The sequence below is a fragment of the Actinotalea solisilvae genome, from assembly GCF_016464425.1.
GTDB lineage: Bacteria > Actinomycetota > Actinomycetes > Actinomycetales > Cellulomonadaceae > Actinotalea > Actinotalea solisilvae.
Window position 1 is genome coordinate 228,968 of sequence record NZ_JADDKQ010000001.1, and the last position, 54,999, is coordinate 283,966.

The window sequence follows — 54,999 nt, forward strand, 5'->3', positions numbered from 1 at the left end:
CGGCTGCGCCACGGCGAGGCCGACGAGGCCAAGGAGCGGCTGGTCCTGCGCGCGGTCGCAGTGACCTTCTTCATCCTCGCCGCGTACGTCACCGTCGAGGGCATCCGCAGTCTGGTTGACGGCGAGACACCGGAGAGCTCCACGCTGGCCCTGTCCCTGTTGGCCGCCTCGATCGTGGTGATGCCCGTCCTGGCTGCGGCGAAGCGCCGCGTCGGCCTCGCCTTGCGGGACAATCTCATCCTCGCCGACGCCGCCGAGACGCGGATCTGCGTTCTGCTGAGCATCTCCACGTTGGCCGGAGTGGGCTTGTTCCAGCTGACCGGGGCCGCGTGGCTGGATCCGGTGGCCGGCTTCGTCATCGCTGCTTTCGCGATCCACGAGGGCAAGGAGGCCTGGGAGGGTGAGCTCGTCGAGGACGACGACGATCACGAGGCGAGCGATGACGATGACCGGTGAGCTCAGCGCCGTCGTGGCGCTCGTCCTGGACGTGCTCGGCCTGGTCGTCATCTTCGGTGTCCGGAGCTGGGCGCATCGCCGGACCACCGGAAGCGCAGGCTTCCGCGGCCTGTCCGGCCGCCCTTGGTCGGCGCCGTGGTGGGGCGGCGTCCTGTTCGCCGCGGCGTTGGTGCTGACCACGATCGGTGTGGTGCTCGCGGTCACGAGGACCGTTCCGGCGGCCGCGCCGGTCGGCGCGGGCTGGGTCGGCCTCGCCCTTGCGGTCGCCGGCTTCGTGGGGGTCGCGGTTGCGCAGAGCGGGATGGGCACCTCCTGGCGCATCGGGGTGGACGCGAAGGAGCGCACCACCCTGGTGACTGGTGGCCTGTTCTCGGCGGTCCGCAATCCCATCTTCACCGCGATGTGTGCGGCCCTTGCTGGCCTCGTGGTCATGGTCCCGAACGCGCTGACGGTCATCGGGCTGGTAGCCCTGGTGGTGGCGATCGAGCTGCAGGTACGCGTCGTCGAGGAGCCCTACCTGCTGGCCGCCCACGGCGAGGACTACGCCGCCTATGCAACCCGCGTGGGGCGGTTCGTGCCTGGCGTCGGCCTACTGCAGGCGACGAGCGTTCCCAAGCGCTGACCGAGAACACGTCGCCCATCAGACGGCAGCAGCGCGCTTGCCGTCGTCCCGCATGCCCGCGCCCAGCACTCCACCCTCACAGGCGGCACCAGGTGAACCGAGCCACCGAACCGCGTGTCAGGGCAACCTGTTCCACACCCTCCGGCGAACCTCACAGTTGAGCTCTCCGGTGCACCGACGGAGACCGCGCGATCGGGCATCAAGACAGCCGCCGACGACGAGGACGGACGTCGTCGAGATTGCATCGACGGTCCCGCTAGGTTCACCCTCCATCGGGAACCTGCAGAAGGGGGACGTCGTGCATGGGGTCCCCTCGGCCGCCGCATCGCAGGGCGGGCCCGTAGAACCGGCGCAACGGCGGTGGCGTAGCACCTGGGCCCTACTAGGGCCGGCGTTCGTGGCGGCCGTCGCGTACGTCGACCCCGGCAACTTCGCGACGAACTTCGCCGGCGGCGCCAGCTACGGATATCGGCTGCTGTGGGTGATCGTCGCGGCGAACCTCATGGCGATGTTGATCCAGTCCCTGACCGCCAAGCTCGGTCTGGCGACCGGCAGGGACTTGGCCTCCCTCTGCCGGGAGCATCTGCCGCGTCCGGTCACTTGGGGGCTATGGGTGCAGGCCGAGGCGGTCGCGATCGCGACCGATCTCGCTGAGGTGGTCGGCGGAGCGGTCGCCCTCAACCTGCTGTTCGGCATCCCCCTGCCCATCGGTGGGCTGATGACCGCGGCAGTCGCGTTCGGGCTGCTGAGCGCGCAGACCCGCGGCTACCGCCCGTTCGAGGCCGTCGTCACGGGGCTACTCGCCGTCATCGCGCTCGGCTTCGCCTACACCCTGCTCGTGTCCGGTCTCGACCCAGGCGGCCTCGCGCGCGGCTTGGTGCCAGGCTTCACCGATACCGACAGCGTTCTTCTTGCCTCCGGCATCCTCGGCGCCACCGTCATGCCGCACGTGATCTACGTGCACTCAGCACTGACCCCGGGCAGGTACCGGTCCGTCATCGGCTCGGCGGAGGTCGACGGTCCCCCCTCGACCAGCGCGGTGCGGCGAGTGCTGCGGGCGCAACGCCTCGACGTCCTGCTCGCGATGGGGGGCGCAGGGTTGATCAACGCGACGATGCTCATCGTCGCCGCCCAGCTGTTCGCCGGCAGCTCTGCCGCAGGCACCCTCGAGGGTGCGCACGCAAGCCTGGCCTCCACGGCGGGTTCTGGCGCCGCACTGGCGTTCGCGCTCGCCCTGCTGGCGTCGGGGTTCGCGGCCTCATCGGTCGGCACGTTCGCCGGCCAGGTCGTCATGGCCGGATTTCTGCAACGACAGATCCCGCTCTGGGTACGCCGTGGCCTCACGCTCGCACCCGCGCTCGTCGTCCTCGGCCTCGGCGCCGACCCGACCACCGCCCTGGTGTGGTCACAAGTGGTTCTGAGCTTCGGTATCCCGTTCGCACTCATCCCGTTGGTGATCTTCACCGCGCGGCAGTCACTGATGGGCGACCTGGTCAACCGCGCCGCGACGACGCTGGCCGCCTCTGCAGTCGCGGCTCTGATCGTCGGTCTCAATGCGTTCCTGCTCTGGGACCTCGCGACCTGAGCGAGGCCCGACACGTCAGCCAGTCCGGGGACGCGACGTCGGCGGAGATGGTGGGTCAGCACCCTTCTTGAGCCGCTCGGCACTACCGCGGCCGGAGCGATGCAGCAGAACTGACATCAACACTCGTTAGGATGACGCGGTGACAGCGGACGGGTGTGACCTTCTTTGCCTTGACCTTCCACGTGCACAGACGGTCCGCGCTGCCCTGCCGGAGGCGCGGGTCTCTCGAGCGAGGGCGACAACCGCACAGGCCTTCGCGGACCCGATGCGGGTACGAACAGCATCCGCCTTGGCGATCGGAGGCGAGCTGTGCGTGTGCGATCTTGCGTGGATCGTCGGTGCCGCGCCTAATCTCGTCTCGCACCACCTGCGCATCTTGCGCCGAGCCGGGTTGGTCGCCTCGCGTCGGCAAGGGAAGCTGGTCATGTGCCGCCTGACGACGCACGGCGCCACGCTGCTCGAGACGCTGAGCACCTGGTCAGAAGGCGACATGTCGTCACCGAGGACTGAGGCAAGTCCGATGCTCGTCGGCGGCCAGGAGCACAGCGACGGTGCGGCCCTCTCTCCTACCGACCCAGCGGTCCGGGCACTGACCGTCATCCACGGTGGCTGAGCCGAGTGGCCGAGGGACTCCGGCGAAGGAGCCCACGGGGTCGACGTCGTTCCCTCCGTCGCGCCGGCGTGCGCAGATCGCCACCCTCGTGCTCATCCTCATGGGCGGAGCCGTGGCTGCGGTCCAGCTCGCCGGCATCCAGTTCGGTGAGCCGCCCGCCGCAGCCGAGCTGAGCCCTTCGACGGTGACGAGCAGGGCAGTGACGGAGTTCGCGATCAAAGACCGTGCCGCCCCGGTGGACCTGTCGGGTACCGGGTTGAACGGTGAGGCGATCGACATCGCGGCATGGCGCGGCGACGTCGTGGTCATCAACGTGTGGGGCTCGTGGTGCGCGCCATGCCGCGAGGAGGCACCCACCCTCGCGGACACCTCATCGGCGTACGCCAGCGAAGGCGTGCGATTTCTCGGCGTCAACGTGCGTGACAACCCCGCGGCGGCGATCGCTTTCGAGGAGAGCTACGCCATCGGCTACCCGAGCATCGACGATCGTGATGGCGGAGCGCTGCTGAGCCTGGCCGAGCACCTTCCGGGCGCGGGCGTACCGGTGACCCTCCTTCTGGATCGCGAGGGCCGCCCCGCAGCGCGCGTCCTGGGATCGGTCGAGAGATCCACTCTCACCGCTCTGCTGGACGCAGTCCTCGCTGAGCGCACCGAGGGTCCGTCGTGACCTCGCCGGTGCAGGAGGTCGTCGCCACGGGTCCGATCCTCGTGGCCATGGCTGTCGCGGCGTTTGCGGGGCTGATCTCGTTCCTCTCCCCGTGCGTCCTGCCGGTCGTCCCCGGTTACGTGTCCTACGTCGCCGGTGGACCCCTCCTCGACGAGACCACGAGCGCCCGCTCCCGTCTCGTGGTGAAGGGCACCGCACTGTTCGTCCTCGGGTTCGCTGCGGTGTTCATGGCCTACGGCGCGCTCTTCGGCGGTCTCGGCGGCGCCCTGCAGTCGTCCCAGTCGGTGCTCACTCGCGGCCTGGGCGTCGTGGTCGTGCTCATGGGTCTCGTCTTCGCGGGCTGGCTGCCCCGCTTCCAGCGCCAGCTCCTGCCACAGCTGCGTCCGAAGGCAGGGCTGGTCGGTGCGCCCCTGATGGGTGTCACCTTCGGGCTCGGCTGGACGCCCTGCCTCGGCCCCACGCTCGCCACCGTCCAGACACTGGCGTTCACCGAGGCCAGCGCCGCCCGCGGCGCGGCCCTCGCCGGCGTCTACGCGGCCGGGCTGGGGCTGCCCTTCATCGTCGTGGGACTGGGCATGCGGCGTGCCCTGACTGCGACCGCGTGGGCACGCCGGCACACCGTCGGGATCAAGCGGGCGGGTGCCGTCATGCTGATCTCCACCGGTGTCCTGCTGGCGACAGGGGTGTGGGACCAGCTCATGCAAGACCTCCAGTCCACGATCTCCGGCTACTCCACTGTCCTGTGACCTCGAGAACGGAAGGTGCCCGACTCATGGGGAACCGCAAGCAAGAAGCAGCTGAGCGCGCTGCCCGGCTGGCCCAGGTGCGCGAGGAGCAGCGGCGTGCGGAACGCCGCCGTACGGCCGTCATCACCGGAACCAGTGTGGTCGTCGCCGGGATCCTCATCGGGGCGACCGCCGTGGTGATTCTCGGTGAGCAGCAGAGCACCGCGGAGGTCGCGGAGGCTGCCTCCGGCGAGATCGACGGCGTTCAGACCTTCAGTGACCTGTCGGCCAGTCACGTTCAGCAGCCCGTGCGGTACGAGCAGACGCCGCCGGTCGGCGGCGACCACGCGGGAGCGTGGGCGAACTGCGGCACGTACTCCGAGCCGATCACCAATGAGCTGGGTGTGCACTCCCTGGAGCACGGGGCCGTCTGGATCACCTATGGGTCCGACCTTCCCGAGGAGCAGGTGCGGCAACTGACCGAGCTCGCCGCGGAGAACGCCTACGTCCTCCTCAGTCCGTTCGACGGTCTGCCCGATCAGCCGGTGGTGGCGAGCGCCTGGGGGACGCAGCTCGCTCTGGAGACCGCGGACGACCCCCGCCTGGAGCAGTTCGTCGTCAAGTACCAGCAGGGCGAGCAGACCCCGGAGCCTGGCGCGCCGTGCACCGGTGGCGTGGACGCATGATGAACGAGGACGCCCCTGCCCCCCGCAGGGGCCCGACCGCTGCCCTGGCGATCTTGGCAGCCGCGGTGGTCGGGATCGCGGGAATGGTCGCAGGCTCGGCCCTCTCTGGCGGCGGTGACGCAGTTGCGCGGCCGGCGGAGGGGTCCGCAGAGGCAGGATTCGCGCGCGACATGCAGGAGCATCACGCGCAGGCGGTCGACATGTCCACCATGGTGCGGGACGCCACCGGCAACGCGGAGGTCCGTTCCCTGGCACTGGACATCGCGCTCACGCAGCAGCAGCAGGCCGGGCAGATGTACGGCTGGTTGGAGCAGTGGGACCTGCCACAGGCGAGCCTGGCGGCGCCGATGGACTGGATGAGCAGCGCACGCCCCGGCATGGGATCCATGGAGCACGGCGACCAAGCGACGCCCGACGCCCCGGCGGGGATGCCCGGGATGGCGAGTGACGAGGACCTGCGGCGGTTGGATGACGCGGCGGGTAACGACGCGGAGGTCCTGTACCTGCGGCTCATGGTCGCGCACCACCAGGGCGGCGTTGCCATGGCTGAGGCCGCTCTCGAGCTGGTTGAGGACGACGACGTGCGCCGGCTGGCCCAGGCGATCGTCACCTCCCAGACGGCCGAGCTCACGGTGCTCAGCGACATGCTCGACGCGCGGGACGCCGGGAACGCGGACGAGTGACGGAGCACACTGATGCTCTCCCCCGCGGCGCCGTCGCGCCGACGGCCCCATCCCCGTCGCCGGAGTCACGCGCGGAGGACGATGCGCTCCGCGACCACGCAGGCGAAGCCGCGGTCCCCGGCCTGATGGCGACCCCGCCGCGTCCGACCGGGCAGGGAGCCGTGGCGTGGTGGCGCTGGGCGTGGCGGACGTTGACCTCCATGCGGACCGCCGTGCTGCTCCTGCTCGCACTGGCCCTCGCGGCGGTGCCGGGGTCGCTGCTGCCGCAGCGCGGTGTGGCGTTCGACCCCGGTGCCGTCTCGCGGTTCCTCGCGGACAACCCGGTCCTGGGCACCTGGCTCGACCGCCTCGGGTTCCTCGAGGTCTACTCCTCGCCGTGGTTCGCCGCGATCTACCTCCTCCTGATGGTCTCGATGACCGGCTGCGTGCTGCCTCGAGCGGCGCGCCTGTGGAGGTCCGCGCGGGCTGAGCCGCCGCGTGCTCCGACCAATCTGGCGCGGCTGGACGACCACCGACAGGCGACCGTGCGCGGTGATCCCTCGCGAGCCGTGGAAGTGGCAGCCTCGTACCTGAGGGCGAGGAGGTTCCGCGTCGTGGTCGACGGCGCCTCCGTCCGGGCGGAAAAGGGCTACCTGCGCGAGGTCGGCAACCTCGTGTTCCACCTGTCGCTGCTCGTCCTGCTCCTCGGGGTGGCGGTCGGATCGCTGTTCGGCTTCGAGGGGCGGGTGATCGTCGTGGAGGGCGGCAGCTTCACGAACACGCGCCTCCAGTACGACGAGTTCACGCCCGGCCCTCTGACAAGTGACACAGCGCTGACCCCGTTCTCCTTCACGCTGGACGACTTCGCCGCGGAGTTCGAGCCGTCCGGCCCGCAACGGGGCAGCGCGCGCGACTTCCGGGCCGAGGCGACCGTCCTGCGTGCGCCCGGCGGTGGTCCCGAGGAGGTCACGATCGAGGTGAACCACCCGTTGCGGGTCGAGGGGACCAAGGTGTTCCTCACCGGCCACGGCTACGCACCGGTGGTCAGCGTCCGCGACGGGCGCGGGCAAGTGGTGTTCACCGGACCCGTCGTGTTCGTGCCCTTCGACGGCAACCTCAGTTCCGAAGGCGTGATCAAGGTTCCCGACGCTCGGCCGACCCAGCTGGGCTTCGAGGGCTTCTTCCTCCCGACCGGCTCAGTGGACCCGACCGCGGGTCCCCGCTCGCTGTACCCCGACCTCCTCGACCCCCAGCTTCTGCTCACCGCGTACACCGGGGACCTCGGCCTGGCGGATGGCGCCCCCCAGTCGGTGTACCGCCTGGAGAAGGCGGCGCTGGACCAGGTGATGAGCGACGGCGCGCCGTTCGCGCGCGCCCTGCGGCCGGGTGAGGTGATGACCTTGCCCGACGGGCAGGGAACTCTGACGTTCGAGTCCGTCTCCCGGTTCGCGAACTTCCAGGTCGCCCACGACCCGGGGAAGGAGATCTCCCTCGCGGCGGCCGTCGCCCTGCTGCTCGGCCTCACCGTGTCCCTGTCGGTACGCCGGCGCCGAGTCTGGATCCGTGTTACCCGCCCCGCCGGAGACGCGGCGTGCACCCTTGAGGCCGCCACCTTCGCCATGACCCGTCGCGGACCGGTCCCGGACGAGCTCACAGCGGTGCTCGCCGCCCTGCCGTGCATCGAACCGCCCACCGCGACCCGACCCCCGCACGCGCGAGAGGACTGACTGTGCCCAGCCCCACCCTCCTGGCGGAGCTCAGCGACCGGCTGATCTACAGCGCCATCGCGGTCTACGCCCTGGCGATGCTCGCCTACGCCTACCACGCCGCACGACGTCCACGTGTCCCCGTCCATGGTCAGGTCGTCCAGGAGTTGGTGTCCGTCGGCGTTCCCGTGTCCGGCGACGTCTCTTCTCGACCGGCTCCGGGCCTGCCCATGAGGGACCGGGTGGTGTCGGGCCGCTCCGCGCGGATCGCTCGGGCACTCACAACCCTGGCATTCGCGCTGCACCTGGCCGGTGTCGCCGCTCGGGGCGTGGCCGCGGGCCGAGCCCCGTGGGGCAACATGTACGAGTTCACCGCGGCCGCCACCCTCGCCGCCACGGCGGCGTACCTCGTCTTCCTGCGACGGCAGCCGGTACGCGATCTCGGCGTGTGGATCCTCGCGCTCGTCACCCTGTGCCTCGGACTGGCTGTGACCGTTCTCTACACGCCCGCCGGAGACCTGGTCCCCGCGCTGAACTCCTACTGGCTGGTCGTCCACGTCGCCGCGGCGATCATCGCAGGTGGCGTCTTCACCGTCGGCGCGGCCGCCACCAGCCTGTACCTGCTCCGTCGACGTGCCGACGTCCGTGACCCCGGCGGGCGGGCCACGCGCGGCTACGCGAGCCGTCTGCCCAGCGCCGCCACGCTGGAACGTGTCGCCCACACTGCTCACGTGTTCGCCTTCCCCGTGTGGACCTTCGCGGTACTGGCCGGCGCGATCTGGGCCGAGGACTCCTGGGGTCGCTACTGGGGCTGGGATCCCAAGGAGACGTGGGCGTTCATCACCTGGGTCCTCTACGCCGCGTACCTGCACGCACAGTCGACGGCCGGGTGGCGCGGCCCGAAGGCCGGGGGGCTCGCCCTCGCCGGATACGCCGCGTTCCTGTTCAACTTCGTGGGCGTCAACCTGTTCATCACGGGACTGCACTCGTATGCCGGCGTGTGAGAGGCGGGCAAGGGAACCGATCTCCAGGCCGACCTTGAGGGCGTCGACGGACGGCGGGGGCACCGATGCGACTCGCTCCTGGTGTCCGGCTCCTCTCCCGCCAGGTCGCCATGCAGACGTCCACGCCTTCTAGTCGCCCCGGACCTGTGCTTGCTGCCGAGGCGGATGGCGGGCGAGCATCGACACGTCGTGGCGCCCCGTCACTCGACCACCGATCCCGGGGTGCCGCGCTGGTCGGGTTCGTCACCGCGGCCGGTGGTGGTTGGCTGACCCACCTCGCCTTCCCAGATCGCAGCTGGTGGCCCCTCGCATACCTCGGTTTCGCGTGCCTGATGCTCGCGATGCGCAGTGTGACACCCGCCCGGGCAGCAGGTGTCGGCCTCGTGTGGGGCATGGCATTCTTCCTCCCTCTCGTGCACTGGGCTCTGACGGCAACGGGATCGGTGCTGCCCTGGGTCGCACTGAGCCTGTTCCAAGCGCTCTACGTCGCTGGCTTCGCCGCGCTCTGGACGTGGGCACGGCGGGCCCATTGGCTTGCCGACCGACCGGTCGCACAGGCCGCCACCGCGGCAGTGCTGTGGGTGGCGACCGAGCAGGTGCGCGGATCGTGGCCTTTCGGAGGCTTCCCCTGGGGGTTCCTGGCGTTCTCGCAGACGGACGCGCCGCTCCTGAGGCTCGCACCCTACGGGGGCGAGGTCGGCGTCTCAGCGTTCGTCGCCGCGACAGGGGCGCTGCTGGCGCTCACAGTCCAGATGCTGCGCCGACGCGCAATGGCGCCCGCGGTTCGGGCGCTGCTCTTCGCAGCGGCCCTGGCGACCGCGCCGGGACTTCTCCCCCGGGCCACAGCCCAGGAGACCGGCTCGCTGCTGGTCGGAGCAGTTCAGGGCAACGTGCCGCAGCGAGGTGCCGACTGGGCTGAGCAGGCGCGGGACGTCACTGCGAACCACGCGCGCGGCACCGAGCAACTCACGGAGGCCCTCGGAGGCCGGCAGCTCGACCTGGTGGTGTGGCCGGAGAGCGCCGCAGACATCGACCCCCGGACCGACCGCGCCCAGGCAGCCACGGTCGACCGCGCCGCCACGGCAGTCGGTGCGCCCGTGGTGCTCGGTGCCCAGCGATTCCCCGACGGGCGGCCGATCCGGTACAACGAGATCGTCGTGTGGGGCGCGGGCACCGGGGTCACGGACACGTACGCCAAGCAGCATCCCGTGCCCTTCGGGGAGTACGTGCCCTACCGCTCGTTCTTCCGCACGATCACTGCGCTGGTCGATCGAGTCGCCACCGACATGGTCGCGGGACAGGGCCCGGCCGTGATCGACGTCCAGATCGACGCCTTGGGTCGCGAGGTCCCCCTCGCCACCGGCATCTGCTTCGAGGTCGCCTACGGCGACATCATCCGCGAGGGTGTCGTCGACGGAGGAGAGTTGATCCTCATCCCGACCAACAACGCCTCGTTCGGCCGCACCCCCGAGTCCACCCAGCAGCTGGCAATGTCCCGCTTCCGCGCTGCCGAGCACGCCAGGTCGACCATCCAGGTCTCGACAGTGGGCGTCAGCGCCATGATCGGGCCAGACGGAACGGTCACCGCCCGAACCGGTCTGTTCACCAGCCAGGCGCTCGTCATGTCCATGCCCCTACGTACCACCCTCACGCCCGCGGCAGTGCTGGGGTCGCTGCCAGAGACGGGGACGTACCTCTTGGCGGCCGCCGCCGTCATCGGGGGGGCGCTGACCGCCCGCAGACGAAGCCGCCCCCGCCGCGACTCCCGACGATCACGGTCACCGTTTGGACCGGTCCGTCGTACGAGCTCTCACCGGCAACGAGGTGGACGCGCGCCCGACTCGGCCGCGCACAGCCGGCGCGCCGAGGTCCGCGGCCGGGACCGCTCGTACCCCGCGTGGCTCGAGTGGCGCCTTGTCGTCGGGCTCGCGCTCCTGATCGCTGTGGCCGTCTACGCCGGTGTCCGGGTGGGACAGGACATCCTCGGCCCGACGACGGGCACGACGGGCACGATGTCACGCGGAGTCGCACCGACCTGACCGTCACGCTTCCGGGACCCGTGGAAGTCCGCCAGGGGGCGCGGAGCCGTTCAAGCGTGCGAGGTACTCGTTGTACTCCTCTAGCTCGGCGTCAGCGCCGCCGTCCCGGTCGATTTGCCTATCCCTCGCGATGGAACGTGCGGCGTCGCTGCGTTGCCACCTGCTGGCGATCAGCAGGAGCATCAGCAGACCAGGCGCCTCGCCGTAGGACCATGCCAGCGCGCCGGCCACCTGCTGGTCGCGGAGGGGATCGATCGCCCACATGGCCGGCGGAGCGGCGAAGAGCGGCACCATCGGCACGGTGGCCATCATCACGATCACACCGAAGAACGCGTGCAGAGGCATCTCCAGCACCAGGTCCAGCAGACGACCCGGATGGGTCTGTCGAATCGGCAGCGGGTCGGCGGAGAGAACCGGCACCGTGAAGAGCAGCCCTGCGACGAGGAAGCCCACCTCGAGAAACAGGTGCCCCGACCATGTGCGCAACAGCGGAACGGCGAGCTCGCCCAGGTACAGCCCGTAGAAGGCCAGCAGGAAGAGAGGGACCATCACCGCCGGGTGCAGTGCGACGCGACTGACCGGACTGCGCAGCGACCGACGGGCCGCGACGAGGATCCAGCGTCCGAGTCCGTGATGCGGTGTCGCCCGAAGTAGGAGCGTCCCCGGGCGGCCGAGCACCAGCAGCGGAGGAACGAGCATCATCAAGGTCAGCTGCTGGAACATGAATGCCGAGAACAGACGCAAGCCGTACCCCTCGATGCCCGCGCCCGTCACGATCGCGAGCACGACGCAGCCCAGGACGAACCAGATCGTCGCGCCGATCGACCACCGCCGGCCGGACGACCAGAGGCGAACCGCACCGGCCAGGTACAGCACCAGCAGCGTGAGGGCCAAAGCCGGGAGTACCGGCACCGGTTGCAGCGTCGGCGCGAGCATTGTCTCCAATGACGGAGGCGACGTCGGCAGCCAGACCGGCCCGGTGACGCCCGGATCGTCGCTCATCCACCCTCCTTCGAGCGGCCAGTCGGACGGTTCTCATGCCGCCACGAGCTCACGGAGGTCTCGAGGACTCGGCGGCGCGCTATGGTGACGATATCTGAACATCCACGCAGATAAGGAGATCACGTGAGCAAGGTCCTCCCGTTGGACCGCTGCGTCGGCAGCGATCCTGCGTCGCAGCGGGCCGAGCTCGTCCGGTCCAGCGTCCCCGATGACAGCGAGGCGAGTGCATTGGCGGCTCTGTTTCGGCTTCTCGGAGACCCGCGCCGCACAAAGATCCTCTACGCCCTGCTCGAGGCCGGCGAGCTGTGCGTGTGCGAGATCTCTGCAGCGGTCCAGGTGCCGGAGGCGTCGGTGTCCCAGACGATGCGACTGCTGCGAGGCTCGGGAGTGGTGGACAACCGACGCGAGGGCCGCCGGGTGTACTACCGGCTGGCCGACGCCCACGTGCGGATGCTCCTGGACGTCTGCCGGCAGCACACGGGCCACGAGGTTGGCCGCTGATGGGCGGCGGACACAGTCACGGCCCGGTCGGTGAGCACGCCGGCGGGCGCTACCGTCGCAGACTCGCTGGCGCATTCGCCCTGACCGCGACGTTCTTCGCGGTCGAGCTGGCAGCCGGCCTGGTCTCGGGCTCGCTTGCGCTGATCTCCGACGCGGGACACATGGCGGCCGACGTCGTGGCGCTGGGGGCCAGCCTGTTGGCCACCCGGATCGCGACCCGTCCCGATCGCTCAGGCCGGCGGACCTACGGGTCTTACCGCGCGGAGGTCTTCGCCTCTGGTCTGACGGTACTGATCATGTTGGGCGTCGGCGTGTACGTGGTGGTCGAGGCGATCGGCCGCATCGGCGAGGACGCTTCCCTGCCGTCCGGTGTGATGCTCGTGGTGGGCTTCCTCGGGCTGGCGATCAACGTCGCCTCGATGCTCCTTCTGCGCAGTGGGTCCAAGGACAGCCTGAACGTCAAGGGCGCCTACTTCGAGGTGGTTGCCGACGCCGCGGGTTCGGTCGGGGTGATGGTCGCCGGCGTGCTGATCATCCTCACCGGGCAGTCGATCTGGGACCTGGTAGTCGCTCTCGCGATCGCCGTGTTCGTCATCGTTCGGGCCATCACGCTGGGCCGGCAGGTGGTCGCAGTGCTCGGCCAGCACGCGCCTGCCGGTATCGACCCGGAGGCGGTGAGCACGCAGCTCAGCACGGTGCCCGGTGTCAGCGCCATCCACGACGTGCACCTCTGGGTGCTCACGTCGGGGATGAACGTCGCAACGGCACATCTCGTAGCGAAGGCAGGGGCCGATCACGGCGCGGTCCTGGCCGGCGCGCGGGACGTCCTCCGCGGCGGTTTCGGCATCGCTCACGCGACCCTGCAGGTCGAGACCGCCGAGCAGCAGCACGAGTGCTCGGATCTCACCTGGTAGACGAGCTCGGCCCGGCCGGTGTGATGGGTAGCGCCGTCGAGCCGCCACACCGTGTGCTCGTCGGAGCTCGTCCGTACGAACGCGATGACGAACAGCGACTTCCACGCAGAAGCGGCGCCGGCCGACGCGGCTGAAGCCGGCCGACGCCCGCGCCCCCAGCCACTGAATCGCCACCGTTGACGAAGCGTATGCCACATATCGGGCGCCCACATGCGCCGTTTCTCGCCGCGCCGAAGGACCTACCAACGCGACCGCGGATGACCAGTGAAGGTACTCACATGAAGGTGACCCGGCTTCGCGCCGCACTGAGCGCACTCGCCATCGGTTCGGTCCTCATGGCTGGCACCCCCTCGGCGCCAGCACAGGCCGGTGAGTACGACGACCGTCGCGACGAGAACGAGTCACGCCAACAAGCCGTGGACGAGGCGATGTCCACGCTCGAGGAGGAGCTTGCTCACACCGACGCTACGTTGGTTCAGGCGTACGCCGAGCTGCAGGCGCTGGATGCCGCGATTCCCGTCGCCGAAGCAGAGCTCCTCGCCGCCGAGGCAGAGCTAGCCCGACTTCAGCGCGAGGCGGACCTGATCGCCCAGCGTCTGGTCGCTGCGGAGGACGAGGAGGAGAGCATCACGGCACAGGTCGACGCTGACACGGAGCGGGCCGGTGACATCCGCGTGGCCGTCGGTCAGATGGCTCGCGACGCATACAAGGGAGACATCGCTGAGTCGGCCCTATCGGCCGCCCTCGACGCTGAGAGCACCGACGACTTCGTCCGCGAGTCCGCACTTGCAGCGACGGCGTTGCGGACTCAGACCCAGGCACTGCGGGACCTCGAGCAGCTCAACGGCGTCAACCGGAACCGGGAGGTCAGGCTCGGCGCAGTGCGACAGGAGGTCGCAAGGCTGAAGAGCGAGGCAGACGCCAATGTGGTGGCTGCTGAGGCCGCTCGAGCGGAAGCCGAGACGAAGAAGGTCTCGCTGGAGCAGCTGCGCGACGAGCAGGCGCAGAAGGCGGCGTCGATCGAGAGCCAGAAGGCGACACAGGAAGCTCGGCAGGCGGAGCTCGAGGCGCAGCAAGCTGCACTCGAGGCCGAGCTGACGGCGATCATCCAAGCTCAGGAGGAGGCGCGCCGGCAGCAGGAAGCGGCAGCAGCGGCAGCAGCGGCCGCCGGCCAGGCCGGCGGTGGAGCGGCCGCTCCCGCACCACCGTCGGTGGCCGGCAGTCGACCGTTCGCCAATCCCACGTCCTTCACGCCGTGGGTCCGCACTTCCAAGTACGGCATGCGCTTCCACCCCGTGCTCAAGTATTGGCGCCTGCATGCCGGGCTCGACTTGCGCGCCTACTGCAGCACGCCCCTGTACGCCGCCGCTTCGGGCACCGTCGAATGGGCCAAGTCGCGCAACGGGTTCGGCAACCAGGTGATGATCAACCATGGATATTGGAACGGCTCGTCTCTGATGACCAGCTACAACCACATGACCAGCTTCACCGTCAGCGGCGGGCAGTCGGTCCAACAGGGTCAGCTGATCGGCTACGCGGGCAACACGGGATTGTCTGGCGCCTGCCATCTGCACTTCGAGACCTACCTCAACGGCGCCACGACGGACCCGGAACCGTTGCTCAACTAGGGCGTGTCTCCCAAGTCGATCGACCGCCGGCGGTGATGCTGGCCCGGTGAGTCGAGGCGCTGAGCTAAGCGATGCCCAGTGGGAGCGGATCGCTCCGCTGATGCCGCAGGTGAAGGGACGTTCACGGCCGTTCCGCGAGCATCGGCAGGTGGTCGAGGGGATCATCTACCGCTATCGGAGCGGGGTGGCGTGGCGAGACCTGCCTGAGCGGTTCGGACCTTGGCAGACGGTTTGGAAGCGGCACCGCCGGTTCAGCTACGACGGAACCTGGGACGAGATCTTCACCGCTGTCCTGACCGAAGCCGACGCCGCCGGGGACATCGACTGGGGCGTCAGCGTCGACTCCACGATCAACCGAGCGCACCAGCACGCCACGACCCTCCCGCGCACCACAGGGGGCCGACGCGAGTTACATGAATCCGGGACTCGAGCCAAGTGACCATGCCATCGGCCGTTCTCGCGGCGGCCTCTCGACGAAGATCCATCACGCCGTCGACGGGAAAGGCAAACCTCTGGCCGTGCTCATCGGCCCAGGGCAAGGCGGTGACGCCCCGATGTGCCTGCCGTTGCTGAACGCCATCCGCGTCGCCCGCCTTGGTCCTGGGCGACCACGCACGCGCCGCGACGCGGTCCTGGCGGACAAGGCGTACTCCTCGCGAGCGTTGCCGTCATCCCCGAACCCCGCGACCAGCAGGGGCACCGGAAGCGGCGAGGCTCACGCGGAGGCCGACCCGTGACCTACATCGCGGGTCTCTACAAGCAGCGCAACGTCGTCGAGCGGGCCTTCAACGCCCTCAAGCAGTGGCGCGGACTGGCGACCCGGTACGACAAGCACGCGCTCACCTACCGTGGCGGCGTGGTGCTCGCAGCGGTCCTCACGTGGCTCCGAACATGAGGTGCCGCACCCGACGTCGGGGTCACGCGCTCGGCTGACGACGCAGCGCCCGAAAGCCACGGCGCAGCGCGTAGAGAACGAACAGTCCACCGCCTACCGTCAGAACCCACGCCCCGGCGACGCCAACCACGGGCGCCGACGCGCAGTCAGCGCCAGCATCGATCCCGCTGGCGCAACTGCCGCCCTGTATTCCCCACACCAAGACGACCACCAGCGTGACGGCGACACCAGCGAGCAGCCAACGTCCGCCGCCGCCCGTCCGCTGAGCCATGAAGCGATGCTAGTCACTTGGAAGACGCGCCCTAGTGCGCCGACCTAGCTCTGCGGCCTACTGCGTCACGAACGTGGTGAAGAAGACGTCGATGACCTCGCCGTGGTAGGCCCCTTCGAGCACGGCGACGAGCTCAGCCTTCAGCGCGGCGCGGCCCTCAGCGCTGCTGACCTCCTCGATCGGGCGCCCCGAAAAGAGGGCGATCGTACGGTCCAGGGCGATGGAAGGGTCAATCTCGTCCTCGACCTCGGCCGTGAGCTGCAGCCCCAGACCGATCATGAGGTACCGGCCTCCCGCCAGGTTGAGACTGATCGGCTCGAGTTCCTGGACGACGCCGGGCTCCGGCGCGGGTGACTCCTCGGCCGCGGCCGGCCGACTCCCGGCTCCGGGGCCCGCAAGAAACCAGTAGCCGCCGCCTGCGCCGAGGAGTGCGACGATCGCCACGAGGACGACCAGCTTCTTGCTGCGCCACCCTGGAGGGCCAGCGACGCTCGATGGCTCAGCCGACGCCGAGCCCGCGCCGTCTCGGGCGCCGATCTTCGGCTTGTTGGCGATAACGCGCTGTTCAGTCACATCGTGGCCGCATCTCTTGTCGGACGGCTCCGGGCATCACCCGAGCCACTGGCCACATCGGCAGCGCACTTGGCAAGCTGAGGAGCTCGAGCGCGTCTTCCCGGCGAGGCGTCCGGCGGTCGACGCGGGCGCCTCAGCGCGGCAGAGCGGCGCGACCGGCAAGAGAGGTGCAGCGATACAGCATCCTCGGTCAGCGCAGCTCGAACACCAAAGAGATGACGTAGGCCGCGACGATCAGACCGAATCCGATCAGCGGAAGTACCAGACCGAGTCTGGACGGCCGCTTCCTCGGTTCAGTCATCAGTCACATCCTCGACCGAGCCACCGGACGGCGGCGAATTGGACAGCGTTGACCGCGCAACCTGTCGGGCGGCGGACCCCCGAGCTGGCTCGGACGCGTGCTCAGCCAGCTGTTGGCGATCGAGAGCGGCCTGGGCCACGCGCTCATTCCGATCCGCGTGGATCACCTTGCGCATAGCGAACCAGAAGATCAGCCCGACGCCCACGCTCGGGGTCAGGGCGCCGACAACTTCGAGGAACGCCTCCATGCCGACGCCCCCTCCGAACTGTTCCCTGGCACGCCCCGGATCGTGGCGCATCCTCCGCGACGCCACGATACCGGCGCGGAGGGGCGTGCACGGAACCGAACGTCGGAAGCGGTTCGAGGGCTCTGCCGGGTCCGAATCGTCAGGAGAGCGGCAGTGTCTCTTGGCATGCGCCGCCCGGCACTCATCCACAGTCTCCCGCTCCGCGAACGCGGCGCTACGGGGCAACTACATCTCGCACCCGCGCCGCCTTGACCTTAGACTCGACTCGAAGGTCTACGGTCGCGGACATGAGCTTCCGAATCGCCGAAGCGGCGAAGCTGGTGGGGTGCCGACCACCACCCTGCGGTACTACGAGGACATCGGTCTGGTCGAAGCGCCGGCGCGCGGCAGGAACGGGTACCGGACCTACGACGACGCCGACATCGCCCGGCTGAGGTTCATCAACGCCACCAAGAACCTCGGCATCCCGTTGTCCGACGTCGCCGAGCTGGCACGGGCCTACGACGTCGAGGACTGCTCGAGCGTCGCGCACCAGGTCGTCGAGATGGTCGCCGAGCGCCTGACCGAGACACAGGCCCGCATCGGCGAGCTGGTCGCCCTCGCCGCGCAGCTGCAGACGGTCTCCGCCCGGCTGGCCGGAGCGCCGACCGCAGGAGTGTGTGGCGCTGACTGCCCGTGCGCCACTGCGGCTCCGGCCCCCCTGGCCGCCCGCCGAACGTTCGTGCCCCTCACCCGGTCCCCGGCGCTGCAGGACCAGTCGGCCACACCGATAGCGTGCTCGCTCGACGCCGGCGCCGTCACCGACCGGGTCTCGGAATGGCAGTCGCTCGTCCGGCGGGCATCCTCTCGCGAGCCCATCTCAGGCGGCATGGCCCTGACCTTCGCCGTCTCCGCAGGCCTGGCCGCGGAGATCACCCTTCTCGCCGCCGCAGAGCAGGACTGCTGCTCCTTCTTCACCTTCACCGTTCGCCTGACCACCGGCGAGATCCGCCTGGAGGTCCAGGCACCTGCCGACGCGGCCGACGTGGTCGCCGCGATGTTCGGCACTGCCGCCTGAACCCACGCAGCTCGCTCCCCAGGCACCCTGCCTGGGGGCACCATCACGCCTGCCTACTTCGGGGAGAACCGATGACCAGCCCCACGACGGAGCACCACCAGGACGACACGACCACCGGGAGCACGGTGACCAAGAAGGGGGCGATCGCCGGGATCGGCGTCGTGCTCGCGTGCGCCATCGCGTGCTCCGTGCCGCTGATCGCGGCGGGCGGTCTGGCCGCCGGCGTCGGAGCGTTCCTGGTCGGCGGTGAGGTCGTCGGCCTCGCCGCGGTGGCCGTCCTCGGCGCGCTCGTGACCACCGCGATCTGGGTGCGCCGACGGCGGGCCGCCGCTGCCGCCGCGGCAGCAGGGACCTCCGCGTGCAGCTGCGGCGGCGGCTGCTGAGCGGCCTGGCCATGCCTGATTCCCACGGATACCCGACAGCCAGGAGAAGCGATGCCTACGCCCATCACCCGTGACGAACTCGTCGTCCAACTCGAGCACGACGAGGTCATCCTCGTCGAGGCGTTGCCAGTGGCGCACTACGCCGCCGAGCACCTGCCCGGCGCCGTCAACATCCCCGGAGCCCTGACCGCTGCGCACGCGGCGCGCATCGCACCCGACCGCGGCCGCACCGTGGTCGTCTACTGCTCGGGCCCCGCCTGCGGCCGCTCCACGACCACCGCCACCACGTTCTCAGCCCTGGGCTATACCGACGTCCGCGTGTACGCCGGCGGCAAGGCCGACTGGTTCGCCGCCGGCCTGCCCATGGAGCGTTCCCAAGCAGCGGGCTGACGACGGGCAGACTGGCGGCCATGACGACGCTGCGCTCCCTGCTCCTGTTCGCCGTCGCCGCGCTGGCCGAGATCGGCGGCGCCTGGCTGGTCTGGCAGGGCGTGCGCGAGCACCGCGGCGTGCTGTGGATCGGCGGAGGCGTCATCGCTCTCGGCCTCTACGGATTCGTCGCGACGCTGCAGCCCGACGCCAACTTCGGCCGCATCCTCGCTGCCTACGGCGGCATCTTCGTGGCCGGCTCGCTCGCCTGGGGCGTCGTGGTGGACAAGTTTCGACCCGACCGGTGGGACATCACGGGCGCGATCATCTGCCTCTTCGGCGTTGCCGTGATCATGTATGCACCACGCGGCTGAGGACGCGGGCGCGCGGCTCAAGAGTGCGCGGAGCCCAAGTCCTTCTTCTGCGCCGGGGTGGGGCGCGGGAGGTGGTGCCACGGGAAGACCCAGCGGAGGCGGTTCAGGCCCGGGCGGCGGCACCAGCACTCGTCAGCGCAGCCGCACGCCAGCGCCCCGAAGCGTTCCGCCAGCCCGCTACCGGCTGCTGCGAGCAGATAGAGGGCTGCGAGCAGCGCGAGGGCGCGCTTCACGAGAGCGCCGTGAGGAGCTGGTCGATGGTCGGCGAGCCGCGGAGACCGACCGGTGTCATGTACAGGCGGCAGGACAAGCCCACCTGCTCCTTGCCTGAGGCGAAGGGGTCCACGCCGTCAACACGGATGGACGGGGAGCCGATGAAGGCAATCGCTTCGGCTTCCGCGGCGCTCTGGACCAGGCGCCGCTCGACGGTGACGTCCTCACGACCCAGAGCCCGCAACGCCTCGGCGAGTCGTTGATCGGCGATCGTCCAGTTGGGGCATCCGTCGAAGTACAGCAACTCGACCCGCACCGCTCACCCTCCTGCCATCACGTTCTCCCGCCCCACTCTGCCACCCTGGGCTGCGGTCGGTGGTGATGTGCCACCTGAGCTGTCGCGGACGAGCATGGCCCACCAACTCCCAGTGGATGTCGGGCACCACGCTCCAGGCATCCGAGAGCCGCACCGATGACGGGACCGAGATCTCAGGCGTCGCCATCGATGACGCCCCGTCCACAGTTCGCGCGTCATCCATGACGTCCACAGCGCGGCCCCCTCCGTCATCGCCACGTGCATAGGTCCTGAGCAACGTCGTCTCCGACCGCCACACGGAGGAGGCCACGATGGACGACCGAGACACGCATGCCACCGCGCCGGGATGGGGCACAGCGCCGGCCGAGCTCCGGCGCGACCGCGACGGCCTGCTCGACCACCTCGCCGCCATCGACGTCGAGGGCTGGGACGGCCCGTGCGCGACGGCTCTCCTGACCTACCTGCGCAGCCACGTCGTCCGTCCGCTCGCCGTCGACGTCGGACTTCGAGGAGCCTGCGCCGCTCACGCCGAAGCGACAGCTTGGGAGGCGGTCTGGCTACAGCTCCTCGAACCGTCCCTGCGCACATCTCGTTCCCCGTGGGGAGTCCTCTGGCAGACGGCGCGTCGAGCGATGCTCGGCGAGATCCTCGCCGACCGATGGGGAGTGTCGGCGCGCCGGGCGTGGGAGCTCGATGCCGCCGAACGGGCCGGCGGCATCCGACGCCCGCTGTCCCTCGAGCCACTCCTCACGAGCGGCTGGGAACCACACGCCGAGGGCACGCCCGGAGTGCCCGGCGGCCTGCTCGCCGCGGCCGTCCATGTTGCCGCTCAGGCGCTCCGCGAGGCGGGATGGTCTACCGACGTCGCCGTGCGGATCGCACAGGAGACGGCCGAGATGGACGGCCCCATCGGCGCCGGCGCGACGGTCGTCGGATGGCGCCCGTTGGCCAGCCGGCTCAACCTCCCGCCGTGGCAGGCGCGGCGGCTCGTGCTGGTCCTCCGCGGTTCGGACGGCGCTGCGGGCCTCCTCGCCCGGCTGCTCACCGACGGCCCCTCTGTCGCCGAAGACCCCGAGATTCGACGGGCTCTTCAGGCGACGCGGAGGAGGCGACTGCGCTCCCCCATGCCGGACAGCGCATCGTCGGCCCGCCTGACAGCGGAGGCACGCGCCGCCTCATGACGGTGATCCACACATCGGAGCGCGGACGTGCGTCGTCTTCCCCTCTGCCTACGCACACCTGTAGTCATGACGACGCTCAAGCTCGCCCACCGCCGATTCGCAAGGGTTCACAAGTCCCGACAACGGGTGTCGAATGGTGGTCCGCGCCGTGATCGACGCGGACCTGGGCATTCTCGGCACCGTTTCTGGGGGGACGGTGGTGGCCCGATGACGAGCCGACCACTTCTGCACCGCCTCGCGGCGATGACCTTCGTCGCGATCGTCCTGTCGTCGTGCACCGCCGAAGCGCCCGATCCCACGCCCGTCCCGACCACACCGACTCCGTCATCGCCTCCCGTGACGACCTCGCCGACCCCGACCGCGGACCCGGCCGTCGAACAGGCAGAGGCTGCGGTGCTCGCCGCCTATGACAGCTATTGGGACGTCTCCGCCCAGGCGTTGGCCGACCCGTCGGCGCCGCTGCCGGACGACTTCGACCGCTACATCGTGGACAAGGCGCGATCCGGGCTGGCCGAGTCCCTCCTCTGGGCCGAGCAGAACGACGTCGTCATGGTGGGAGCGCCGGTGATTTCCCCAACGGTCGATTCCATCGTCATCGAGGGCGAGCGAACTGCCCATGTCGTCGACTGCGTGGACTCCACCGACTGGGTTCTCACCCACCGCGCGACCGGGGAGCCAGCATCGTCCGCGTCCCAGCAGAACCTGCGGGTGACGGCCGATGCCTGGGCGGTCTTCTACGAGGATCGCTGGGTCATCCGCGAGGTGACGCTCAACCGGGACCAGCCGTGCTGAGGACCATCGCGGCCGGTTTCGCCCTGGTCGCCGCGCTCATGGTCGTCGTCGCGGCGCCCGCATCGGGGGCGGCTCCGGTCGAGTGCCCTCCCACGATCATCAACTGCGAGATCGAGGTCGAGAACCCCGGCAAGCCGGGCACGGGGCCCGGAGACGCACCGGGAGTAAGCGCCGGCGCCGGCCAATGTGTCACCTTCCGAGGCAGCATCGTTCCGTGCTGGCACGATCAGTGGGGCTGGTTCAACGCGAGCGACTCCTGCTATTACAGGGTTCGCGATCCCCAGCCCGCCGGCACTGACGCGGTCTGGGAGGGCCACTATCCCGACGGCGCCATCTACGACGTCTCGTGCGCGGAGCCGCTTCTGGCCCCGGGGACGAACGGGGGCTGGACGTGGTTGCCGGCTCCGCCAGCCGGCTACGGCGGCGATCCCAGGCAGCTCGCCGATAAGGCAGTCGAGCAGATGGCTTTGGAGGGCCCGGCGATCCGCACCCCTCTCGACGCGGACGAGATCGGCACTGTGGGCGTTCCGTTGTGGCTATGGACCGAGCAGGGCGCGACGACGTGGGGCCCCAACAGTGCGACGGCGTCGGTTCCTGGCCTGTCTGTCACGGCGACCGCAGTGGCCAAGTGGATCGACTGGGACCTCGGTGACGGTTCGCGCATGCGCTGCGACGGCCCGGGCACGCCCTACATCCCCGGCCACGTCGAGTCGCCGACGTGCGACCACGTCTACACCGCTTCCTCCGCCGGGCGCCCTGACGACGCCTACACCGTCACCGGCACGACCACGTGGGATGTCACGTGGTCGGGCGGCGGCCTCGCCGGGAGCCTCGAGGTCACCCGGTCCGCCAGCACGTCCGTCCGCATCGGAGAGCTGCAGGTGCTCGGAACGAGCTAGCACCTGCTGATCGGGAGCCACCATGGCCACCAGCACCGAGACGTACCGCCGGGAGACACCGGCGACACCCAGCGCGCGTCCGCAGCGCCTGGCGCCGGTCGTCCCGCCACGCGGGCGCCGCCGTCCCGGGCTCATCACGGCGGGAATCGCCCTCTCTGCACTTGGGGCACTCCTTGCCGTCTGGCTCGTCGCCTCGGCCGGCGACCGGACCGACGTCGTGATGCTCGCGCGCGATGTCCCCTACGGAGCGGCGATCGCCGCCGACGACCTGACGACGACGGCCGTGGCGGTCGATCCCGCCGTCGCCACGGTCGCGGCCGACGCCGGTGCGGCCCTCGTTGGGCAGCTCGCCACGGCAAACCTCGCCGCCGGGAGCCTCCTGGCTCCCTCCGACGTCGCACCCACCGGTCCGCCCAGACCGGGCGAGGCGCTCGTGCCACTGCCGGCCACCGCGGACCGCCTCCCTGCTTCGGGACTCAGGGCAGGCGACCGACTCCTCGTCGTCGACACCCCGACCGAGGCCGCCGACCCTCCGACCGAGGACCCGGAGACCTTCGAGGTGGTCGTGGCACGTGTCGGCACGCCGGACCTCAACGGCGTCAGCGTCGTCGACGTCGTGGCGTCCGCGGCCGACGGTCCGGCGATCGCGGCACGCGCAGCCACCGGCCGGTTCGCACTCGTCCTCCTCGCTCACGAGGAGCCCTGATGGCCCTCTTCACGCTCTGCTCCGCGTCAGGCGCCCCGGGCGTGACGACGACAGCCCTCGCGCTCACCCGCACGTGGTCGGGTGCCATAGCGCACCGTGTTGCTCTGCTCGTGGACGCGGATCCGGTGGGTTCGGCGTTGATCCCCGCCTTCGTCGAGGGAGGAATCCCCACCGGGGGCGGCATCCTCGGCGTGGCCGCGGAGCGAGCCGCTACGGCTGACGACGTCCTTCGCCACGCGGTCGCCCTCGACGAGTCCGCCTCCTGCCTGATCCTGACGGGCGTGTCCGAGTCGGGGCAGGCCCGGCCACTCGGCGGGGTCTGGAGCACCTTGGTCGAGGTCGCCCACGAGCTGGAGCGCTCAGGGCTGGACGTGATCGTCGACGCGGGGCGACTCGGCCACCGCTGGGAACCTCAGCCCCTGATCGACGCTGCGGACGTCGCCGTCCTCGTGTCGCGCCCGACCCTGCCCGCGGTGGCTGCGGCGCGAACCGCCCTTGCCGAGCTTCGCTCAAGACGGCTTGCGGGGGCGGCCACCGGCGTGCTGGTCGTCGGCCGGCCCGCGCCCTACTCAGCGGGCGAGGTGGCTCGTGCGCTGGACGCGGAGGCCCTGCCCGAACTGCCGGAGGACGTGTGGGCTTCACGCGCCCTCTCGCTTCTCGGCCCGGTGACGCCGCGACTGCGGCGCTCGGCACTGGTTCGCGCCGTCACTCAGACGGCCGCCGCCCTGGCGCGCACCGCCGCACCGGCGAGGCAGGTGACCGCGCCATGACCGACGACCTGCGCCTCGCTTCCCGGAACGGACAGCACGTGCCGGGCGCACTCCCCCGCTGGATTGACGGTGAGCGTGTCATTCCCGTCGCAGCATCGGTCGACCTGGCAACCGTCCGGGACATCCGCACGACCGTCGCCGAGGCGTTGGCGACGCGTCTCCAGGCAGACGCCGTGCCGGACCCCGCAGCGCGTCGGGAGCTCGCCCGCTCGCTCCTCGCATCCGAGCTCAGCGCACGCGCTCGGGCACGCGTGCAGTCCGGTCTGGATCCCTGGCCCGTGGAGACGGAGATGGCCGTGGCCGCCGCCGTGATAGCGGCGTTGTTCGGCCTTGGTCGCCTGCAACCGCTCGTCGACGACCCGCTCGTGGAGAACATCGAGGTGGACGGGTGCGACTCGGTGTGGATCTCCTACGCCGACGGCCGCGACCGCAGGGCCGAGCCCGTCGCCGACTCCGACGCCGAGCTCATCGAGCTGCTGCAGCTGCTGGCGGCGCGGACCGGAGCCGACGAGAGGACGTTCACGTCCGCACACCCGTCGCTCCACCTCCGCCTGGAGGACGGCTCGCGACTCGCGGCGATGGCGTGGACGACGCCGAGGCCGCACGTCGTCATCCGTAGGCACCGCGTCAAGGACGTCGATCTTGACGACCTGGTCCGGCTGGGCACGCTCGATGCCGTCCTGGCCGGCTTTCTCAGGTCCGCTGTCCGCGCCGGCAAGAACGTCGTCGTCACCGGCCTGCAGAACGCGGGCAAGACCACTCTCGTCCGTGCGCTCGCCAACGAGTTCGGGCCGATGGAGCGCTTCGCGACCATCGAGAAGGAGTACGAACTCCATCTGCATGACCTTCCCGAGCGGCATCCGCGCGTCGTCGCCATGGAGGCGCGGGAAGGCTCGACGGAGCGCGACGCCCAGGGCAGACGCTCCGGCGAGGTGACCCTCACGGACCTGGTCACCGACGCCCTTCGAATGAACCTGCGGCGGATCATCGTCGGCGAGGTCCGCGGCGCCGAGGTGCTGCCGATGCTCGAGGCCATGTCGACCGGGGACGGCTCGATGTGCACGCTGCACGCGCGCTCGGCCCAGCACGGCATCGACCGCATCGTCACGTTGTGCCTCTCGGCCGGGATCTCCATGACGGAGTCCTTCGCGTACCGCCTCCTCGCCGGCTCCGTGGACCTGGTCGTGCACCTGAACCTGGTCGACGAGTCCGCGGAGGGAGGCCCCAAGCGGCGCTTCGTCACTGACGTCATCGCCATCGAAGGGCTCGGCGAGTCCTCGCGTCCGGCGACGACGACGGTCTTCGGCCCCGGACCGGACGGACGCGCGGTTCCCCTCCATCGGCCGGCGTTCCTGTCCGACCTCGTACGGGTCGGGTTCGACGAACATCTGCTCGACGACGACGGCTGGATCGACCGACGGGGTGCTCGATGACGACCGCCTTGCTCGCCGCCGCTGCAGGCATCCTGGTCCCGGCCGGCGTCATCGTCTGCGTCGCCGGCATCCGCCGGGCGGAACCTCGACAGCGTTCCGACCGACGGGGCCGGCGCTCAACGTGGCGTTCCTACGTCGCCTCGCGGCGCGCACGACTTCTCGTTGCCCTCTCGGTCGGGATCCTCGTGTGGGCGCTGTTCTCGTGGCCCGTCGCTGGGCTCCTCGCCGCAGCAACCGTCATCGGACTGCCTGTGGCTCTCGGGGCAGGAGCCAAGGAACAGCGGCGGATCGATCGGATCGAGGCGATCGAGGAGTGGACCCGCCGACTGTCGGACGTCCTTGTCGCTGGAGCCGGTCTCGAGCAGGCGGTCACCACGTCGGTGGCAACCGCACCCGAGGCGATCCGACGCGAGGTCTCGGCGCTCAGCGCCCGGTTGGCGGCACGCTGGCCGGCCGAACAGGCACTCCACGCCTTCGCGGACGACATGGATGATGCGTCGGCCGACCTCGTCGTCAGCGCTCTCATTCTCGCCGCTCGGCGCAGGGGCCCCGGGCTCTCCCGGGTGCTCGTCTCGGTCGCCGACTCCGTCGCCGAGGACGTCGGCGCTCGACGCCGCGTGGAGGCCGAGCGCGCGAAGCCTCGGGCGACCGCCCGGGCGGTCACGCTGATCACGCTCGCCGTCGTCGCGATCGGCTCGCTCAATACGGCATACGTCGCGCCGTACCGGAGTGCGCTCGGCCAGATCGTTCTCGCAGCAGTCGCCATTGGCTTCGCCGCCTGCCTCGCCTGGATCCATCGCCTCACGATCTCCGCGCCGGAGCCACGGTTCCTCGGTGGCACGAGCAACGACGCCCTCGCCGCGAGGTGGTCGCGGTGATCGGCTGGGAGGTCCTCCTGGCGGGGGCGCTCGTCGGTTCCGGCATCACCGTCGTCGCAGCCGGCCTGGTTCCGAGCCGTCCCCAACTGGCCGCCGCGCTCGCACGCCTGGATCCGCGGGTCTCGCGATCGGAGACACCGCCGGCCTCGGGAGCGCTCGCCGGGGTGCGCGCCCGCACGCTCCCGAGGCTCGTGGAAGGACTCGGCCTGCGCCGCTTCAGCGCCGAGCTGGCTGTGACGGAGCAGACCGTAGAAGCGCTCGCAGCCCGCAAGGTGGGCTACGCCCTGGTCGGGCTGGCGTTCCCGCCGATGATGGCCGCTCTGCTGGCCGTTGCCGGGGTTTCCGCTCCACCGGTGCTGCCCGTCGGTGTGGGCCTCGTCAGCGCAGGTGTGCTGTCGCTTGTGCCCGACGTCGAGCTCCGTCGTCGGGCCGCGACCGCGCGAGCGGCGATGCGGCGCGCGACCTGCGTCTACCTCGAGCTGGTCGCGCTGGAGCGGGCCGCCGACGCCGGCGCGACCGAAGCCCTCGAACGCGCCGCCACCGTGGGGCGATCTCGGGAGTTCCAGCGCATCCGGGAAGCCCTCCTGACCGCGGAGGTGACCGGTCGCCCGGCGTGGGACGGCCTCTACCGACTCGCGGACGACACCGGCGTCGTGGAGCTTGCGGACCTCGCCGACATCATGCGCCTGTCCGGCACGGACGGCGCCGCCGTCTACGGCACCCTGCGCGCCCGCGCGACCTCGCTCCGCACCCAGCTGCTCGCAACGGCCTCGGCCGACGCGAACGCGGCGTCCGAGCACATGACGATCCCCGTCGCCCTCCTGGGCGTCGCCTTCATGGCCCTCATCGCCCTCCCCGCCTTCGCACGCATCTTCACCGGATGACCGACCCCGCAAGGAGCCTCGACATGCTGCACACGATCGCCACGCTCACCGTCCTGCAGGGCTACGTCGCGACCGCCCGACGAGCCGTCCGACGCCGGCTGGGAGAGAACGACGTCGGCGCATCCACGCTCGAGCTCGTGATCATCGTGCTCGGGCTCATCGCCGTCGCGACCCTCCTCGTCGTCGCCATCACCGCCGCAGTCCAGCGCCGCGTCGACCAGATCACCTGAGGCAGCCGTGTCCCGCACTTCCCGTCTCGGCCGACGGGCCACCCGCCCGGCGGTCTCGTCCATGCGGGCACGCGATGACGGGTCGGTCACCATCGAGCTGTCCATCCTGTTCCCGGCACTGCTCCTTCTCGTGACGGCTCTCGTCCAGTACGGCCTGTGGTTCCACGCCCGTTCGGTCGCACTCGCGGCAGCCCAGCAGGGGGTCGTGGCCGCAGCCGCCTACCAGGCGCCGCCCGGTGCTGGGGTCGATGGCGCGACGGCCTTCGTCGTCGCCCACGGCTCGCAGACGCTCTTCGACGCAGCGGCATCCCAAGGTGTGCCGACCCCCGGGATGGTCAGGGTCGAGGTGAGCGGCCGGTCTGTCTCGCTCCTACCCGGGACGCCCGGTCCTGCCGTGGTCCAATCAGCCACCGCTCCGGTCGAGCGGTTCACCGTGGCAGGTGGACCATGACTCCGATCAACGGTCGCGATCCCGAGCGCGGCAGCGTGACTCTCGAACTCGCGGTCCTGACCCCGGCGCTGATCATGCTGCTGGCCGCGCTCGTCCTGGCGGGGCGATTGCAGGTGGCGGCGTCGGCGGTCGAGCACGCGACTGCCGCTGCGGCTCGCGCGGCGTCGATCGAACGCACGGTCGACGGGGCGCGAGCGGCGGCTCAGCAGACGGTCGACCGGGAGACGGCCACAAGTGATCTGCGGTGCAGCTCGACCGTCGCGCAGGTCGACCCCTCAGCGCTGGCTGCGCCGCTCGGGACGGCCGCGAGCGTGACCGTCCGGGCGAGCTGCACGGTGACCATGGCGGACCTGGCGGTGCCCGGCCTCCCAGGAAGCCGAACGCTCACCGCGGAGTCGACCTCCGCCGTCGACAGGTACCGCACCCGATGAACGGGCTCGCGTGGGTGCGGGGGCGGATGCGTGCGGACGAGCCGGACGCAGGTTCCGTGACGGTCTTCGTCGCCGTGACGGTACTTGGACTGCTCGTGCTGTGCGGCCTTGTCGTGGACGGCGGCGCGAAGCTGCGCGCCGCACAACACGCGGACCGCGTGGCGGTTGAGGCGGCGCGGGCCGCCGGTCAGGCGGTTGACCCGGCAGCCCTCGTCACGGGCGAAGTCACCGTCGATCGAGCGACCGCCGTGCGGGCCGCCCAGGAATACCTCGGGGCGACGGGCGTACGCGGGAGCGCCGCATTCTCCGCTGACGGCACCGCCGTCGAGGTGAACACCGTCGTGTCAGCGCCCACTGTCTTCCTGGGTCTGGTCGGCGTCGGCTCCTTCACGGTCACGGGCCACGGTCGCGCAGTTCTCGTCCACGGCGTCACAGGAGACGGCACATGATGGAACGCACCGAGACCCAGGTCCGACGACCCGAACCCCGCAAGGGCGGCGACCTGCTGCGCGGGCTGCTCGCCGCCGCGGCCATCGTTGCCTTCGTCATCGGCGTCCCCGCGGCGCTCTTGGTGGTCGCCCCAGTGCGAGTGCCCACGTCGCTTCCGACGTGGAGGGGCGTCATCGACGCTGCGAGCCGGCCCGATGACGGGAGCCTCCTCCTCGGCGTCGTCACCGTCATCGCGTGGCTCGCGTGGCTGGCGTTCGCACTGCCGCTCGTCATCGAGATCGCCTCGTCAGTCCGCGCAGTGCGGACGCCGCACCTCCCCCTCCTGGCGCCCGCTCAGCGGCTCGCGGCTGGGCTCGTCGCCACCGCTGGACTCCTCCTGACGCCCCCGGCCCCGACCGCTTCTGCGTGGGGACTCGGCCAGCAGACCGCTGCAGCGGTGGCAGCTCACGTCCTCCCAACCGTCGCAGCCGGCCCCTCGATGGGTCCGTCAGGGATGCCCGCTTCGCGCATGGAATCACCGGCCGCACCGTCGGTGGAGGACGGCCACGCCAGCCTGCCGTCTGTGACGGTGCTCCGCGGGGACACCCTCTGGGACCTGGCCGAGCGGCACCTCGGGTCCGGGCACCGGTACGCAGAGATTCGGGACCTCAACCTCGGCCTTCCGCAGCCCGACGGCCGAGCGCTCACGGACGCCCATTGGGTCTACCCCGGTTGGCGACTGCTATTGCCCTCCGACGCCGTCGGGGTCGCAGGCACGGCCGCGTCGCCGTCGACTAGCGCCACCACGCCGTACACGGTCGACGCCGGTGACACGTTGTGGGACGTCGCAACCCAAGAGCTCGGCGACCCGCTGCGCTATCCGGAGATCGTCGACCTGAACGTCGGGCGCGCGCAGCCGGATGGTGACGCACTGCGGGATCCGGACCTCATCCGGCCGGGTTGGCTCTTGGAACTGCCCGCGCCCCGGGAATCGACTCAGGCAGCGCGCGGCTCAACGGCGTCCCCCACCGATGACTCCCTCGATGACGGGACTGGCGCTCTCGATGGCGCGTCGAGGGCCGTCGATGACGCGCCGCCGAACCGTGCCAACCCCCAAGAGACGGACGATGGCGGGGCGGGCGCCGTCAGTGATGGAGCGGAGCGGACCGATGACGCGGCACCCGGTCGCCACCTGGCGATGCCGCCTGCTGAGATGTTCGAGGAAGGCAACGACGAGGAGACGATCACCGTCAGCGCCGAGGGCGACTCCGAAGTGGAGATGCACGGGCTGTTCCTCGGGCTCACCGCGCTCGCGGCCGCCGGCGTCGTCGGAGAGATCACGCGACGGCGTGTCATGCAGCAACGCGTGCGCCGAATCGGTCGTCGAATCCCGCTGCCGACTCCGGGCTCATCGGCCGACGACGCGGAGCGAGCCCTGCGTGCGGCCGTGCCGCCGATGACGATCGCTCGCCTCAAGGCCTCGTTCCTCGACCTGGCGACGCGCTGCTACCAAGCCGAGCGTGACCTCCCGCGCGTCGGCGCCGTCACCGTGACACCCGCTTCCGTCGTCCTGCACCTCACCGAGGACGACGACGCCCCCGTCGAGCCGTACACCGCGACGGACGCGCGGACCTGGACCGCACATGAGGCGCTCGCCGACAGGATCGACGCCGAAGACCCTGATCGCCCCGAGCCGTTCCCTGCGCTTGTCACGCTCGGCAACACGTCCGAGGGAACGGTGCTCGTGAACCTCGAAGCGGCCGGCACGCTGACGATCGCCGGTGACCGAACGGCAGCCACCGAGATCCTCCGCGCGCTTGTCGCCGAGCTCGCCACCTCCGACCTCACGGGCCGCATCGGGCTCGTCGCGACTCCTGACTTCGAACCGCTGGCGCAGGCGTGCGACCCGGCACGCCTGCAGATCGCTCCGGTGGAGGCCATTGGTCCAACCGTCGACCGGCGAGCTCACGAAGTACGCCAGGCCACCGCGGACGCGGGAGTGGACGACACCCTCCAAGCCCGCTCCGACCGGATCGTCGGTGATGTCTGGCTGCCGGTCGTCTTCGTGACGACCGCCGCGTCGGTGGCCGTCGCGTCCCCTTGGAGCGGGGCCACCGTCGTCGCGGCCGGCACGCCGGGGGAAGACGGCTGGACGCTCATCGCGGATGGGCCCGCTGCCCGACTCGAACCGCTCGGAATCGACGTCGCTCCGCAACGGTTGACACTCGAGGATTTTGACCGCTTGGTCGAGCTGCTGACCGTCGCTGCTCCACCCACCGGCGGTGAGCCGCCCGCGGGCCACCAGCCTGTCGCGGTTGAGATCCTTGAGGCGTTCGCCGCGATGCCGGCCGCCGTCGTGAACGAAGAAGCGGGTGATGACGCGGGAGATGAACTCGGCGGCGCCCGCTCGCCCGTCCGGATCTGCGTACTGGGACCCATCACCATCGACGGGCTGCCGAGCGGTGCTGCAAGCCTCAGTCGACGGTCGACCGAGCTCCTCGTCTACCTGGCCCTTCGAGGCCGAGCCACGGGGCCGGAACTCGACGAGGCACTGTGGTGTGGAGCACGCGTCGACAAGCAGACGCGCAACAGCCTCGTCTATCGGACTCGACAGCGTGTCGGCGCGAACGTCCTGCCGGTCGTCGGGGCCGATGGCATCTACCGGCTCGGCGACGCTGTGACGAGCGACTGGGCGGATTTTCAGCGGAACGCACGTCGCGGGCTGGCCGCGGGGCCCCCCGCCCTCGACGACCTTCGGGCTGCGGTGGACCTCGTACGGGACCGCCCGCTCCTCGGCGTCCCGGACTCGGCCTTCACCTGGGCCGAGCACGACATTCAAGAGATGATCAGCACAATCGCGGACGTGACCCATGTGCTGACCCGCCTCCTCCTCGAGCGCGGCGAGACGCGCGCGGGTCTAGAGGTGGCGACAAGAGGGCTCGCGGTCGACGCCTGGTCGGAGCTTCTTCTCGGAGATGCGCTGGAGGCCGCCGTCTCGATCGACGACACCACGACGGTCAGGCGGCTCCGGGCCAAGCTGACCGTCGACGCGGAAGAGCCTCAGCTCGAGGGCTGGCAGGCAGTCGACGCAGATTCATGGGCCGCACCAGTGGACGAGACGACCTCCCATTCTCACAGGGGTTGATCGCCGACCGTTCTCCATAGAATTGCTCAGGGACAGGCGCAGCCGAGTCAGCGAGCGGCGCACCCTCATCGTGTTCTAGAGCCCGAACGCGCCGCCCTCGACGAGGATGATGACGCCCAAGGCGATGAGGACCAGCGGGAACAAGACGTGTTCCCACCGCTCGAGGAGTTCGGCGACGGGTCGTCGGGTGGCGACGTACCTGGCGGCCAGAACGAGCGCGGCGACGAGTGCGAGGAACACGATGGCGTAAGCGGCCGTCGCTGCGGGGCCTACCGTGAGGAAGACGGGGACGTAGACGCCGATGTTGTCGCCGCCGTTGGCAAAGGTCACGGCTGCGACGGTCCAGACGGCGACGGCCTTTCCCGGGTCGTCGTCATCGTCGTCGCCGCGGTTGCGCCATGCCTGCCACGCGGCATACAGACCGAGTAGCAGGGGGATGAGCCCGAAGTACGCGATGGCATCTTCGGGCAGGAAGGCCTTCGCGCCGAGTGCGACCAGGACGGAGGCGATGAGGATGGCGCCGAAACCGAGGTACTGCCCGACGATGATCTTGGCAGTGGTGCCCGCGGTACCGGCGCCGCGCGCGAAGAACAGTGAAAGCACGATGATGTCGTCGATGTTGGTAACGAGGAAAAGACCGACGGCTTGCAGGGCAGCTACTGCCAGGTCCATCGAGGGCCTTCCGGTTGATTACGGTGCGAAGCGCCGGAGCGCTACTCGCTGCTGCGGCCGAGGCGGCCGATCAGCGGGAGAAAACGGCCCACGCGTGCGGCGTAGGTGGCGTAGGCCGTCCCGTGGATTGCGACCAGGTGCGGTTCCTCCACCGCGCGCACTTGCGTCTGGATTCCTGCGAGGACGACGGCGAAGCCGATCAGCGAGATCAAGTTTGGGCAGGCAAGAGCGAGGCCAGCGAAGGTGATGAGGGCGGCAGTGAAGATCGGGTTGCGGACGACCGCGAACGGCCCTGATGTGACCAGATCGGTGCGCTCGCTGGGGTCGACACCGATGCGCCACGCGGTGCCCATGGCCAGTTGTGCGGCGTAGGTGCCTGCCACGCCGACGGCGGCGACCACGACCGCTGTGGTCCGCATGGCGGTCGCGCTGAGGAGCGCGAGCGGCTCCAGTCCCACCATGTCGGCGATGGGGCCGGCGACGCCGGCAACCACGGAACCGGCTCCACTGATGCGGTTGTCCCACCACTGCACGGTGCCGCGGGGCGCGGCCGTGAACCGGAACCCGCTGTCACCGGTGCGCCTGCGCTGGACCAGCATGCGGCCGACCCCGGCCAGCAGCGCCCAGGCGAAGAACAGGGTCAGGGCGAGGATCGGGTAGCCGCTCACGAGCACACCCGGTCGGTGGGGGACGATTCCACGGCGACACCGCTGACGAAGCCACTGAAGAAGCGCGTCACCGGCGCGACCGGCAACTGCCATCGGTGCAGGCGCAGCTCGGCTCCCACACCGCGCCCGTAGCCGACTTCGACGGCGTGCCTGCCTGAGATGTGCGCTCCCAAGCCCTGGAGCGATGCCCGGGGCGCGATGTCGACGAGCATCGTCTCCACGCGGTCCATCAACACAGCCGCCTCCCAGGGCTCGACCCGGTCGAACTCACACCCGAAAGCCGCTAGCATCGACCCATGCCGATGATCGCCGCAAGTCCTGATGTGAGTGGCCGCGCGGAGCTCGCGCCCGCGGGGGCGTTGTTCCGAGGACTGGGCGACCCGACTCGTCTGGCGCTGGTGCGCCGTCTGGCGACGGGCGAAGCGCGGGTCGTGGACCTGTGCACCGAGCTGGGGCTGAGCCAGTCCACCGTGTCCTCGCACCTGGCCTGCCTGCGCGAGTGCGGGTTGGTCGACTACCGCGCGCAGGGACGCGCGTCGGTGTACCACCTGAGCCGCCCGGAGCTCATGGACCTTCTCGCGGTGGCCCAAGACCTGCTGGCCGCCACTGGCAACGCTGTGGCCTTGTGCCCCACCTACGCGGACCCCACCACTTCCGACCCAAGCCGGGTCGCCACGACGAAGGAGAGCGCACGATGAGCGACGCCTGCGGCTGCAGCGACGACGAGACCACCCCAGCCGGCGACGAAGCCGGGGAGCACGAGGCCGAGCGGCTCTGGGAGGTCAGCGAGCTTCGGTTCGCCGCCGTTGCCGGCGTGCTGCTCCTGGTGGGCCTGGTCGCGGCGTCGATGGATCAGCCCGCCGTCGCGACGGTGCTGAACTCGGTGGCTCTGCTGGTCGGTGCGTGGACGTTCGTCCCCAGCACGGTGCGGCGACTGGCCAGGGGCAAGATCGGCGTCGGGACGCTGATGACGATCGCAGCGATCGGCGCGGTGCTTCTGGGTGAGGTCGCCGAGGCGGCTGCACTGGCGTTCTTGTTCTCCATCAGCGAGGGCCTGGAGGAGTACTCCCTCGCCCGAACCCGTCGCGGCCTGCGGGCGCTGCTGGATCTCGTGCCCGCTACAGCGACGGTGCTGCGCGACGGTGCCGAGACCACGGTGGCTCCCGGTGAGCTGGGCATCGGGGACCTGATGGTCGTCAAGCCCGGGGAGCGGGTCGCCACCGACGGGGTCATCCGCACCGGTCGCACGGCCCTGGACGTCTCGGCCATCACCGGTGAGTCGGTGCCCGTGGAGGCCGGGCCCGGGGGGACCGTCTACGCGGGGTCGATCAACGGATCCGGCGTCCTCGAGGTGGAGGTGACCACCACCGCGCAGGACAACTCGCTGGCGCGGATCGTGCGGATCGTCGAGGCCGAGCAGTCCCGCAAAGGCGAAGCCCAGCGCCTGGCGGACCGCATCGCCAAGCCGCTGGTGCCCGGTGTGATGATCGCCGCGGCGCTCATCGCTGTCGCCGGCAGCCTCCTGGGTGACGCGGGCACGTGGATCGAGCGAGCCCTCGTCGTGCTCGTCGCGGCGTCACCGTGCGCCCTGGCGATCTCCATCCCGGTGTCCGTGGTCGCCGCCGTCGGTGCCGCCTCCAAGCAGGGTGTGCTCATCAAGGGCGGTGCGGCGGTTGAGGCCCTCGGTGCCATCCGCGGGGTCGCCCTCGACAAGACCGGGACATTGACCCGCAACGCCCCCTCCGTCGTCGCCGTCGTCGCGGCGCCCGGCCACACCCAGGAGCGCGTCCTGCAGGTCGCGGCCGCCCTCGAAGCACGCAGCGAGCACCCCCTGGCGCGGGCAATCTTGGCCGCCGTTTCCGCGGTCAGCCCGGCCAGCGACGTGGAGGCCGTCCCCGGTGCGGGCCTGACCGGGACGTTCGAGGGTCGGCCCGTCCGGCTCGGGCGACCCGGCTGGGTCCAGGCCGGGTCACTGGCCGGTGAGGTGGAGCGGATGCAGCAGGCGGGGGCGACCGCCGTCCTGATCGAAGAGAACGGCTCGCTGCTCGGTGCGGTCGCCGTGCGCGACGAGCTTCGGCCCGAGGCAGCGCAGGTCGTAGCCCAGCTGCGCCGCGACGGCTACCACGTCGCCATGCTCACCGGTGACAACAGCCTCACCGCGACCGCCCTGGCCCTCGAGGTCGGCATCGACGAGGTCCACGCAGACCTGCGCCCCGAGGACAAGGCCGCACTGGTCGCCCAGCTGCGCACCCAGCGCCGCACCGCAATGGTCGGCGACGGCGTCAACGACGCCCCCGCCCTGGCGACCGCCGACCTCGGCATCGCGATGGGCGCGATGGGCACCGACGTCGCGATCGAGACCGCCGACGTCGCGCTCATGGGTGAGGACCTGCGTCACCTGCCCCAGGCGTTCGCCCACGCTCGCAGGGCACGGCGCATCATGCTGCAGAACGTCGGGCTGTCCCTGGCGATCATCATCGTGCTCATGCCCCTGGCGCTCTTCGGTGTTCTCGGGCTGGCCGCCGTCGTGCTCGTGCACGAGATCGCTGAGGTCCTCGTCATCGCCAACGGCGTCCGCGCCGGACGCGCCCAGCCTCTGCCGACGGACGTGACCGAAGCCATCACGGCAAGGCCCGAGCAGCCCGCGCTGGCCGCCCAGTGATGGCGATCACCACGGACGAGAAACAACTCCGCGCTGCAGGCACGTCGGCGCGGCGACGCCTGACCGCCGGCCTGGTCGCGGCCCTGGTCACGGGCATCGACCTGAGCGCCAAGGCCTGGGCGGTGGCCCAGCTGCAGGACGAGGTCGTCGGCCTTGGCGTGGTGGATCTGCGGCTGGCGTACAACTCCGGGGTGGCGTTCTCGGTGGGCGCTGGGGCGCCGGGGTGGCTGGTACTGACCGCGACGGCGCTCGTCACCCTCGGAGTCGGTGTCCTGGCGTGGCGGACCGCCGCTAGCGGCCCGGGCTCGCGGCTCATCGCGTTCGCCCTGGTCTTAGGGGGCGCGATCGCCAACCTTGCCGACCGGGCCGTCGACGGTGTCGTCACCGACTACCTGCACACAGGTTGGTTCCCCACCTTCAACCTCGCCGACATCGCCATCGTGACCGGAGCCGGCCTTCTCGTTCTCCTCGCAGCTACGGGCCGCGGCGCGGCCGGTACAGAGCCCGAGCGGGAGTGACATGACGACCGCGACCCCGATCGGCATCGACGGGAGCACCAGCAGCCAAGCGCCGCCCCGAGCTGAGCGCCACGGCACTTTCGGCGTCCTGCTGGCGACGGTCCTCCTCGGAGCGCTTCTCGCTGGTTGCACGCCAGCGGTCACCGGGGGCTGGACCGAAGAAGGCACCGAGGCCGGGTACGTCTCCGGCGACGGCACCGTCACCACCTGGGACGCCGAGCAGCGCGGCGAGCCGGTCCGACTTGTCGGCAAGGACTTCGCCGGCGCCGACGTGGACACGGCCGCCTGGCTCGGTGACGTCGCAGTGCTCAACACCTGGTACGCAGCGTGCCCGCCCTGTCGCGCCGAGGCACCGGATCTCGTCGCCGCAGCACAGGACTACGGCCAGGACGGGGTGCACTTCCTTGGCATCAACGGCACCGACGACGCCGGAGCCGCCCAACCCTTCGAACGCACCTTCGCCATCCCCTACCCCAGCATCGCCGACCGAGACGGCACCGCGATCGCTGCCCTCCAAGGCCGCGTGCCGATCCAGGCCGTGCCCACGACCGTGATCCTGGACCGCCAGGGTCGCGTGATGGCACGCATCATCGGCCGCGCCGACCCCACCACGCTGCGCGAGCTCATCGACGCAGCCCTCGCCGAGACGTCGTGAGCGGCGGCTTCTGGCAGGACCTCGCCCAGGCGTTCCAGGAGACGGCCTTCGCCGGCCCGATGCTCCTGGCGATACCCGTCGCCATCCTCGCCGGCGTGGTGTCCTTCGCCTCTCCCTGCGTCGTCCCTTTGCTACCGGGATACTTCGCCTTCGTCACCGGTATGAGCGGAGCCGCCGCCGGGCAACGATCGAGAGGGCTCCTCCTCACCGGAGTAGGCCTCTTCGTCCTCGGCTTCTCCGTCGTGTTCGTCGTGCTCGGTGTTGCAGTCGGATCGCTGGGGGAAGCCATTCGACCCTGGCAAGGCGTCATCACCCCCGTCATGGGAGGTGTCGTCGTCCTCATGGGCCTGGCCTTCATCGGCTGGATTCCCGGACTCCAGCAGGAGCGAAGACTGCGCCTGGCGCCTCGTCAGGGCCTGGCCGGCGCCCCGCTCCTCGGCGCGGTCTTCGCTCTCGGCTGGGCGCCCTGCATCGGACCGACGCTCGCGACCGTCCTGTCGCTGTCGCTCAACGAGGCCAGCGCCTCGCGCGGAGCTCTCCTCGCAGCCGCCTACGCCGCCGGCCTCGGGATCCCCTTCCTGCTGATCGCACTCGGCGCGCACCACTCCACAGCCGCCGTGACCTTCCTGCGGAGTCACCGCCTCGCCATCATGCGAATTGGCGGTGCGATGCTCATCCTCATCGGCGCCGCCCTGATGACAGGGCTGTGGAACACCTGGACCCAGAGCCTCCAGGCGCTCATCGGAGGATTCGTGACCGTCGTCTAGGTCCGGGGGCGCCGGACGCGGCTGCTGTGAGGGTGCTGCCAGTAGGGCGGTCGATCATTCGGCGCACCGGATCGCAGAGTTCTCAGCGCGTCGGGGACGACGGCGTCGTACCTCGCCGACCGGGTCGCCGACCATCTTCTGCCGTCGGTTGCACACCTCAGTCTGTGCGCGCCACCGCAGGCGCAACGGAGGTCGGGAGTTGCGATGGTCACGTCTCGCTCAGCCGCCTGGTCGCTCCTCGCGGCTGATCCAGGGATCAGCCCGAACGAGAACGGGCTTCCCGGCCTTCCGGTGGTCCGTTCCATCGTCGGGGCGCTGCTGACATGGGGCCTCGTCGCCTGCGTCGCGGGCCTCGTCGTCTCGGTCATCGTCTGGGCTTTGGCCCATCAGCAGGGGAACTACCAGTACGCACAGGGCGGCAAGTCCGGTGTCGTCGTCTCGGCGGCCGGGGCGCTGCTGATCGGCGCGGCGAACGCAATCGTGGGCTTCTTCGCCGACCTCGGAGCTGGTGTTTGACGTGGTGCCCACCGAGCTCGACCCCTGCGTCGGACCGATCGTCTTCGTCTGCGACCTCGCCTCGAACGCCGCGGGCTCGGCCCAGGCCGCGGCGTCGGACTACGTCCTCGGCGGAGTCGCGGGTGCCTTCGTCAACGCGGCGGCGTACCTCGGTGAGATGGCGCTGCGTCTCCTCGACTCCTCGACGGCGGTCGACCTCTCCGCCGCCTGGCTCCGCTCGAACGTCGGCGTGATCGCTGCGGTGACCCTGCCTCTCGTGGTGGCGCTCTTTGTCATCCAGGTCATCGGCTCCGTCCTCCGGCGCGAGGGCGCAGGTCTGGGTCGTGCCGTCATCGGCGTGGGAAAGGCGCTCCTCGGAGGCGCGTTGGCGCTTGCGGTCACCCAGCTCGCCCTCACCGCGGTGGATGAGATGTGCGAGGCGGTCGCCTCTGCCGCTGGGACGACGGTCGGCGCGGCCGCGGCCCAGTTCTTCAACTTCACCGCGCTCGCATCGGGGCCGTCTCCTGGGCTGCAGCTCTTCGTCGGCTTCCTGCTCTGCGTGGCGTTCCTGCTTCTGTGGGGCGTGCTGCTCTTCCGGAAGACGGCGCTCGTCCTGATCGCCGTCTTCGCGCCCGTGGCGTTCGCCGGCTCGGCATGGGACCAGACACGCGTGTGGACGCGCAGGTGGTTGGAGATCGTCGCGGCGCTCGTGTTCTCGAAGCTCGTCATCGTCGTCGTGTTCGTGGTGGGCGCCTCGGCGTTCAGCGGGACCGGACCGGATCTCGCCGGCACAGCGGAGGCGACGCCGGACGCACGATCGTTCTCCGACCTCCTCGTCGGGTTGCTCCTCATGGCCATCGCGTTGTTCGCCCCTTGGCTCACGTGGCGGTTCGTGCACTGGTCCGGCATGGAGGCCGCCAGCCTCATGCACCAAAACGTCGCGGCGAACCCCATCTCGCGCGCCGGGCAGGCGACCGGTCGGACGGCCCGAGTCGCAGCCCAGCATGCGGCGCTCACGATGGTGACGCGCGGTGTCGGCTCCGGCGCTGCCGCCGCCCGGGGAGGGCGCGCGGCCGCCGGCGTCAAGCCCACGACAGCAGCGCCGCCACCCGCGCCACCAACGCAGCCCAGCGGAGCGTCCGGTAGGGCGGCAGGATCATGAGCTCAGCGACGTCCACGACAGATGCGCCCTCGGTCCGCTTCGGCAGACGCGAACGCCGCGGAGTGCTCCTCGGCCTGGGCGGAGTACAGTTTGCCGTCCTCGGCACGGCAGTCTGCGTCGCCGTCATGGGCGTCTACTCCGCCGGAGGTGTCGGGCTCGCCGCCTCCGCCCTGCTCTGGCTCCCGCTGACCGTGCTCGCGCTCGCCGGGGTCGGCGGACGACCGCTCGTCGAGTGGGTGCCGCTGGGCGGCACGTGGGTGCTCCGCCGGCTCACCGGCGGAGCACGGGAGATCACCCGGCCGGTCACGCGCCCCGGGCTCTCGCTGCCAGGAGTTGGCGAAGTCCCATTCGACGTCACACCGACGCTCGGCGCAGCCCTGCTCGTCGACCGACGCGGTGGGTCGATCGTCGCGGTGGCACGCGTCAGCGGTCGCGGGTTCGTGCTCGACGACCCCGGCACGCAGGCCGTGAAGGTCGACGGCTGGGGTCGGGCGCTGGCCGCCCTCGGCCGTCGACGCGCGGTCCGCCGGGTCCAGCTGGTCCTGCGCACGGCGCAGTGCAGCGAGACGTCCGTCCACCGGTGGTGGCGGGAGAACGCCGTCGCGGGCGGGTCGCCGGCCGGCTCCGTGCTCGCGGACCTCATGGCCGACGCCTCCTACGCGACGCGACGACCGGAGGCTCTGCTGGCGATCGCGCTGCGGCCGCCTCGCGGTGGGCTGAGACGACTTGGCCACTCGGACGTCACCACACTCGAGCAGGAGCTGACCGCCGTCGCTGATGCGCTGAGGTCGGCGGACGTCGACATCACTGCGTGGACCACGCCGGCACAGGCGCCCGTCCTACTGCGTTCCGCCTATGACCCGGCGACGCGTCCGCTACCGGACACCGACGTCGGCAGCACCGCCCCGCCGGCGATGGGCATCGCGGAGTCGTGGAACCACGTCACGACTGACGGCGCCGTGCACGCGGTCTACTGGATCGCCGAGTGGCCGCGCTCGGAGGTGCACCCGAGCTTCCTCCAACCACTCGTGCTCTCCCCCGACTCCGTCCGGACCATCACACTCATCGCCGAGCCGCTGCCGATCGCCGCGTCCCTGCGCGAGATCCGGAGGGCGAAGGCTGAGCACACCGCCGACGCCGCGCAGCGTGCCCGCATCGGACAGGTCGAGGACGAGTCGATCCGCGCCGAGCTCGACGACCTTCTGCGACGCGAGCAGGAGCTCGTGGCCGGCCACGGGGATCTTCGTTTCACCGGACTGGTCACCGTCTCTGCTCCCACGCTCGAGGAGCTCGACGCCGCGTGCTCCGCGACTGAGGCCGCTGCCGCACAAGCCTTGTGCGAGATGCGCAGGCTGGTCGGCCAGCAGACGACCGCCCACCTGGCCGCCACCGTCCCGCTCGCCAGGGGTGTGCTGTGATGCGCCGCGGTGCAGCGCCGACGACGGCGCCGCCGCACGGTCGTCTCCGCCTGGCCGAATCCCTGCACCTGCCCGCCCACCGGGCGTCATCGGTCACACTGGCGGGCGCCTACCCGTTCCTTGCCGGCCCACCCTGCACTACGGGGCCGCTCGTAGGTGTCGACGCGATGACCGGCGGGCCGTTCTGCTTCGACCCCTGGGCGCTGTACACCGCGGGCGAGCTCACCAACCCGAACACCGTGCTCGCCGGCGTCATCGGTCAGGGCAAGTCCGCACTGGCGAAGTCACTGGCCGTGCGCGCGATCGCCACCGGGCGCCGCGTCTACGTCCCTGGGGACCCCAAGGGCGAGTGGAGCTTTGTCGCCGAGGCCGTCGGCGGCGCCGTCGTCCGCCTCGGACCTGGCCTGCCGACCCGCCTGAACCCGCTCGACGCCCACGGCATGGGGACCGCCGAGGCACACGGACCCCGGCTCCGGATCCTCGGTGCGCTCGGCGCGCTGACGCTGCGCCGCGAGCTCCGCCCGTCCGAGCACGAGGCCATGGAAGCATCCCTCGCGGCCGTGGAATCGCACCCGGAGCCAACGCTGAGCGAGATCGTCGACGCCCTCGCGGTCCACACGACCCTCGACGGCGAGGGCCGCGACCTCGAATACGCGCTACGCCGCCTGGTGCGTGGTGACCTCGCCGGCATGTTCGACGGGACGTCCACGCAGCGGCTCGACCGGGCGGCACCCATGACGGTGCTGGACCTGTCCGGGATCGGCTCGGACGACGACGCCCTCGCGGTGGCGATGGCGTGCGCCTCAGCCTGGCTGGAGCACGCCCTGGTCGCGGGAAGTGCGAAGCGCTGGGTCATCTACGACGAGGCATGGCGGCTCATGCGGTCCGTTCCACTCGTCCGGCGGATGCAGGCGCAGTGGAAGCTCTCGCGTGCCTACGGCATCGCGAACCTGCTCGTGCTGCACCGGCTGTCCGATCTGGACGCCGTCGGACGCGCGGGCAGTGAGGCACGGGCGCTGGCCGAAGGCCTGCTCGCGGACTGCTCCACCCGCATCGTGTACCGCCAGGAGAGCGACCAGCTGGAGCCGACGCGGAGGGCGTTGGGCCTCTCGACCGCCGAACGCGACATCCTCACCACGCTCCCTCGGGGCACCGGCCTCTGGAAGATGCCCCGCCGCAGCCACGTCGTGCACCACCACCTCACGGCCGCGGAGCTCGCGCTGTTCGACACTGACGCTGCCATGCGGGACGAGCCATGATTCGCCCTGACGCGGCCGCCGAGCTCGCCGAGCGAGCACTGCTGGGCTCCTTGCTGCTGGATCCGGAGGGACTCCGCGCCGTTCGTCCTTGGCTGCGGACGGCGGACTTCACCGACCCCCGGCACGGCCAGCTGTACGCCCTCCTGTGCGAGCGGCACGTCGCGGGCGAGGCCACCGACCCGATGGCGATTTCAAGTGCCTTGGTGGGGCGGCTGGCCGGCCCCTCCCCCGGCGTCATGGTGCACGACTGCCTGGAGGCCGTGCCCGCGGTCGCGAGCCCGCAGACCTACGCGCGCATCGTCGCGGAGGCCGGGCTCCGTCGCGAGATCGCAGGGCTCGGTGTTCTGCTGCGCGCCGGCGCCCTGCAGTCCTGGCTGTCTCGCGAATCGGTCCCGATGGCGTCGACGTGCGCCCTGGTCGACGCCGCGCTCGTGTCCGTGGGCCGCAGATGGGATGCAGCCACCGGCGCACCGCGCTCGCGTCAGTCGACGAGTCCGATCCAGCTGAACGCAGCGTTGCGCAACCCCAACCTCCGCGTGGGCGCCGACAAGCTGCTGCAGGCGCACCCGGACCGGGACGTCGCCGCTGAGCACCTGCATGAAGCGCTCTTCGTCGGAAGCCTGATCACCCACCCGAGGGAAGTCCCCGCCGTCGGTCGCCATCTGCGCCCTCAACGCTTCTCGTCAGGGCCGTGGCGCACGGTGTACGGCGCGACCCTCGAGCTCGCCGAACTGGGCCAGCCCGTCGACCTCGTGACGGTGGCACACGCGACGGCGCGGCTGAGTCACCACGGCCAAGCGACGCCCTCCCTCAGGGAACTCCTCGAGGTGACCGATGCCGCCCGTCACACCGCGCCACGAGCGGCTGAGCAGGTCGTGTGGGTGGACCAACTCCGGCGGATCGCTGACAACGGTGCCGACCAGCTTCGGAAGGGCGCGGCCAACCCCGGCCTCAACCTCACCGACCTCGTCGACACCGGGCGACTCATCACGACGGCCCTACGCGACGGCGCCGGCATGCTGCCCGAGCACGTGGGCGCCGAAACCGGGCTCGTTGCCCGGGAACGCGCCCCACAGGCCACGCGGCACGGACCGGCCGCCGGATGAGCACCCGTCCGCGCCGCGCGAGCTACCCGCCGACCTCACGAGCTATGGGTGGGCTCGATCTGACCGGCTGGGCCTTCGCCGCGGGCTCTGCTGTCCTCGCGTTCGGCGGCGTCCTATGGTGCGGAGCCGCGCTGGCTTGCCTGCTCACGGGACTCCCCGCACCGGCCGGCGGGATCCTCGACGCCCTGCGCGCGTTGGGAGCCCCCGGCGATCCTGGTTCGGCATGGGCACAACCCTCCGAGATGCCGGGACCCGTTCCGTACTGGTCCTCCACCGGCGCGGTCATCCTGACCGCCGCCACAGGAGTAGGCCTCGCGTGGCGGTTCGCGCATCGCTGGACAGGCGACGCGACGGGTCCTGCCGCCGTGCGGTCACTGCCCGGCCTCGCGACCCCTGGTGAGGCCGGCGCAACCGCCGGTCGACGCGCACTGGTGCGGCGCGGGTCCGTCGTCCGCCCCTCCACCGGCACCCGACCCGCACCCGAGGAGGTCGGCTACCGCCTGGGCCGCTCCGGCAGCCGAGATCTCTGGTGCTCCGTGGAGGACTCGGCTCTGCTCGTGGGGCCGCCCCGGATGGGCAAGGGCCTGCACCTCGTCATCCCGTGGGTCCTGGACGCCCCGGGCCCAGTCGTGTCGACATCCACCCGCCCGGACACGCTCGCGGTGACGATGCACGCTCGGTCGCGGCGGGGGCCGGTGGCGATCTTCGACCCGCAGCGCCTGGCCGACCTTCCCGGTGGGCTGCGGTGGTCTCCGGTACGGGGCTGCGAGACGCCCCGCACAGCGCTCGTTCGCGCACGAGGGCTCGCCGCAGGCGCCGGGTTCGGGCGCACGGTGTCGGACTCCGACTTCTGGGCCGGACAGACCGAGACCGCGCTGCGTTGCCTGCTCCACGCCGCCGCGCTCGACGGACGGCGCGCCGTCGACCTGTACCGGTGGTCCCTGAACCCCGTACTCGCTGAGGACGCCGTCACGACGCTGAACCGCCATCCCGCGGCCGCATCCGGCTGGGCCGACGCCCTCGAGGCTGCCATCCACGCCGACCCGCGCACCCGCGACTCGGTCTGGCTCGGGGTCCGCCAGTCCCTCGCCGCCCTCGCCGACCCCGACGTCCTGGCCGCCGTCGACCCAGTACCCGGCGAGGAGTTCGACCCTGCCGGCTTCCTCCGCGACTCCGGCACCCTGTACCTGCTTGCCTCGGCCGTGACATCCGGCTCGTGCGCACCGCTCGTGGCAGCGTTCGTCGAGGACATCACCGAGACCGCCCGCGCCCTGGCAGCCCGCTCCCCCGGCGCCCGGCTGGACCCGCCGCTGCTGCTGGCCCTGGACGAAATCGCCAACCTCACGCCACTTCCGTCGCTGCCGCAGCTCATGGCGGAGGGCGGCGGGTCGGGCATCACCACGCTCGCGGTGCTCCAGTCGCTGGCGCAGGCACGGAACCGGTGGGGCGAGCACGCCGCCGACGCCATCTGGGACGCCGCCACCGTCAAGCTCGTCCTCGGCGGGCTAGCCAAGTACCGCGACCTCGACGACGTCGCACGCCTCCTCGGCGAACGCGACGAGCTCACTGAGACCCGCTCCCAGGGGCGCAGTGGCGAGCGATCGACGTCGACGTCGGTGCGCATGGTGCCGGTCATGCCCCCGTCAGCGCTCCGCACCCTTCCCTTCGGCACCGGCGTCGTTCTCCTGCGCCACAGCCGACCCGTCGTCATCGACCTCGCCGCCTGGACCACACGCCGTGATGCAGCGCCCCTGCGGGCGGACCAGAAGCGGGTGGAGGCCGCCACCGGCGGCTCCACACTCGGAGAGGAAGCCTCGTGATCAGGAAGGTCATCGCACTCGGCGGGGCAGGCTGTGTCGCCATCCCAGCCATCGCGCTGCTCACCGCCATCGGCGTCGGAGCAGGCGTGACAGCGTGCATCGGAACGTCCGCAGGCGGCGCCCTCGCTCCGGACGCCCCCGTGCCCGTGGAAGCGCGCGCGTGGATCCGTGAGGCCAAGGCGGCGTGCCCGGACTTGCCGGAGCCATGGATCGCGGCGGTCATGGCGCAGGAGTCCGGCTTCCGTCCCGATGCCTACGCGGACGACGTCAACGGCGGCACGTGGGGGCTTTTCCAGATCAACGAGTCGATCTGGACCGGCGTCTACGGCCACGGGTTCGACGCCGACCTCGACGCCAACGGCGTCCGTGACATCGCCGACCCGTCGATCCACGCCCGCGTCGGCGGGACCTACCTGTGCAACCGCCTGGGCGGGGTCCGCGAGATCCGCGCGGATCACCCCGACTGGGCGTCGTCCCGGCTACCCGTGCTGGACGCGCTGATCATCGCGCACAACGCCGGCGAATCGAGGCTTCGCACCTACCCAACCATCCCGACCATCACCGCAAAGTTCATCGAGAACGTCAACCGCCGTGTAGCCGAGTGGAGTACCGTCCCCGACGCTGGCCTCCGCAGCGACCTCCCCGACGACGCCGCCGGGACCGGCTTCGCTAACGTCCCGACGCCCGAGCCGTCTGGCCCCCTGGACACCTCGGGCGTCGGGTGCCTACCCGGCCTCGGTTCCGGCGACGTCGTCGTCCCGGCCGGCACCCCGCACGACGTCGCCACGGCCGTCCGCACGGCGATGTCGTACGTCGGCGTCACCTCCGGGTGGCATCAGCTCTGCGACCGCCTGGCCTGCCGCGCCTACGGGTACGTCGGGTCCGGCTACCCCACCGCCGCCGAACACTGGCGGCAGATGGTCGCCACCGGCAATGCCCACCCGGGCGACGCGTGCCCACCGCTCGGTTCGTTCGTCTTCTGGCGCACCGGCAGGCCCGCCGGCCACGTCTCGGTCGTCGTCCAGGCTGACCCGGGTTGCGACCCGGAGAAGATCATGGTGACGTCCAACGGCGTCTTCGACTCCGCGACCGGCAACCACGGCGGCGTCTACCTGCTCTCCTTCGCCCGACTCAACGCCGGGTATGTCAGAGGCGCCGGGTACCTCGGCTGGTCCAACCCGGTGTGCCAAGGTCCGGAGTTGCCCAAGAGCACTGTGCATCCGGCGCCCTCTCGGTGGTGACGCTAGAGATCGGAGACGGTCGCGGGGCATCGGCGGAGCGCAACGCTCAAGGCACTGCACCCTCACCTCGGGAGGCGAGGGCTGACCGCCACGGCTCGGCTGAAGGCCTACTCGCGCGCGAACGTCGACGCGAGAGCCGACGGACTTCGTCGAGTGTCATAGATCTCGCCTGGTGTGGGGCGCCTGAGGGAGGCGACACGCACCAGCCCTTGCCCTCGGTGCCGCTCTCGGTGGCGGGACGGTGCCGGCTGACGACGGCTCCATATTGGCGCCGGGTTGGCGACACGTGACGACGAGGCCAACGGCGTCCACGCTCCTCCGCAGCACTCCCCCGACGCACCAGCGACGAAGGAGGGTTGCGGCTCTGCGGTTGAGATGGCCCATGGCACGGCCCGAGCGGTGACCGTGCATCTCCAAACCTCCCGCGATCGGCGACGTGTGCGATCCCGATCCGGCCGCATCTCTATGGCGCTCCCAAACATCCCGGACGAGACTGTCAAGGAGTCGTCAGGTCCTGCCGATGGTTGCGAAGAGGGGAGGTGACGATCATGACCATCACGCACGCAACGTCGGTCCAGGGCGAGCCGGGTGTTGAGGTACGCATCGCTCAGCGCCGCCGACTCCCCGTCAGCCAGTACATGTCGATCCTCGGCCAGGTCAACCAGAGCCTCCTCGAGCTCGACCTCCGCTCCACAAGCCGCGGTACGCCGCGCCTCACCTGGGGCATAGCCGACCTCGGACGAAGCGGAGCCGAGCTCGTCGCGCAGCTGGCTCCCGTACACATCCCGCCTCGGCGCGACGCCACTACCCTCTCAGCTCCGCCACGCGATCTCGTCGCCGGCATCCGCGCGCTGGGTACGGCACCGGAGATCCCCGAGCAGTTCAGCGCCCAGACGGTGGAGAGGATCCTCTCTATCGGACGCGGTACCGATGACGGCACCGTCGACCACATCACCGTCACCGCCCTCGGCGACGTCGATCATGTCGACGCAGTCGTCACACACGACACCATCGAGAGCGCGAAGACCGCAGTTCGGGTCGCCAGGAGCGCATGGGGCAGCGTGACGGGAGAACTGACGGTGCTCGATAACCGAGGGCACCGGAACGTCCGAGCTCAGGTCTACGACGCCAAGCGGCGACAGGCCGTGGTGCTCAGGGCCGAGCTCAAGATGGCGGGTGAACTCCGGGACGCCTGGGGCAAGCGTGTGGCGGCCACCGGAACGCTGACACGCAATGCCGCCGGCCAGCCCTTGAAGCTCGACCTCGCGCAGCTGGTTCTCGTCGAGACGCAGGAGGAGCGCATCTCTCCTTGGTCGATTCTCGGCGTCGACGCCGGCGCGACCGGTCATCTCACGACCGAGGAATTCATGGAGATGATTCGTGGCCGGTAGCGCGCCAGCACCCTTCGTCTACATGGATACCTGCCTCTTCTTCAGCGTGATCAAGAAGGAGAAGGGGTTGTGGCAGGTGCCGCTCCAGGTTTTGCTGGCAGCAGCCAGAGGAGATGTCCGACTGACCGCATCCGCGCTCTTACTCGCGGAGCTCTCAAGCTTCAAGGGTGACGTTGCCCGGAGCGAGCAAGACCGGATCATCGAGCAGTACCTCGTCCAGGGTGACATCGAGTGGGTGGAATTGGACCTCTTCACCGCCCAAGAAGCACGGAGGCTCTGCGTCGAGTATCGCCTACGCGGCGCGGACGCGGTCCACCTCGCGAGCGCAGTGAGGCGCGGCGCCGACTATTTCATGTCGAACGACAAGCGCTTCCCCTACGGGCAGTCGATCCAGAACACCAAGGTGCGCCATCCCGAAGTGGTGTGGCCCAACACCCTTGAGGACGCTCAAGTCGAGCTCGAAGCCGGGCTCGAGCTCGACGTTTCGATCGAAGGCGGAGAGCCGGACCTCCGGTGACAGGTGTCACGCCGCCAGCCTTCGTCGACCTCCGATCCGACGGTTCCATCGCCAAACACCCGAGCATGTGCGGTGTCAGGCTCCGACTGTCCGCGCGGCTCCCAGTTCTTCTCTGAGTCAAGCGATCGAGCGGTGTTCTGTGCCGCGGCAGCCAGTCCGCGCGACCCACTCGGCGAGTCTCGGGCGGGCATGTCCGAGACGCTCGTGCCAGGTCAGCGGAGCGTCGGCATGCGAAGTGGTGGCGTAGGCGGCTTCCCATGCGAGATGTAGGGCAGAGAGCTCCTCGATGAGCTCCCAGTGCTTGGCCCAGCATTCCGGGATGTAGCGGCGGTCGAGTCGGTAGTGGTCGATCACCCAGGTGACCCAGAGGTCCAGTTCGTCGAGGTAGTGCCGTTGTTCCTCGGGAGAGTGCGCAGCCCACAGGAGCGGTATCGGGGGCCCGCTCGGCTGGTACAGCATGGGCTCCGGGAAGAACCCATCAGGGCCGAGTCGAGGTGACGTGGCGGTCATCGTGTGACGCTCCGTTCGGTGTCGACGGCTGGACTGTGCGTGCCCGCGATGTTGGTGGTCGCACTCCGGCGGTCCCCGTCGCGGCCTCATCGCGGACCACGTGCGCTGCGACGCGGGTGCGCCAGGCCGACCAGTCGGCCGGGTCGGCGGGCGCCGGGCCGAGTTCGACGAGCCAGTCCGGGCGAGCATCGATGGCCTGATCGGTGAGCGCTTCCGTTCGCTCAGCGATGAGCCGGTCGGCCTGACGCACGAGGTCCGCGATTTCGTCGGGCGCATCCAGCACATCGGGGATGACGCTGATCGTCGCGGGGTCGTCGACCTGGGTGCGCAGCCAACCGTCGACCCGGTGATGCAGGACGGCGGCGACATCATGCGCAGGGGATGCATTGTCTATCGGTCGGTCGGCGATGAGGCCGGCCACAACCTGTCTCATGGGATGTCCAAGCGCGCGGCCGCGCTCCAGGGCCGTGATGAGGGGGCCGCGGGCGGGTGAGGTGGTGATCTGCTGGCACTCCGCTGTGGTGAGGCCGAGGTCGGGGAAGGTGGCGTCCCAGCGGTGGCCGGCGGCGTCGGCGATCAGGGTCTGGCGGATGGGCTCGAGTCGTCTGAGGGAAGCGACGTCGTCCTGGGAGGCGGCGATGATCTCGGTGGCGGACAGTTCCGCGGCGGAGGTGGCGAGGATCGCTGCGAAGGCGTCGTGACCGTCGGGTCCGTACTGGCCTTCTGGCAGGTGGTCGCAGGTGGGGTCGACGTCGTCAAGGGCGAGGTAGAGGTGGTTGTCGTGGCGGCCGCGGGTCATCGCGACGTAGAGGTTCTCCCGGACCATGCCGGGTGACGCCAGGACGTGAGCCCGGTCCACGGTGATGCCTTGGGCGCGGTGCGTGGTGGTGGCGTACCCGAGCTCGACGTGCTCGGCGACGTACCAAGCCGGGAGCGTGACCTCTGCCCCGGTGGCGGTCATCGCGGAGCCGGGACGGGCGACAGGGGCGACGGTGAGTGCGCCGTCGGTGATCACGGTGACTTGCCACAGGTCGCCGTTGCGGACGTAACCGTGCGGAGCGCGCAGGCGCCGGTTGTTCGCACGAGTCAGGACACGGTCGCCGACGGCGATCTGGATCCCGTCGGCCTGGGTGAGGCCGTCGGTGGCGACAAGTCCATCGGTGACGCGGTCGTTGTGAGCGCGGGCGTTGAGAACCTCGACCGTGTGCGAGTCCGCAGCGATGAGGATCGCGGGGGTGCCGTTCTCGGTATCGGTCTGCCAGGCGGTGTAGGCGTCCTCGCACATGACCTCCGCGGGACCGGCGCTGACCCGCTCGTGCTCGGCGTAGGTCTCGATCACGGCGGGGTCACCGGTTCGCAGGCGGCGCGTGGCGGCCGCTTCCCAGGGTTGGCTGAACCGCCACAGGGAGGTCAGGGTGGCCGCTCGAGAGCGTTCGGCGAGCAGGTGGAACGCGCCGCCGGCGTCGACAGCGGACAGCTGCTTGTGGTCGCCGACCAGCAGAACCTTGGCTCCGGCTGCGGACGCCTGAGCGGTCAGGGCATCGAGGGTGAACGTCCCGGCGAGGGACGCCTCGTCGACGATGAGCAACTGGTCGCGGCGCAGCCGGTAGCGCTCGCCCTGGGCGGTCAAGGTGTTGATCGCGGTGTCGATCGTGCGCAGCCGGCTGCGCTGGTCGACGCCCATGGCAGCGGCGCGTTCGGCGTGCAGCTGCGCCAGGAGGTCGCCACGGCGCCTGGCGCCTGGGCCGGTGGACTCGTGCAGCCACTTGGCGGTGTTCTCGCACTCGATTCCGAGGGCGTGGCCGAGCTCTGCGGCGGCGGTCGCGGACGGGGCGAGGCCGACGACGGCGCCACGGCCGTAGGTCTGCTCCCACACGCTCTTCAACGCGGCCAGCGTCGTCGTCTTGCCCGTGCCCGCCGGCCCGACGAGGACGGTCAGCCGCGCCGGTGATGCGGCGACGTGCTCGACGGCATCGACCTGGTCCGAGGCGAGCGTCACCGCGCGCCCGTCGGTGCGGTGTACCGCTCGGGAGGTCACTGCCTTCGCGACCCAGGCCGGCGCCGTGGGTGCCCCTGCGTCGATGGTCGCAGCCTCGAGGAGCCGGGCTTCGGCATCCAGGATCTGGTGGTGGGTGTACCGGTCCTCCCCCGTACGGGTGAACTGCGAGGCGCCGTCGGGCCGCGTGTATGTGGCGGGCACGGTGAGCGGGTCGGGTGCCTGCAGGCTCACGCACGAGGCGAGGACGGCGTCGGTGACGCGCTCGAGCAGAGCGATGCGGTCGGCAGGGGTGGCCATGCGAATCGCCCTGGTGGACCGAGCTGCTTCGGCCATGACGTTCCACCGGGTCCAGGTCGAGCGGCGCGTCATCGCCTGTCCGGTCGTGTGCTCGGCGAGGCGGACGACGACGGGCGCAGGGATCTGCTCGGCGCGCTGCGCGACAGTGTGAGACAGGCGCAGGACGGCGGCGGTGAGCTCGTTCGGCGTCTTGCCGGTGCGGCGGGTCGCCCGCGCCCGCCACACCGTCATCAGGTCTGCGAGCGGGGTGACGTGCTTGTCGGGGCGGGTGGCGCGGGTGACCTGCTGGCGGAGCCGGGAGACCTCGATACGGTTCGGGCCTCGGCCGTGGGCTGCGTAGAACTCGCCGAGGACTCCCGACATCGCCTCGTCGATCTGCGTGGTGCGGGTCGAGAACTCCGTCATCAGCGCGTCATCGACGCCGTCCAGCTCGAACCCTGGGGTGCGGCGCGGTCCGCGATGACGCCACCCGAACTGCACGGGTAGACGGCGGGCGATCTCGTCGACCAGCAGGTCGTCGTAGACCTCCGAGATCATCACGACTGCGTGGTGCAGGGCGCGGGAGTCCACAGATAGCCACACGTCGCGCGGGCCCCTGACCTTGTTGGCGACCACGAGGTGGGTGTGCAGGTTCGGGTCCCCGGCGCGTGAGTCCCAGTGGTCGAACCCGGCAGCGATCAGGCCGCTGACGCGGTGCTGCTGGCATCCGTTGGTGCCCGTACGCGTGAACGCAGCTGTCTCCTCCAGGAAGGTGAGGGCCTGCTCGACGGCGGCCCGGTGGGCGCCCAGGACCGCAGCCTGGGTTGTCGATTCAGAGACGGCCCAAAGCGCCGAGATCGACTTCGGCGGGCTGAACGTGAGGTCGAACCCGGCCACCGCCGACGGCGTGTGCTTGGCCAGTTCGACGCGGGTGATCGTGGCGATCGCGGCGTCGCGGGCCTCACCGGTCAGCTGCCGCGGGAGGGCAGCGACCTGCGCGGCGATGCGCTCCGCTGCCGGCGTGTAAGTCCGGTAGGCGCGACCGAGCGGCGCACCGCTGACGGGGTCCTTGCCCTGGCCGTACAGGTTCGCCATCTGCGGCTCTGCCACCACGGTTCCGGCGGTGAGCCGCGGATCGCCCACGGCGTCCAAGCCGCGCCCGTACCAGCGGCCGGGTGGGTTGCCCGAGGCGGTGTAGTAGGCCGTCAGGTCATCCTTTGCCGACCGCTGGCAGTCGCCCGACGCAGTGTGCTTGATCAGGTACTGGTACCCGGCGCCGGCCGTCAGCCGGTGCATCGTCATGACCACGGCCGGTCACCGCGGACCTCTGCCGCGGATCGCACTGGCCGCGCCGTTGTGCAGGCGGGCTGCAGAACCCGTCCGCTGCGTCGTCGCTGTGGTTCTCACGCCACGTGGTGTGCAGACCAGGGCTACAAGATGCGCAGCGCCCGGCGCGGCCCAACCTCGAATGCCAGACGTGTCAATGGCCTCATCGCTCCCGGCTCCTCGCCTTCGAGTGGTTGTGCACCGGTGCCCCTGCAAGCCGGCTCGTCCACAGACGTTTCGGGCCGCCTTGCACCGACCACCCGGCCGCGCGCCGGTCATCTTCGCTCTCCGCCCCGCACACCTCAGAGCGAAGGCGGCGCGACGACGTCGCCCGCGACAAGGAGGGCGCGATGACGACCTGGACCGGCCCCGCCGAGGGCCTGCTGCACGACGCCGACACCGGGTGGTCGGGCATCTGGGCGCTGACGCACACCGCCGCGATGGGCGCGCTCAACCTGGCCATGACAGTGCCCCTGGGCGTAGGCGTGTCGATCTCCTACGCCGCCATGGACTTCCGGGAAGCCCAGGACGAGCTCGAGTGGGCTCACCCCGATGTGCGGACCACCGCTCCCCCAGTACGGCTGGGGGCCGTGCGTCCTGAGGACGCCGACCAGGCCCGCGCGGTCCTCGACCGGCTCGCCGCGGCAGCCCTGGACCGTGCAGCGGCCATGGCGGAAGTCGAGCCGGACCTCGCCGCACAGGCGGCTCTGTCCCGAGTGATGGCGCGGCTCATCACCGGTCGGGCCAAGGTCACCGGACGCTGGTCATGACCACCTACGCCGAGCTTCTGGCGCAGGCGACCGCGCACGTGCGTAACGGCAGCACCACCCTGCGTTCGGACCGCTTCTTGAGCCCCGGGGAAGCACTGGACGCGATCGGCGACTACCACGGGCTTCTTGATGCCCTTGCGTCTCACACTCGCCGCCTGCTGTGGCCGGCGCAGCTCGGACGGATCGGACTCGCACACCACCGCGATGGCCTACCCCCCGTCGAACGAGCTGCCGTCGACCTCGCCGTCGGCATCGAGACGCTTACCGGCGAGGCCAGACCCCACCCGTCCCAGATCGGCGGCGCAGCAACAGCGTGGGCACGGGCCGCTCTGTCTTTGCGCGCGGCCGCCGACCTGGTCGCCACGCACTTCACGAGCGAGGGGGAGCCTCGGACTCCAGACGCCGCTCAGACCACGACGGCGACCTTCGACGCCGGCCTCGCAGATCTCGGTCAGCTGGCGAAAGCCGTGCTGGCTCAAGCAGATCCGCTCGCTCTCCGCGCGCTCCAAGCCGGCGTGCCGCGCGGGCTCGTCACTCGGCAGATCCCCGAGCTTCAGCACCTCACCGATCTCGCCCGCGTCCTCACGACCGAGGCGCCACAACCCCTGAAGGCGCAGGTCGACGCCCTCAGTCAGGTCCCGCCGCGGCCTCGGACCGACGACCCCGCGACCGAGCTCACCGACCGGATGGTGCGGCTACGCCAGGCGACCTGGGAGCTCGCCGAGGACAGCGCAGACGCCGTGGCTTCATTGCGGACGATGGCCGGCCTCGGGGTCGCCGTCCACGCCCACGCTGCTGCTCTGCACGGGGCGGACCTCTCGGTGCGCGACGTTGTCTCCGACCGAGGAGTCGGTGCACTCGTTCAGCACGCGCGTGCGTGGCAGCGCCTCCACCACGCACTCTCCGAGTTCGCGGTGCTCACGCCCCCCTTGGCCAACATCCACGACGACGCCGCAGCGGCCGCACGCCTGCTGCGGGAGTTCGCCCCGATCGAACGCCCTCGGGCCCACGCGTCCTTCGCCCCCACTGAGCGGCACGTCGCGGCCGTTCTCAACGGCGCTGTACAGGTCATGGCGGACATCGCCGTTCACGAGGGAGCGACGTTCGATCGGCTGACCCGAGCAGGCCTCTTGTACATGCCGGCTAGCGTGTTGCCACGAGACCTGGTGAGTGAACAACCTGAGCTCGCCGCCGCACGCTTGGAACACCGCATCGTCCGCGCGCCCGACGCCGTCACCGCAGCCGCAGCACGGCTGTACGCCGAAGTGGCCGCTCATCCGGCCGGCGTCTCGACGCCACCGACCGCCGGCCGTGTGCCTGCCGTTCTGACGGGCGCTACCCCGATCTCCATGGCGTAGTCGGCGTCGACTACACGCCGGGTCATACCGATGACCGAGCGATCACGCCGTCCGACAGATTGGCGGATCGAACAGTGATTCGTCGAGACCCTCGCGAAGCCTCCTTGACGAGGCGTCGCAGCGTGACGTCGCCGGTGCGCTCGAAGTCCGGCTGGCGGCACTGGAGGGCGACGACGTCGCCGTGCCCGAGCCGGAACTCGAACACCTCGTCGCACGTGATGACCCGTTCGCGTGCGGGGATGGAACCGGCCAGCGGGCTGAGCATCGTGGTCTTGCCGACGTGTCGCAAGTCTGTCCCCATGTCAAAGCGCACCGCCGGTGCGATCTACGTGCGGTAGCCGCCCCCTCTTGGTGCCCGTCCGTCCCAGCGA

Annotated in this window: 58 protein-coding genes and 1 pseudogene (1 of these 59 running past the window's edge); 48 read left to right on the plus strand and 11 right to left on the minus strand. The window is 70.6% G+C overall.

What is annotated here, in order from left to right:
- The 11 genes from JIG38_RS00995 to lnt form a co-directional block, all read left to right on the plus strand.
- A protein-coding gene (locus JIG38_RS00995; RefSeq protein WP_199421629.1) for a cation diffusion facilitator family transporter crosses the window boundary here: on the plus strand, window positions 1-456 show its 3' portion. Its footprint begins 213 nt before the window's first position; only the last 456 of its 669 coding nucleotides appear in the window; the start codon falls outside the window, past its left edge; the stop codon is at window positions 454-456.
- Window positions 440-1,078: a methyltransferase family protein gene (locus JIG38_RS01000; RefSeq protein ID WP_307844414.1), complete on the plus strand. Its 639-nt coding sequence runs from the start codon at window positions 440-442 to the stop codon at window positions 1,076-1,078. Before JIG38_RS00995 ends, JIG38_RS01000 begins: the two co-directional genes overlap by 17 nt.
- Before the next feature lie 298 nt (window positions 1,079-1,376).
- Window positions 1,377-2,663, plus strand: a complete 1,287-nt coding sequence (locus JIG38_RS01005; RefSeq protein WP_307844415.1) for an Nramp family divalent metal transporter — start codon at window positions 1,377-1,379, stop codon at window positions 2,661-2,663.
- 139 nt (window positions 2,664-2,802) lie between these two features.
- Window positions 2,803-3,276 carry an ArsR/SmtB family transcription factor gene (locus JIG38_RS01010; protein ID WP_199421631.1) on the plus strand — a complete coding sequence of 158 codons (474 nt, stop codon included), beginning with the start codon at window positions 2,803-2,805 and terminating at the stop codon, window positions 3,274-3,276.
- Between the two features lie 88 nt (window positions 3,277-3,364).
- Complete coding sequence (locus JIG38_RS01015) at window positions 3,365-3,943, plus strand: TlpA family protein disulfide reductase (RefSeq protein ID WP_307844416.1); 579 nt, start codon at window positions 3,365-3,367, stop codon at window positions 3,941-3,943.
- Window positions 3,940-4,689: a cytochrome c biogenesis CcdA family protein gene (locus tag JIG38_RS01020; RefSeq protein ID WP_307844418.1), complete on the plus strand. Its 750-nt coding sequence runs from the start codon at window positions 3,940-3,942 to the stop codon at window positions 4,687-4,689. Before JIG38_RS01015 ends, JIG38_RS01020 begins: the two co-directional genes overlap by 4 nt.
- Before the next feature lie 26 nt (window positions 4,690-4,715).
- Entirely contained in the window at window positions 4,716-5,354 is a 639-nt protein-coding gene (locus JIG38_RS01025) for a thioredoxin-like domain-containing protein (protein WP_199421632.1), read from the plus strand.
- Window positions 5,351-6,037 carry a DUF305 domain-containing protein gene (locus tag JIG38_RS01030; protein WP_233404123.1) on the plus strand — a complete coding sequence of 229 codons (687 nt, stop codon included), beginning with the start codon at window positions 5,351-5,353 and terminating at the stop codon, window positions 6,035-6,037. Before JIG38_RS01025 ends, JIG38_RS01030 begins: the two co-directional genes overlap by 4 nt.
- 200 nt (window positions 6,038-6,237) lie before the next feature.
- The gene (resB, locus tag JIG38_RS01035) at window positions 6,238-7,743 is read left to right on the plus strand and encodes a cytochrome c biogenesis protein ResB (RefSeq protein WP_233404125.1); all 1,506 of its coding nucleotides are present in this window, start codon (window positions 6,238-6,240) and stop codon (window positions 7,741-7,743) included.
- Window positions 7,744-7,745: 2 nt separating this feature from the next.
- On the plus strand, window positions 7,746-8,726 hold the full coding sequence (ccsB, locus tag JIG38_RS01040) for a c-type cytochrome biogenesis protein CcsB (RefSeq protein WP_199421633.1): 981 nt from the start codon (window positions 7,746-7,748) through the stop codon (window positions 8,724-8,726).
- A 110-nt stretch (window positions 8,727-8,836) separates the two neighbouring features.
- Window positions 8,837-10,765, plus strand: a complete 1,929-nt coding sequence (gene lnt / locus JIG38_RS01045; protein WP_199421634.1) for an apolipoprotein N-acyltransferase — start codon at window positions 8,837-8,839, stop codon at window positions 10,763-10,765.
- Between the two features lie 3 nt (window positions 10,766-10,768).
- Here lnt and JIG38_RS01050 read toward each other — a convergent pair whose 3' ends face one another.
- Window positions 10,769-11,767 carry a cytochrome c oxidase assembly protein gene (locus JIG38_RS01050; protein WP_199421635.1) on the minus strand — a complete coding sequence of 333 codons (999 nt, stop codon included), beginning with the start codon at window positions 11,765-11,767 and terminating at the stop codon, window positions 10,769-10,771.
- 123 nt (window positions 11,768-11,890) lie between these two features.
- On the opposite strand from JIG38_RS01050, the gene JIG38_RS01055 reads away from it, so the two are divergent.
- The 4 genes and pseudogenes from JIG38_RS01055 to JIG38_RS01070 all read left to right on the plus strand — a co-directional run bounded on the left by JIG38_RS01055 (window position 11,891) and on the right by JIG38_RS01070 (window position 15,705).
- Window positions 11,891-12,268, plus strand: a complete 378-nt coding sequence (locus JIG38_RS01055) for an ArsR/SmtB family transcription factor (protein WP_199421636.1) — start codon at window positions 11,891-11,893, stop codon at window positions 12,266-12,268.
- Window positions 12,268-13,182: a cation diffusion facilitator family transporter gene (locus tag JIG38_RS01060; RefSeq protein WP_199421637.1), complete on the plus strand. Its 915-nt coding sequence runs from the start codon at window positions 12,268-12,270 to the stop codon at window positions 13,180-13,182. The genes JIG38_RS01055 and JIG38_RS01060 overlap by 1 nt, the downstream gene beginning before the upstream one ends.
- A gap of 278 nt (window positions 13,183-13,460) precedes the next feature.
- On the plus strand, window positions 13,461-14,810 hold the full coding sequence (locus JIG38_RS01065; RefSeq protein ID WP_233404126.1) for a M23 family metallopeptidase: 1,350 nt from the start codon (window positions 13,461-13,463) through the stop codon (window positions 14,808-14,810).
- A 46-nt stretch (window positions 14,811-14,856) separates the two neighbouring features.
- Window positions 14,857-15,705: pseudogene (locus JIG38_RS01070) on the plus strand (IS5 family transposase).
- A 22-nt stretch (window positions 15,706-15,727) separates the two neighbouring features.
- Here the strand turns inward: JIG38_RS01070 and JIG38_RS01075 are convergent.
- From JIG38_RS01075 to JIG38_RS01085, 3 genes are all read right to left on the minus strand, one after another.
- Window positions 15,728-15,976 carry a hypothetical protein gene (locus tag JIG38_RS01075; protein ID WP_199421638.1) on the minus strand — a complete coding sequence of 83 codons (249 nt, stop codon included), beginning with the start codon at window positions 15,974-15,976 and terminating at the stop codon, window positions 15,728-15,730.
- 57 nt (window positions 15,977-16,033) lie between these two features.
- Window positions 16,034-16,549, minus strand: a complete 516-nt coding sequence (locus JIG38_RS20585; RefSeq protein ID WP_199421639.1) for a flagellar basal body-associated FliL family protein — start codon at window positions 16,547-16,549, stop codon at window positions 16,034-16,036.
- A 293-nt stretch (window positions 16,550-16,842) separates the two neighbouring features.
- Window positions 16,843-17,097, minus strand: coding sequence for a hypothetical protein (locus JIG38_RS01085; protein ID WP_199421933.1), 255 nt, complete (start codon window positions 17,095-17,097; stop codon window positions 16,843-16,845).
- A 325-nt stretch (window positions 17,098-17,422) separates the two neighbouring features.
- Between JIG38_RS01085 and JIG38_RS01090 the strand changes: the two genes are divergently transcribed.
- From JIG38_RS01090 to JIG38_RS01105, 4 genes are all read left to right on the plus strand, one after another.
- Window positions 17,423-18,154: a MerR family transcriptional regulator gene (locus tag JIG38_RS01090; RefSeq protein ID WP_199421640.1), complete on the plus strand. Its 732-nt coding sequence runs from the start codon at window positions 17,423-17,425 to the stop codon at window positions 18,152-18,154.
- A gap of 71 nt (window positions 18,155-18,225) precedes the next feature.
- Entirely contained in the window at window positions 18,226-18,537 is a 312-nt protein-coding gene (gene merT / locus JIG38_RS01095; RefSeq protein WP_199421641.1) for a mercuric ion transporter MerT, read from the plus strand.
- A gap of 51 nt (window positions 18,538-18,588) precedes the next feature.
- Window positions 18,589-18,927 carry a rhodanese-like domain-containing protein gene (locus JIG38_RS01100; protein WP_199421642.1) on the plus strand — a complete coding sequence of 113 codons (339 nt, stop codon included), beginning with the start codon at window positions 18,589-18,591 and terminating at the stop codon, window positions 18,925-18,927.
- A 20-nt stretch (window positions 18,928-18,947) separates the two neighbouring features.
- Window positions 18,948-19,280 carry a YnfA family protein gene (locus JIG38_RS01105; RefSeq protein ID WP_199421643.1) on the plus strand — a complete coding sequence of 111 codons (333 nt, stop codon included), beginning with the start codon at window positions 18,948-18,950 and terminating at the stop codon, window positions 19,278-19,280.
- 229 nt (window positions 19,281-19,509) lie between these two features.
- Here the strand turns inward: JIG38_RS01105 and JIG38_RS01110 are convergent, their stop codons facing one another.
- Entirely contained in the window at window positions 19,510-19,809 is a 300-nt protein-coding gene (locus JIG38_RS01110) for a DF family (seleno)protein (RefSeq protein ID WP_199421644.1), read from the minus strand.
- A gap of 311 nt (window positions 19,810-20,120) precedes the next feature.
- Between JIG38_RS01110 and JIG38_RS01115 the strand changes: the two genes are divergently transcribed.
- The 13 genes from JIG38_RS01115 (at window position 20,121) to JIG38_RS01175 (ending at window position 32,038) form a co-directional block, all read left to right on the plus strand.
- On the plus strand, window positions 20,121-20,990 hold the full coding sequence (locus JIG38_RS01115) for a hypothetical protein (RefSeq protein ID WP_199421645.1): 870 nt from the start codon (window positions 20,121-20,123) through the stop codon (window positions 20,988-20,990).
- Window positions 20,991-21,233: 243 nt separating this feature from the next.
- Window positions 21,234-21,782 carry a hypothetical protein gene (locus JIG38_RS01120; RefSeq protein WP_199421646.1) on the plus strand — a complete coding sequence of 183 codons (549 nt, stop codon included), beginning with the start codon at window positions 21,234-21,236 and terminating at the stop codon, window positions 21,780-21,782.
- Window positions 21,776-22,681: a hypothetical protein gene (locus tag JIG38_RS01125; RefSeq protein WP_199421647.1), complete on the plus strand. Its 906-nt coding sequence runs from the start codon at window positions 21,776-21,778 to the stop codon at window positions 22,679-22,681. Before JIG38_RS01120 ends, JIG38_RS01125 begins: the two co-directional genes overlap by 7 nt.
- 22 nt (window positions 22,682-22,703) lie before the next feature.
- The gene (locus JIG38_RS01130; RefSeq protein ID WP_199421648.1) at window positions 22,704-23,387 is read left to right on the plus strand and encodes an SAF domain-containing protein; all 684 of its coding nucleotides are present in this window, start codon (window positions 22,704-22,706) and stop codon (window positions 23,385-23,387) included.
- On the plus strand, window positions 23,387-24,157 hold the full coding sequence (locus JIG38_RS01135; protein WP_199421649.1) for a hypothetical protein: 771 nt from the start codon (window positions 23,387-23,389) through the stop codon (window positions 24,155-24,157). The genes JIG38_RS01130 and JIG38_RS01135 overlap by 1 nt, the downstream gene beginning before the upstream one ends.
- Window positions 24,154-25,590 carry a TadA family conjugal transfer-associated ATPase gene (locus JIG38_RS01140; RefSeq protein ID WP_199421650.1) on the plus strand — a complete coding sequence of 479 codons (1,437 nt, stop codon included), beginning with the start codon at window positions 24,154-24,156 and terminating at the stop codon, window positions 25,588-25,590. The genes JIG38_RS01135 and JIG38_RS01140 overlap by 4 nt, the downstream gene beginning before the upstream one ends.
- Window positions 25,587-26,468, plus strand: a complete 882-nt coding sequence (locus JIG38_RS01145; RefSeq protein WP_199421651.1) for a type II secretion system F family protein — start codon at window positions 25,587-25,589, stop codon at window positions 26,466-26,468. Before JIG38_RS01140 ends, JIG38_RS01145 begins: the two co-directional genes overlap by 4 nt.
- Window positions 26,465-27,352, plus strand: a complete 888-nt coding sequence (locus JIG38_RS01150; RefSeq protein WP_199421652.1) for a serine/threonine-protein kinase — start codon at window positions 26,465-26,467, stop codon at window positions 27,350-27,352. Before JIG38_RS01145 ends, JIG38_RS01150 begins: the two co-directional genes overlap by 4 nt.
- Window positions 27,349-27,582, plus strand: a complete 234-nt coding sequence (locus JIG38_RS01155) for a hypothetical protein (RefSeq protein WP_199421653.1) — start codon at window positions 27,349-27,351, stop codon at window positions 27,580-27,582. Before JIG38_RS01150 ends, JIG38_RS01155 begins: the two co-directional genes overlap by 4 nt.
- Window positions 27,583-27,643: 61 nt before the next feature.
- Window positions 27,644-28,033, plus strand: coding sequence for a TadE/TadG family type IV pilus assembly protein (locus JIG38_RS21205; RefSeq protein ID WP_199421654.1), 390 nt, complete (start codon window positions 27,644-27,646; stop codon window positions 28,031-28,033).
- A gap of 35 nt (window positions 28,034-28,068) precedes the next feature.
- Window positions 28,069-28,464 carry a TadE/TadG family type IV pilus assembly protein gene (locus JIG38_RS01165; protein ID WP_199421655.1) on the plus strand — a complete coding sequence of 132 codons (396 nt, stop codon included), beginning with the start codon at window positions 28,069-28,071 and terminating at the stop codon, window positions 28,462-28,464.
- A 56-nt stretch (window positions 28,465-28,520) separates the two neighbouring features.
- Window positions 28,521-28,913, plus strand: coding sequence for a hypothetical protein (locus tag JIG38_RS01170; protein WP_199421656.1), 393 nt, complete (start codon window positions 28,521-28,523; stop codon window positions 28,911-28,913).
- Window positions 28,910-32,038, plus strand: coding sequence for a LysM peptidoglycan-binding domain-containing protein (locus JIG38_RS01175; RefSeq protein ID WP_199421657.1), 3,129 nt, complete (start codon window positions 28,910-28,912; stop codon window positions 32,036-32,038). The genes JIG38_RS01170 and JIG38_RS01175 overlap by 4 nt, the downstream gene beginning before the upstream one ends.
- A gap of 75 nt (window positions 32,039-32,113) precedes the next feature.
- On the opposite strand, the gene JIG38_RS01180 is transcribed toward JIG38_RS01175, so the two are convergent.
- The 3 genes from JIG38_RS01180 to JIG38_RS01190 are packed head-to-tail and all read right to left on the minus strand — an operon-like array spanning window position 32,114 to window position 33,599.
- Window positions 32,114-32,710 (minus strand): cadmium resistance transporter, encoded by a 597-nt coding sequence (locus JIG38_RS01180; protein WP_199421658.1) that lies wholly within the window; start codon window positions 32,708-32,710, stop codon window positions 32,114-32,116.
- Between the two features lie 41 nt (window positions 32,711-32,751).
- On the minus strand, window positions 32,752-33,378 hold the full coding sequence (locus JIG38_RS01185) for a methyltransferase family protein (protein WP_199421659.1): 627 nt from the start codon (window positions 33,376-33,378) through the stop codon (window positions 32,752-32,754).
- Complete coding sequence (locus tag JIG38_RS01190) at window positions 33,375-33,599, minus strand: hypothetical protein (protein WP_199421660.1); 225 nt, start codon at window positions 33,597-33,599, stop codon at window positions 33,375-33,377. Before JIG38_RS01190 ends, JIG38_RS01185 begins: the two co-directional genes overlap by 4 nt.
- Window positions 33,600-33,674: 75 nt before the next feature.
- Between JIG38_RS01190 and JIG38_RS01195 the strand changes: the two genes are divergently transcribed.
- From JIG38_RS01195 to JIG38_RS01260, 14 genes are all read left to right on the plus strand, one after another.
- Window positions 33,675-34,076, plus strand: a complete 402-nt coding sequence (locus tag JIG38_RS01195; RefSeq protein WP_199421661.1) for an ArsR/SmtB family transcription factor — start codon at window positions 33,675-33,677, stop codon at window positions 34,074-34,076.
- The gene (locus JIG38_RS01200) at window positions 34,073-36,040 is read left to right on the plus strand and encodes a heavy metal translocating P-type ATPase (RefSeq protein ID WP_199421662.1); all 1,968 of its coding nucleotides are present in this window, start codon (window positions 34,073-34,075) and stop codon (window positions 36,038-36,040) included. Before JIG38_RS01195 ends, JIG38_RS01200 begins: the two co-directional genes overlap by 4 nt.
- Window positions 36,040-36,558, plus strand: coding sequence for a signal peptidase II (gene lspA / locus JIG38_RS01205; protein ID WP_199421663.1), 519 nt, complete (start codon window positions 36,040-36,042; stop codon window positions 36,556-36,558). The genes JIG38_RS01200 and lspA overlap by 1 nt, the downstream gene beginning before the upstream one ends.
- A 1-nt stretch (window position 36,559) precedes the next feature.
- Window positions 36,560-37,213: a TlpA family protein disulfide reductase gene (locus JIG38_RS01210; RefSeq protein WP_199421664.1), complete on the plus strand. Its 654-nt coding sequence runs from the start codon at window positions 36,560-36,562 to the stop codon at window positions 37,211-37,213.
- Window positions 37,210-37,980, plus strand: a complete 771-nt coding sequence (locus JIG38_RS01215) for a cytochrome c biogenesis CcdA family protein (RefSeq protein WP_307844421.1) — start codon at window positions 37,210-37,212, stop codon at window positions 37,978-37,980. Before JIG38_RS01210 ends, JIG38_RS01215 begins: the two co-directional genes overlap by 4 nt.
- 204 nt (window positions 37,981-38,184) lie before the next feature.
- On the plus strand, window positions 38,185-38,496 hold the full coding sequence (locus tag JIG38_RS01220) for a DUF6112 family protein (RefSeq protein WP_199421665.1): 312 nt from the start codon (window positions 38,185-38,187) through the stop codon (window positions 38,494-38,496).
- Between the two features lie 157 nt (window positions 38,497-38,653).
- The gene (locus JIG38_RS01225) at window positions 38,654-39,637 is read left to right on the plus strand and encodes a type IV secretion system protein (protein ID WP_199421666.1); all 984 of its coding nucleotides are present in this window, start codon (window positions 38,654-38,656) and stop codon (window positions 39,635-39,637) included.
- The gene (locus JIG38_RS01230) at window positions 39,634-41,055 is read left to right on the plus strand and encodes an SCO6880 family protein (protein ID WP_372419642.1); all 1,422 of its coding nucleotides are present in this window, start codon (window positions 39,634-39,636) and stop codon (window positions 41,053-41,055) included. The genes JIG38_RS01225 and JIG38_RS01230 overlap by 4 nt, the downstream gene beginning before the upstream one ends.
- Window positions 41,055-42,314 carry a putative type IV secretion/conjugal transfer ATPase gene (locus JIG38_RS01235; RefSeq protein WP_233404278.1) on the plus strand — a complete coding sequence of 420 codons (1,260 nt, stop codon included), beginning with the start codon at window positions 41,055-41,057 and terminating at the stop codon, window positions 42,312-42,314. Before JIG38_RS01230 ends, JIG38_RS01235 begins: the two co-directional genes overlap by 1 nt.
- Window positions 42,311-43,420: a DnaB-like helicase N-terminal domain-containing protein gene (locus tag JIG38_RS01240; RefSeq protein ID WP_199421668.1), complete on the plus strand. Its 1,110-nt coding sequence runs from the start codon at window positions 42,311-42,313 to the stop codon at window positions 43,418-43,420. Before JIG38_RS01235 ends, JIG38_RS01240 begins: the two co-directional genes overlap by 4 nt.
- Window positions 43,417-45,240: a type IV secretory system conjugative DNA transfer family protein gene (locus tag JIG38_RS01245; RefSeq protein ID WP_233404130.1), complete on the plus strand. Its 1,824-nt coding sequence runs from the start codon at window positions 43,417-43,419 to the stop codon at window positions 45,238-45,240. The genes JIG38_RS01240 and JIG38_RS01245 overlap by 4 nt, the downstream gene beginning before the upstream one ends.
- Window positions 45,237-46,481, plus strand: a complete 1,245-nt coding sequence (locus JIG38_RS01250) for a transglycosylase SLT domain-containing protein (RefSeq protein ID WP_199421669.1) — start codon at window positions 45,237-45,239, stop codon at window positions 46,479-46,481. The genes JIG38_RS01245 and JIG38_RS01250 overlap by 4 nt, the downstream gene beginning before the upstream one ends.
- A 548-nt stretch (window positions 46,482-47,029) precedes the next feature.
- Window positions 47,030-47,872 (plus strand): hypothetical protein, encoded by an 843-nt coding sequence (locus tag JIG38_RS01255; protein WP_199421670.1) that lies wholly within the window; start codon window positions 47,030-47,032, stop codon window positions 47,870-47,872.
- 22 nt (window positions 47,873-47,894) lie between these two features.
- A complete protein-coding gene (locus tag JIG38_RS01260) occupies window positions 47,895-48,389 on the plus strand; it encodes a type II toxin-antitoxin system VapC family toxin (protein WP_199421671.1) in 495 nt (164 codons plus the stop codon).
- 117 nt (window positions 48,390-48,506) lie between these two features.
- Here the strand turns inward: JIG38_RS01260 and JIG38_RS01265 are convergent, their stop codons facing one another.
- Both JIG38_RS01265 and mobF read right to left on the minus strand, forming a co-directional pair.
- Window positions 48,507-48,848 (minus strand): hypothetical protein, encoded by a 342-nt coding sequence (locus JIG38_RS01265; protein WP_199421672.1) that lies wholly within the window; start codon window positions 48,846-48,848, stop codon window positions 48,507-48,509.
- A 19-nt stretch (window positions 48,849-48,867) separates the two neighbouring features.
- Window positions 48,868-52,476 (minus strand): MobF family relaxase, encoded by a 3,609-nt coding sequence (gene mobF, locus JIG38_RS01270; protein WP_233404280.1) that lies wholly within the window; start codon window positions 52,474-52,476, stop codon window positions 48,868-48,870.
- A gap of 374 nt (window positions 52,477-52,850) precedes the next feature.
- Here mobF and JIG38_RS01275 point away from each other — a divergent pair, with 374 nt between their 5' ends.
- Window positions 52,851-53,270: a hypothetical protein gene (locus tag JIG38_RS01275; RefSeq protein ID WP_199421674.1), complete on the plus strand. Its 420-nt coding sequence runs from the start codon at window positions 52,851-52,853 to the stop codon at window positions 53,268-53,270.
- A complete protein-coding gene (locus JIG38_RS01280) occupies window positions 53,267-54,628 on the plus strand; it encodes a hypothetical protein (protein WP_199421675.1) in 1,362 nt (453 codons plus the stop codon). Before JIG38_RS01275 ends, JIG38_RS01280 begins: the two co-directional genes overlap by 4 nt.
- A 22-nt stretch (window positions 54,629-54,650) precedes the next feature.
- On the opposite strand, the gene JIG38_RS01285 is transcribed toward JIG38_RS01280, so the two are convergent.
- Window positions 54,651-54,893: a hypothetical protein gene (locus JIG38_RS01285; RefSeq protein ID WP_233404132.1), complete on the minus strand. Its 243-nt coding sequence runs from the start codon at window positions 54,891-54,893 to the stop codon at window positions 54,651-54,653.
- Window positions 54,894-54,999: the final 106 nt, after the last annotated feature.

What these genes read in the sequence shown, in the direction of transcription:
- JIG38_RS01105 (WP_199421643.1), top strand. Translation starts at nt 18,948, where the DNA reads ATGACGACGCTGCGCTCCCTGCTCCTGTTCGCCGTCGCCGCGCTGGCC.
- JIG38_RS01280 (WP_199421675.1), top strand. Translation starts at nt 53,267, where the DNA reads ATGACCACCTACGCCGAGCTTCTGGCGCAGGCGACCGCGCACGTGCGT.
- JIG38_RS01155 (WP_199421653.1), top strand. Translation starts at nt 27,349, where the DNA reads ATGACCGACCCCGCAAGGAGCCTCGACATGCTGCACACGATCGCCACG.
- JIG38_RS01200 (WP_199421662.1), top strand. Translation starts at nt 34,073, where the DNA reads ATGAGCGACGCCTGCGGCTGCAGCGACGACGAGACCACCCCAGCCGGC.
- JIG38_RS01075 (WP_199421638.1), bottom strand. Translation starts at nt 15,976, where the DNA reads ATGGCTCAGCGGACGGGCGGCGGCGGACGTTGGCTGCTCGCTGGTGTC.
- JIG38_RS01140 (WP_199421650.1), top strand. Translation starts at nt 24,154, where the DNA reads ATGACCGACGACCTGCGCCTCGCTTCCCGGAACGGACAGCACGTGCCG.
- JIG38_RS01120 (WP_199421646.1), top strand. Translation starts at nt 21,234, where the DNA reads ATGACCTTCGTCGCGATCGTCCTGTCGTCGTGCACCGCCGAAGCGCCC.
- JIG38_RS01030 (WP_233404123.1), top strand. Translation starts at nt 5,351, where the DNA reads ATGATGAACGAGGACGCCCCTGCCCCCCGCAGGGGCCCGACCGCTGCC.
- JIG38_RS01050 (WP_199421635.1), bottom strand. Translation starts at nt 11,767, where the DNA reads ATGAGCGACGATCCGGGCGTCACCGGGCCGGTCTGGCTGCCGACGTCG.
- JIG38_RS01175 (WP_199421657.1), top strand. Translation starts at nt 28,910, where the DNA reads ATGATGGAACGCACCGAGACCCAGGTCCGACGACCCGAACCCCGCAAG.
- JIG38_RS01220 (WP_199421665.1), top strand. Translation starts at nt 38,185, where the DNA reads ATGGTCACGTCTCGCTCAGCCGCCTGGTCGCTCCTCGCGGCTGATCCA.
- JIG38_RS01085 (WP_199421933.1), bottom strand. Translation starts at nt 17,097, where the DNA reads ATGGAGGCGTTCCTCGAAGTTGTCGGCGCCCTGACCCCGAGCGTGGGC.
- JIG38_RS01240 (WP_199421668.1), top strand. Translation starts at nt 42,311, where the DNA reads ATGATTCGCCCTGACGCGGCCGCCGAGCTCGCCGAGCGAGCACTGCTG.
- JIG38_RS01065 (WP_233404126.1), top strand. Translation starts at nt 13,461, where the DNA reads ATGAAGGTGACCCGGCTTCGCGCCGCACTGAGCGCACTCGCCATCGGT.
- JIG38_RS01000 (WP_307844414.1), top strand. Translation starts at nt 440, where the DNA reads ATGACGATGACCGGTGAGCTCAGCGCCGTCGTGGCGCTCGTCCTGGAC.
- JIG38_RS01180 (WP_199421658.1), bottom strand. Translation starts at nt 32,710, where the DNA reads ATGGACCTGGCAGTAGCTGCCCTGCAAGCCGTCGGTCTTTTCCTCGTT.
- lspA (WP_199421663.1), top strand. Translation starts at nt 36,040, where the DNA reads ATGGCGATCACCACGGACGAGAAACAACTCCGCGCTGCAGGCACGTCG.
- JIG38_RS01260 (WP_199421671.1), top strand. Translation starts at nt 47,895, where the DNA reads ATGGATACCTGCCTCTTCTTCAGCGTGATCAAGAAGGAGAAGGGGTTG.
- lnt (WP_199421634.1), top strand. Translation starts at nt 8,837, where the DNA reads ATGCAGACGTCCACGCCTTCTAGTCGCCCCGGACCTGTGCTTGCTGCC.
- JIG38_RS01230 (WP_372419642.1), top strand. Translation starts at nt 39,634, where the DNA reads ATGAGCTCAGCGACGTCCACGACAGATGCGCCCTCGGTCCGCTTCGGC.
- JIG38_RS01100 (WP_199421642.1), top strand. Translation starts at nt 18,589, where the DNA reads ATGCCTACGCCCATCACCCGTGACGAACTCGTCGTCCAACTCGAGCAC.
- JIG38_RS01195 (WP_199421661.1), top strand. Translation starts at nt 33,675, where the DNA reads ATGCCGATGATCGCCGCAAGTCCTGATGTGAGTGGCCGCGCGGAGCTC.
- JIG38_RS01225 (WP_199421666.1), top strand. Translation starts at nt 38,654, where the DNA reads ATGGCGCTGCGTCTCCTCGACTCCTCGACGGCGGTCGACCTCTCCGCC.
- JIG38_RS01285 (WP_233404132.1), bottom strand. Translation starts at nt 54,893, where the DNA reads ATGCTCAGCCCGCTGGCCGGTTCCATCCCCGCACGCGAACGGGTCATC.
- merT (WP_199421641.1), top strand. Translation starts at nt 18,226, where the DNA reads ATGACCAGCCCCACGACGGAGCACCACCAGGACGACACGACCACCGGG.
- JIG38_RS01135 (WP_199421649.1), top strand. Translation starts at nt 23,387, where the DNA reads ATGGCCCTCTTCACGCTCTGCTCCGCGTCAGGCGCCCCGGGCGTGACG.
- JIG38_RS01025 (WP_199421632.1), top strand. Translation starts at nt 4,716, where the DNA reads ATGGGGAACCGCAAGCAAGAAGCAGCTGAGCGCGCTGCCCGGCTGGCC.
- JIG38_RS01210 (WP_199421664.1), top strand. Translation starts at nt 36,560, where the DNA reads ATGACGACCGCGACCCCGATCGGCATCGACGGGAGCACCAGCAGCCAA.
- JIG38_RS01145 (WP_199421651.1), top strand. Translation starts at nt 25,587, where the DNA reads ATGACGACCGCCTTGCTCGCCGCCGCTGCAGGCATCCTGGTCCCGGCC.
- resB (WP_233404125.1), top strand. Translation starts at nt 6,238, where the DNA reads ATGCGGACCGCCGTGCTGCTCCTGCTCGCACTGGCCCTCGCGGCGGTG.
- JIG38_RS21205 (WP_199421654.1), top strand. Translation starts at nt 27,644, where the DNA reads ATGCGGGCACGCGATGACGGGTCGGTCACCATCGAGCTGTCCATCCTG.
- JIG38_RS01130 (WP_199421648.1), top strand. Translation starts at nt 22,704, where the DNA reads ATGGCCACCAGCACCGAGACGTACCGCCGGGAGACACCGGCGACACCC.
- JIG38_RS01115 (WP_199421645.1), top strand. Translation starts at nt 20,121, where the DNA reads ATGGACGACCGAGACACGCATGCCACCGCGCCGGGATGGGGCACAGCG.
- mobF (WP_233404280.1), bottom strand. Translation starts at nt 52,476, where the DNA reads ATGACGATGCACCGGCTGACGGCCGGCGCCGGGTACCAGTACCTGATC.
- JIG38_RS01060 (WP_199421637.1), top strand. Translation starts at nt 12,268, where the DNA reads ATGGGCGGCGGACACAGTCACGGCCCGGTCGGTGAGCACGCCGGCGGG.
- JIG38_RS01235 (WP_233404278.1), top strand. Translation starts at nt 41,055, where the DNA reads ATGCGCCGCGGTGCAGCGCCGACGACGGCGCCGCCGCACGGTCGTCTC.
- JIG38_RS01275 (WP_199421674.1), top strand. Translation starts at nt 52,851, where the DNA reads ATGACGACCTGGACCGGCCCCGCCGAGGGCCTGCTGCACGACGCCGAC.
- JIG38_RS01265 (WP_199421672.1), bottom strand. Translation starts at nt 48,848, where the DNA reads ATGCTGTACCAGCCGAGCGGGCCCCCGATACCGCTCCTGTGGGCTGCG.
- JIG38_RS01245 (WP_233404130.1), top strand. Translation starts at nt 43,417, where the DNA reads ATGAGCACCCGTCCGCGCCGCGCGAGCTACCCGCCGACCTCACGAGCT.
- JIG38_RS01255 (WP_199421670.1), top strand. Translation starts at nt 47,030, where the DNA reads ATGACCATCACGCACGCAACGTCGGTCCAGGGCGAGCCGGGTGTTGAG.